Raw genomic sequence first — 41,994 nt, forward strand, 5'->3', positions numbered from 1 at the left:
CGCGACCGCCTTTATCGCGGCCCACTCTGTCGGGTAGTTCGGACGGATCTCCGCGACCATGCGCACCGCACGTTCACGAAGCTCAGCAGGGTATGAGGACGGACGTGCCATGACTCGATCCTCTCAGGGAATCGAGCCTCCATCAGACCCGGAGCGATTCACCGAACACGAAGGCTTCCCCCTTGGATGGTGGCTGTACAAACAACGCCGAGCCGCCCACGACCACCTGAAACGAACCGGGAACCCCTGGCTCCACGATCCGCAGCTCACCGCGCTCGACCCGTGGTGGAACCCACCCTGGCGGGTCACCTGGAACCACAGCTGGCACCAAGCCCACACCCACCACAGTGCCGGCCAACCCTTCCCCAACCAGACCATCAAATGGATCCGCACCCAGCAGCGAGCCTGCGACCAGCTCCACCCCCACCAACAACACCTCCTGAACACCATCGGCATCCACGGGCCCACCCCCCCTATGCCGCTACAACAGCCGCCCAACAATCCTGACCGACCAGCCAACAGAACTGATCAACACCCACGAGACCAACCCAGAGCAGGAAAGCCGCAGCTCACAAGCCCGCCCAGGCCCGGCCCGCAAGCAACGCCACACACCCCGCCAGCACCCAGCACACCGCCGAACCCAACCAGCCAACTGATCAGCTCAGCTCAACCCTCCGGCCACCGATCAGAAAGAACGAACCACGACAACCGACACCCAGCTCCAGGCCGCCCAGCTCCTGGGCGCTGAGGCCAGCTCGGACCAGGTACGCGGGGCGCGGCTCGCCGCCCTGCAGACGGCACTGGTGAAGGCATCGGCCGAGGAAGGCTTTGGCAGGACGCTCGTCTTCCACCACCAGGTGAAGGAGGCCGAGGCGTTCGCGGCCGGCCTCACAGACGTCGCCCAGCAGCTCTACAGAGCCGTTCCTGGGCTGTACCCGCGCACCGTCTGGGCCGACTGGCTGTGCGGCGACCACCGCATCGACCACCGGCGCCGGGTGCTCGGCGAGTTCTCCACCGGTATCGCCGCGGACGGCACCGTCGTCGAGAAGAGCTTCCTGGGCTCGGTGAAAGTTCTGGGTGAGGGCGTCGACACCCGCGCATGCGACTCCGTCTATTTCGCGGACGTCCGTGGCTCCATGCCCGACCTAGTCCAGGCCGTCGGCCGCGCTCTGCGCATGCAGCCGGGCGAGGGCAAGACCGCCTCCCTCGTGGTGCCGGTCCTGCTCGGGCCAGGCGAGACAGCCGACAACATGCTCACCTCCCGCGCTTTCGGCGGCTTGGCGAGGCTCTTGGAAGCCCTCCGTGCCCACGACGCCCGCGTCGTGGAAGCACTCGCCGAGCCGCAAGCGCGGAGCCGTGTCAGGGGCGTCCAGACCCGCTCCGGGACCGAAGGCGTGGAAGCCGCGGGCGACCGAAGCGACCGACTGTCGATCCCGGCCAGGGAACTGCTGAAGTTCTCCACCCCGCGCGACCCCGCACAGCTGGCCGCCTTCATCAACCTGCGAGTCCTCAACCCCGAACACACCCACTGGCGCCGCGGCATCGAAGCCGCCCCCCTCTACCACCAGCGCCACGGCGACCTGAAGGTCCCCTTCACCTACCGCGTCCCCGGCAAGGGCGAGCAGGAGGCGGAAGCCGAGGAGTGGCCAGCCACGCTCGCCGGGTTCCCGCCAGGACAGTGGACCGCCGACGCGCGCCGCTTCTACGCCCGCGAGGAGATGGGCGCCGAGCGCATCGCGCAGCTGGAGAAGCTGGGCATGGTGTGGTCGCACTTCGACGTCGCCTGGGAAGAAGGCCTCGCCGCCGCCCGCGGCTGGGCCGCCGTGAACGGGCACCTTGCGGCGCCGACCGACGCCACCCACCAGGGGTATCGCGTAGGGCTATTTTTGAAGAACGCACGCGCCGCCGCCCGCCGAGCGGCAGTGAACCAGCAGCGGCAGGCCGAGGGACTACCGGTGCAGTCGGCAGCCGGAGCCCTGTCGCAGGAGCGGCGCGAGCAGCTGGACGACATCGACCCCGCCTGGTGCCCCTCCTGGCCCGTCGACTGGCAACGCTGCTTCCACCTCACCCGACAGCACCTCGACACCGGCGGCACACTCCCCACCAAGCCCGGCATGGTCGTACACCAAGGCGAAGACCTCGGCCGATGGGTACGAACGCAGCGGCTCGGCTTCGACAAGCTCACCAGCGTTCAGCAGTGGATGCTGGAGCACATCCTCGGGATCGAGCCCGCCGGCGAGGACGAGAAACCAAAACCGCGCCGCACGCAGGCCGACAAGTGGGCCCTCAACCTCGCCGCCGCCACCCAGTACTACCAACGCGAAGGACACCTGCGCGTACCGCGCAAGCACATCGAGACGATCACCGGCGAAGACGGGGAGGAGCGTGCCATCCGGCTCGGGGCGTTTATCGGCAACCAGCGGAGCAGGGCCGCGACGCTGTCGCCCGAGCGCGTGGAGCAGCTCTCCGCCATCGGAATGCGGTGGGCGTAGAACGACGTGACCCGGGTGTCCGACAGGGTCATGTGCGCTTCCCGTACATGTGCGCTTCCCGTACGGAATGCGCACGGTAAGCGCACCTATGCCGCAGAACCCGGCTGTCGAGCACGTGTCGGAACAGGAGCCGGCGCGCGGTGAGCCGCGTGGGGCAGCCGTGCCCCGCCATGCGCGCATCTCGCCGCCCGGGGCCGGCTACCCGTCCGGAGCGGCCCGGCCCGCCGCACCGCCCCGGATCCGCCCCGTCGCTGAGGGCACGACGCTTCTCGCCGTGGGCGTCACCTGCGACGGCGTCGGCATGATGCGGCTCCATGGGGCCGTCGTCGCCCCGGACGTCGCCGTGGCCGCTTCGCCGCTCGCCCCGGAGGGCCCGTCGGCCGACTCGGGCGCCGCACCGTCGATGTCCACCACTGCCCCTGCCTTCAGCCGGGTGTAGAGCCACCGCGCGTCGGACTCACGCAGGCCGATCCAGCCGTCGGTGGCGGAGTAGTTGCCGGGCGCCTTCTCGTCGAAGGGCATGCCGGCGATGAACGTCGTGGTTCCGTCCTCGGCGCGCAGCTCGATCATCCAGGGCATCTTGAAGTCGTATCCGGGCTTGACACCGCCCAGATGGCGGGAGGCCGTCGAGTACGAGTTCTTGGCGACGACGGTCATCCGGCCGGTCGGGGTGGGCGTCTTGTAGATGCCGGAGGAGGCCGGCAGCGTACGGCCGCCGACGGTGAGGATCCGGTGGGCGAGGTCGACCAAGGCGTCCGGCGCCGTCCGGATGCTCGGCGTGGCGGTCGGGCTCGCCGCGGGCGCGGGCCTCTGCTCCCTGCCGGATCCGCCGCCGAGGTTCAGTACGACCACCACCGCGAGCGCCGCCGCGGCGGCCACAGACCCGACGGCCGCCGTCGTACGGCGGCGGCGTCCGCGCCGGCCCGCGAAGCGGCGGAGGTCCGCGCCCGTGCATGGCGGCGGCGCCTCACCGGCTTGGGCCAGCTCGCGCAGCCGCGTGGCGAGGTCATCGGACACGGTCGTCCTCCCTCTCCCCCTCGCCGTCGGCCAGTTCTCGCGCCAGCGCCGCCCGGCCGCGGGACAACCGGGCCTTGACCGTCCCCACGGGGGCACCCGTTTCGGAGGCTACCTGCTCGACACTCAGGTCGCACAGATGGTGCAGCACCACCGCCCTTCGCTGCGCCTCGGGCAACTTGCGCAACGCGGCCACCAGCTGGGCACGTTCGGGCCCGGGCCCGGGGGTGAACTCCGGCGGCGGCGTCCGGCGCACCAGTTCCAGCCAGCGTCGCGCCCGCCGCCAGCGGCTCACCGCGAGCCGCATCGCCACGGTCCTGATCCACGCCTCGGGCGCCCCCTCGGCGAGAAAGGCCCGGCGCCGGTCCCAGGCGCGGACGAACGCCTCCTGCACCACGTCCTGCGCCTCGCCGTGGTCCCCGGTGAACGCATAGAGCTGGCCGGTCAGCCGGGGGAACACAGCGGCGTAGAACGCGTCGAACTCTTCCTCGGTCATGCCCCCCCGCCACGGTCTCGGTCATGGCCCGCGCCACGAGTGTTGCGAATTCACGGTAGTCCCGTGCAACCCGGCAGCCCCGCCCGTGCGTACAGGTCCCGTACGTAGCACATCGAAACACACCGTAGGGGCAAGCAGATGACCTTCAGAGCCAGGACCCGCCGTCGCGCCGTCGCGCGAGGGGCCACGGTGACGTGAGCCTGCGACCCCTCCGACAGCCCTCACGGCAGGGCGAGTTCGCCGGGTACGCCGCTGACGCCTGGCCGCGACTGGTCCGCACCGCGCGTCTCCTCACCGGCGAACAGCACGCGGCGGAGCAACTGGCGCGCTCTGCGCTGGCGGAGGCGTACGCCCGCTGGCGGCACGTGCCGCGCGGCGACGCGGACTTCCACGTGCTGCGCATCCTGGTGCGCCTCCACCTCCGCCGCCGACGCTCATCCGCGTCCCGACTGACCTCGCTGGACCGGGCGTTGGGAGCCCTGCCGGCTAGGCAGCGGGTGGTGCTGGTGCTGCGCCACGGCGAGGGCCTGGCCGACGCGGAGATCGCCGAGGTGCTCGGCTGCTCGTCCGGCACGGTCACGTCCTGCGCCCGGCGGGGCCTCGCGGCCCTGCGCGACCTGTCGTCTCTCCCCGGAGCCCGCCGATGAACCCGACCGAACTGCGCGACGCGTTCGCCGAGACGACGGCCGGACTGACCCCGTCTCCCCTGCCGTTGGCCGCGATCGAGCGGGACGGCCGGGCACGCCGCCGCAGACGCCGTACGGCGGCCCTGGTGGCGGCGGGCATGCTGCTGCTCCCGCCGCTCGCCTACGTCTCCTCCCGCCTGACCGCGTCCACGCCCGGCAGCACGGCGCCCTCGTCCTCCACAGCGACGGGAGCCGTGCGGGTGGTGGCGTCCGGCGAACACGTACGGCTGCTGCCGGGCGCGGAGGTGTGGCTGACGAAGAACAAGGAGCACTGGCAGACCGGGTCGGATTTCGAGAGCCGGGTCCCGGAGGGCGACGGTCCGTCCGTCACCCTCCGGCTGGAGGCGATCGACGACCGCCTCCTGCTCTCCGGCACCTACCGGAGTGACCGGCCGGCGGCCCGCGTCGAGGTGCGGACGTCAGCCGGCACGACGACCGGCACGCTGCTCACGCTGGCGGGCGACCCCGGCTGGATGGTCTGGTACGCGACCGCCCGACTCCCCAAGGACAGACAACTGCTGATGAGGCTGCGGGTGACGGTGTACGACGCGCAGGGCGCGGCGCTGGCACAGAGCGGGATGGGCGCATGAACGAGACCGAGAACATGAGTGAGGTCAGGAACGCGCCGGTGAGCGGCGACGCGCAGGAAGGCCCGGACGAGGGCGCGCGCGACGGCCAGCGGGAAGGCGGCGGGAAACGCGGACGCCGTCGGCGCGGGATCCCCTTCCGTGTGCGCACGCGGCGCCGTCGCGCGCGCTGGGTCCGGCGCGCGCTGATCGCCGTCGGCTGTCTGCTGCTCGCCCTCGTCTCCGCGATCGTCGTCGCCTACCGGCTGACGGTCATCCCCGAGCCGCACCCGGAGACAGTCAGCCAAAGTACGGTGTTCCTGGACGCGAGCGGGGAGTATCTGGGCCGGCGCGGACCAGTGGACCGCCAGGAGGTACCGCTCTCGCAGGTGCCCCGGCAGGTCCAGGACGCGGTGATCGCCGCGGAGAACCGTTCCTTCCGTACGGACTCGGGGGTCTCTCCGAGCGCCATCGCACGCGCGGCGTGGTCGACGTTGAGCGGAGGCGAACGCCAGGGCGGTTCGACGATCACCCAGCAGTACGTGAAGAACGCGCTGCTCACGCCCGAGCAGTCGCTCAGCCGCAAGGCGCGCGAGGCGCTGATCGCGGTGAAGCTGGACCGCACCCGCTCCAAGGACGCGATCCTGGAGGGCTACCTCAACACCGTGTACTTCGGCCGTGGCGCGGCCGGCATCGAGTCGGCGGCGCGCAACTACTTCGGCGTCGGCGCCAAGGATCTGACGCTCTCGCAGGGCGCGGCGCTGGCGGCGATCATCAACCTGCCGTCGTACTACGAACGGGCGGGCGCGGACGCGAAGGTGACGTCGACGCTGGAAAAGCGGTGGGTGTGGGTCCTGGACGGGATGCGCGCCTCGGGCACGATCAGCGCCAAGGAGCGCGCCGCCGCGGCCTTCCCCGCCTTCCGTTTCTACCCGCCCGGCCACACCGACGGCCAGCGCGAGTACCTGATCGACGTCGCCGCGACGGAGGCGGCCGACCGGCTCGGCATCAGCGTGGACCAACTGGCCCGCGGCGGCTACACGGTCCGTACGACGTTCGACCTGGCCGCCCAGGACGCGACGGCGAACCGGGTCAGCCACGCTCCGCCGACGCGCAAGGGGACGGCACTGCACACGGCCGTGGTCGCGATGGTCCCCGGGGACGGGGCGGTACGGGTCCTGTACGGCGGCGGGAACTACGCCCGGCAGCCGTTCAACGACGCGGTGTCCGGCGCGGTCGAGGCGGGCACGGCCGTGCAGCTCTTCACCCAACTGAAACTCGACGGCCCCCTGGCCTCCCTCACGCGCACGCCCGCGCCCAGCCCGCTCCGCGTGGCCTCGGCGTACGCCGCGACGGCCGCGGGCGGCACGTACGCCAAGCCGTACACGGTCGCCAGGATCACCCGTACCGGGCACACGGTCTACACGGCCCACCCCAACACACAGCAGGTCATGCCGGAGACAGCCGCCCGAACGGCGGGCAAACTCATGCCCCCGCCACCCGCGCCCTCCACGAGCGCGGATCCGGTACCGGCCGTCCCCTCCTACACCGGCGGCGCCGGCACAGGACCTGGCACCCGCACCTTCTGGCACACCGAGTCCGGCAGCCGCCTGACCGTCACGGTCGCCCTCTTCGCGCAGTACCCGGCCAAGGGCAACAAACCGCCCCTGCCGGCCAAGCTCACAGGCACACCGCAGACGTTCGCGACATCTGTGGCCTCCAGCGTGTGGTCCGACCTCGCCATCAGCCCCTCCGTCCGGTGAGGGGTGCAGGACACAGACATGCCACCCCCAGCCATCGAGCAGCGCCACCCACTGCAACCACAGGTCGGCTCCCAGGAACGCGAAAGCAGGTGTTGACCGCTTCGGGAGGCGGTCCTGAGGGCCGCAGCGTTCGAATCGTTCACGACCTGCGGCAGCACCGGTTGCCGGTGCTCAGCGGCGATACGCGGCTGTCGCGATCTCGATGAAGGATCGGATCAACGGGTTGGTGTCACCTTCGTTCCACACCGCCACCACTCGGCTCGGCGCCATGTCGATCAGCGGTACCAAGGCCAACTCCGCGGGCAGGTCGTGTCCGAGCGGGGCCAGGCCGACCGTGCTGTTCCACAGCACGGCCTGCAGGCATTCCTGGACGGCGCGCACCACTGCCCCCTCGCGCGGCCTGCCGCCGTTCCAGTACGACTGCCATATGGGGTCGGTCCCCTGCGGGAACTGAAACCAGTGGCGATCGCTCAGGTCGATCAGCCGCAGCCGGTCGCGCGGGCCAGCGGATCATCGGCGCGCAGGACCACGCCGACCGGATCGGTCCGCAGCGCACACACCGTCAGGGCGGTCTCGTCGAACGGCGCCCGAGTCAAGGCGACGTCGACCAGTCCGGCGCGCAGCCCGCCCGTCGGGTCGGTCAGATCGGTGTCGCGGATGCGGATGTCGATGCCGGGGTGGCTCCGGCGGTAGGCGGCGGCCAGCCTGGTCACTCCCGGGTCGGTGCCGTCACCCAGGATGCCGACGGTGACGGTCGCGACGCCGGCCGCCGCGCTCACCCGTAGGATGCAGATCAGCCTGCCTGGAGAACCGGTCCGTAAGTATCTCCGACAGTGCCACGGACAAGCGTGGCGGACTCCAACAAAGCCCACGAGCCCGGCCCCCTGTCAGTCACGGCCACCACCACCGACGGCATCCACGTGCTGACCCTGGCCGGGGAAATCGACCACGACACCGCCCAGCCCCTCCGCCAGGCGCTAGACCTTCCCCGCCTCGGCTCCCCGCCACGCGTCGTCATCGACATGCGACAGGTCACCTTCATCGACTCCACCGGCATCAACCTGCTCATCACCGCCCGCCGCGCCACAACAGGACAGCACGGCTGGCTACGCCTGGCAGACGTCCCCGACTCCGTCATGCGGACCCTGCGCATCGTGGAACTCGACACGATCATCGACTGCTACCCCACCCTCCGCGACGCCCTCCACCCCTGACCCGCCCAGAGGTTGGCAAGATCCGTGCATGCAGTTCGACGATTTTGGCAGCCTGAACGACGTGTGCAGCCAGCGGCTCGGTGAGAGGGCCGGTCGGCAGTTTGCTGCCATGGCGCGCCGCGGCTTTCGGCTGATCCGCTCACCCGAAAGGGACCAGGCAACCGGTCAATGTCGGCTTGGGGGTCCTGCCCTCCTCGAACCAGAGACCCTCTGGCCCGAACACAACGGTGTTCCGCTGTCCCTGCACGCCGTTCTGGACACAGATGCTCTCGCTTCCTGGCTGGGCACGGAACCGCCCGTACAGCCTGGCCTGCTCAACTTCTTCTACCTGGATCCAGACTTGCCGTACGAGGAGTACCGCAAACTGGACCTGTTCGACTCTGGGATATGTCGCGTCATCCCCGCCGACCCGGCACAGGCAGTCGTGGTTACAGCCCCCCAACCAGCGAGAAGTTACGCGGCGACGCCGGTCCACGCGGCTGAGGTGATCATGCTCCCGGACTGCTGGGACGTTGAGGACGATGACGTGGAGTTCGACAGAGGCCAGCACTGGGGAGCAGCATCGCTGATCCTCAGCGAAATGGGAGATCTCGATGGAAACACCGCTGGCAGTCACTGTGCCTTCGGTTGGCCGGACACCTCGTACACGCTGAAGGTGTCGTCTCGCGACGCCGACGGCCCGGCCGTCCATCTACTCCAGCTTGCCGAGGACACCGAACTCGGATGGGGTTGGGGTGACGCTGGAACGTTGTACTTCACGATTCCAGCCGAGGCACTCGCGGCTGGCGACTTCCGCAAGGTAGTGGCACAGGTCCTCTGCTGTTGACGCGCACAGCAGCAGATCGTCACGGGAGCCGCATCCACCGCAGGACCCTATCTGGCACGGCTGCCTTCACCATGGTTCCCCTCGGCTATTCCCTCTTGTTCTGTTGCACTTGTGGTGCGGCCCTCGTGTGCCGGCTCCCCGTGGCTCCCGCCAGGCTGGGCACGCGAAGGCCACGGAACACCGCTTTGGGAGTTCGATCACTCCTCGGTACTGCCGGGGAGCCACCCGGGCACGATGGCCATGGCAGGCTGCCTAGGAGTGCTGGCGTCCGGCGTCGTTGATGTCACTCGTGGATGTCAGAACGGCGCGAGCGTGTGCGCTCACTGGCACGATGGACTCGTGGTTGACCAGGAACGCATCGCAGAGATCGCGGCTTACTACCGAGCACTCGACGAGAGCGCCACCCTGCGGCACCACTTCCGCCACGCTGACGAGGAAGGTGGCCTCTGGTACATCGAGGCCGTACCCGACCGCGGCGACTTGATCGTCGTCAAGCAGGCCGAGCTGACCTCGGCCGGCCAACTGCACCGGTACAGCTGGGAGCACCTGGAGGACGAGCACGGCGGCCTGACAGACCAAGCGATCGATCCTGAACGGGATCCGCTGGAGGCCATCCCGGCCGAAGAGTTTCAGCAGGTGTGGACTCGGTGAACACGCTGGACAACCACTTTGGACACTGTTTCCTGCTTGCCGCGCTGCCGCAGGTGCATCCGGCCAGCCACTGGTACACGGCCGCGTCGACTGTGACGGCCTGAGTGGCGTCCTGGGACTGACCGTACTTGCCCACGATGTAGGAGGCGTAGGCGAGATGCGCATCATGTCGTCCCAGCCCATGATGACGAAGTCCGCTGATCGTGGAGTCCAGCGCGACCAACCAGTCCACCTCCGCCCGTCCCTGGGCTGATGCCAGGAGCCGGTCGGAGTTTCTATTTCGTTTGGCTTAGTTGTCGCGCCAGTTGGATGTGGTTTCGTGGGGTGAGGCGGCGGGTCATGAGGTTAATGGCGGCGAGTTGGATCATAGCGGCTGAGCGGTGGGGGTGGGTTTCGTAGTCGCGGGTGAGGCGTCGGTGGTGCATGAGCCAGCCGAGGGTGCGTTCGATGACCCAGCGGCGGGGCTGGACGTGGGAACCGCGGGTGGTGGGGTCGCGTTGGACGATTTCGAGGTCGATGCCGAGGTGGACGGCGTGTTCCACGGCTTTGGTCTTGTAGCCGTTGGACGCGTCCCGTGACCAGGTCCGAGCATCCCCCACCAGATCACTCACACACCATCAAGGAGCGCGAACACGAAGCGTTTCGGATCAATAGGAGAAGATGCCAAAAAGTCGATGGCGACTTCCAGATCGGTGGCACGGCGTCCGCCTGCCTTGAAATACACCTCCTGCACCCCTTCGAAGGGACCCGCACACACCACGCCGCGGCGCGGCGTAACCTTCCTGCAGGCCCGGCGTTGAGCACGGCACGCGTGCAGACGTCACCCCCCTCAGACGCGCACGCGGCAGCTTGGACCCGGACCGTGCCCGGCTCGCGGGTCCAAGCTGCTGCCCGCCCCGCGCTCTACTCGGGCCGCAGCCATGCCGCCGCGTGAGGCCCCGGAAGAAGACAAACGGGAATTAGCGCGCCAGCGTGACGGTGACGGGAACATCCGGGCAGCGATTGAGCACCTCGGTGAGCAGCCGGCACCCTCCGGTTCGCCGCCGACTTGGACACCCCGAACAGCGGGGCGAGCGGGCGCATCGTCAACTTTGTTCGCCAGTACGCCGCGACCAGCGGTGCCCGGTCCTCCAGCGGAATGCCCCACGGTCGGCCCTTGCGGACCACGTCCGCACCCTCGCGCCGCAACAGCCCCACCAGCTCGCTGAACAAGCGAGGGCTCACCCCGGTGAACGGGGCTGTCCGAGACGGCTCCGACGCCGTGGTCACACCGGCCACATCAAGACCATCTCATCCGCGACCAGCTGTCACAGGACGCTATTAGGCTGAGCGGATGTTCGAACGCAATACGAGGAGGATGCGGACGGTGCTGCCTGCTTACGCGGTAGAGGTTGGAACCGAACCGCTGGTCCGTCCGGCGCGGAACTCGGTGGGAGGCTGGCCCTTCCTCGACCAGGCCCAGGACTGGCCCGAGTGCTTCTGTGGTGAGCGGATGGCACTGTTCTTCCAGTTCGACATCCCCTGCGACCTGGAGCCTTTCGGCGGAGACCACCTCCTTGTCTTTCACTGCCGTGCGCACAACGACGCGTCCGACCCCCAGCTTGCTGATGGCCGGCTCGTACCGAAGTACTGGGACGCTCCGCAGCCGCCCTACCCGGCTCCGTTCTGGCGTGTACTGATTCAGAGCCCCGCGGCGCTGCCGGCCCCGGAAACCGAACCGTCCTTGTGCGCGCTGCCGCTGGCTCTGCGGCCTTTCGTGGATACCCCCGTCGGGGCCCAGACTTTCAAGGTGGGCGGTACCCCGTCCTGGGCGCAGGATCCCGAGTACTACAGGTGCGCATGCGGCGCGGACTTGGTGTATGTCTGCCAGGTTCCCGAGGGTAGGGACTTCGCTGTCTACCCCGGCCAGCCAGAACAGCCCTACAGCGTCAGGGCCGACACCTACTGGCTGTTCCTGGGCAACGAGGTCTACCTGCTGGCGTGCCCGGCCCGCTGCGATCCGGCGGCCATCTGGCCGGTCAACCAGCACTGACGCCTCAGCATCACCGCCCCTCCCCCACCCCACGGTGCCCAGTGGAAAACTGCTTTACCCCTGTGCGAGAGGTGTGATGGGCACGGTGGCGCCGAGCGCGGTGCTCTGCAGCGCCGTGATGCGCCCAATTACGAGTCCAACCAGCGCGGCCGCCGCGATCATGAAGGCCTCTGTCACCGTGACAAGGACCATCGACCCCGGGTTCACCCAGTTCGCCACCACGAGCACCAGCGCGTGCGTGATCCAGGCCGCCCACCAAAGGTTCACCAGTGTCGTGTCCCGCTTCTCCCTCCAGCACGCAGAGCTGGCGCGCCCAATGTCAAGGACCAACTGGCGCGGGACATAGAAGTGGACCACCGGTGTGAACCACGCACCGATCGTCCAGCCCCTGGTCGGGACCGGGGCCTGGGGGGACAGCTCCTGAGCGTTGCGCCGGGACCGGGCGAGCCATACGAGGAACAGTACGATCGCCAAAACCATGACATAGCCGGAGATCATGGAGTTGAAGCTCGACTCGTGCAGGGACTCATCCGTGCGGTAGAGGTAGCGATCCCGCACTGCCGCCGCGCGGAACACGTCCGCCACGGTGGCCGCCGCTATCGTTGCCTGCGCGGCGCGGGCGAGGGCCCACGGGGCTTTGGGGGCCTCACTCGTCATCGTTTTTGGCCTGTCTCGGGAAGCGTGCGCGGCGGCAGCGGACGCTGCGGCTGAGTGATCATAAGGCCAGACTCACCGCACGCGCGTGCGGTTCCAGGGAGGGTAGCGGCGGTTGCGGCGTGAGCTGTAAGCCCGGTCCGCACACGAGCGGCCCGGTCGAGTACGCGGATGGTCACCACCTCGGGGAGGAACGCGGATGCGCTCCAAGACCTCGACTACCTGCGGGGCATCACCTCACTCCGCAGGAGTCATGCGGACACCAGGGGACGACGCCCGCCCTCGTCTCACCAGATAGATCTTGCAGGAGAAGCCGCTCCGAGGAACGCCCCAGTGCCTCATCCGGGCGGTGCTGAGCCGGTGGGCCGGCGTAGGCCAGGCGAGCGCGGGCCACTCTTGCAGGCCACAGCTGCATGCTGATAGGCCCGGCCAACGGTGTAGTCCACGCTCACTAGGGATTACTCTGGGCTGCGATGGTCGGGCGCCGCCCGACGACAGTGCGCGTGCGGTGCACCTCGCTCGCCTTCGGGGTGCAGCTGGGCGTGCTGGGGGCCGGGGGCGGTCTCCGACAGCCGGCCGGGGCGTGTGCCGGTGCCGAAGCCTCCTGCGGCTTCGCCGGCGCAGCCCACCGGGCTTTCTACGCGGTCCGTGGGCTGCGGCTTGCCGTCTTCTTGTCATCTTCTTCGCCGCAGCCTTTTTGGTCGGCTGCAGAGTTCGCGAACGGGACCGGCCTGCTACAGCGAGGCCCGGTTGCCGATGTACTTCGTGGTGTCACAGGCCACGCGGTTGGTGTCGGCGAAGCGCACGCATACCTTCACGCCGGTGCCCTGCTCTAACCCGGACCAGGTGTAACTGACGGTCTTGCCTACCCGCCCGGCCGTCTCCGCGTGGCCGAACCGATGGCCGTCCAGGAACAGCTGCACACCGCGCGTCCTTGCGCTCTTCGGTGGGTTCGCCCAGAACCCCGTCACCGCATTCCAGCCGTTGCGGCCCTCAAGCCGGATACACACCTGCGGGTCCGACCAGTGATGCGTGCACGAACTGGAGTCGGCGGCTGCCGGCACACCGCTCGAAACCACCAGCGCCAGGGCGAACACCGTCCCGAGACAAAGAAGTCTTCTCATGCCCGGCCCAACTCTGCCCCGGCAATCACGGGACGGCTCGCCCGGCAAGATCACCCTTGCAGGCGACGCGGCGCGGGGTTTCACTCGAAGTCGGCCGAGTCCGTCCTCAGCGGGGCGTCCCTCCACTCGGCTGCGGAGAGTTGCATCGCCGCCCGGCTCCGGTCGAGGGGATACCCCGCGGCAAGCGATGCGGCGATCTCCAGCACCGCCGGGTGGGGCCCATGGTGCCAGGCTCCCGGCGATCGTCGCCCAGCCGCTCGGGCGTCCGCAGCAGCTCAAGGACACGCGACCAGTTCACCAGCGCCGTCGCTACACATACAGAAGGTGGGCCGCCCCCGCACGAGGCGACCCACCCTTTCTGTGCCACCTCATGAGCCGGCGTCACCCGACCGCCGGCTGTAGGGGGTCAGTGGCGGTGGTCACCGCCGTGGCGTCGGTCGTCGCCGCGGTGGTCGCGGTGGTGGCCCCAGGACGCCTCGTCGATGAACCGGTCGCGGTCGTTGCGCAGGGTCACGGTGTCGGAGCGGTTGTCCCGCACGTAGTTGCGGCGGTCCTGGTACAGGTCTGTCCTGAGGTCCCGACCATTGCCGGTGTGATGCGGACGGTCGCGCGGCCGCCGAGCCGGTAGTCGTCGAAGGTGTAAGTGTGGCCGTCCTCGTCGGCCAGGGTCCAGCCAAGGTCTGGTGACGGGGCGGCTCCGGCGTAGGCCTTCAGGGCGCGTGGGCTGGTGAAGCGGGTGTGTTCGTCGCCGAGTTCGGCCAGGACGCGGGCTCCGGTCAGTGCGCCGAGGCCAGGGAAGCTGGTGATGGTTTCGGCGCGCCACCGCATCATTCGCCGCGACCGGCAACAGGTGGCGGGCACGGTCCAAGGACCACCAGGTGGCCAGCCCCTGCACCATCAGCGCCTTCAGCATCGGCCCATCGCGGTTCTGTCGTCCGTCGCCCCGGAAACGGTCCGAATCACTCATTAGGAGTCAGTGACAGAAATAGCGCATTTTCACATCTCCCTTACATGCCATGTTGGCCTCCCTACTTCCCCGAGGAAGGAACTGCGTGCCCAACTCCCAAACGCCCACGGACTCGGCCCCGCGATACCCCAGGTGGTCGGACCGCCTCATACGTCAGCTCGATACCTTCGCGGCCACACGGTCCCGTGCCGAGAAGGCGCCTGCCTTGATCCTCACCAGGCAGGACGGCGGCGATGTCCGGGCACCGGCCTTCATGGTCCGGGAATACGAGCACCGGCTGTCGCGACGGCGAGGCAACCCCCACTTCCAGGTACCGCACGCCGTCATCGACGACGCGGAGCTGAACGGAGGCTTCCTTGCCGCGATCGACCGAGTCGGGCTGCGGTTCCAGCTCACCATGCCGTCGGGAAGTCTGCGGTTGCCGGCCTTTCACACCTGCCGGGCCGTACTGGACTCCGAACGCGGCGCGGGCGACTTCCAGGCCCAGCAGCAGCCGATCCTCGATGACCTGTACGCGGCGTTGCTCCAAAGGCGGAAAACGCTGCGCGCCGGCGCTCGCCTGGCAGACATCCTGGGCCAGCATCTCCTGACCGGTTGGCTGCAGGGACTCGTGGCGGCCCTGGTCGTCGGCTTTCCCAAGCTCTGTTACCGGTTCCACCTGCGGCACTGGGGCCTGCGCTGGGTCGCGGACGAAGCGAACGCGACCTGCTTCCTGGACGCCGCGCTTGCCTTCTGTGAGGACGGCGAGCTGGAGAGGGAGGACCCGCGCGTGCGACGTGTCCTCTTGCGCGCGCTGCTGACCGATCTACGGAAAGCGACCCGAAGAAGGACCTGGCTGAGTCATCTGTGGGCACGGCGCCGGTGGTCCTTCGTCGTCCTCATTCCCGAGATCGACGACACGGACGGCCCCGGCCGCGCCTTCCTCGGCACGTTCGAGGAGCTCGCCGATGACCATCCCTCCAAGCCGCTGCTCGTCCTGGCCGCCTGCGCGGGTCTGCCACCGGACTACGCCGTGCCGCTGGGCGCCGACCCCGACCGGCCCAATGGCATTGCCGACAAGGTCTTCACGTTCCTCAACGAGGGCAGTGACGAGCCGGTACGCCTGGTCACGCTGCCGGCCGAGGACGACATAGAGGGCACGGCCAAGACGAAGATCGACACCCATTGGGGCGTCATGGCTCGCCGCGACCACCCACTCGACTGGTTGCGTCCGGCCGCTCTGCCCGTCATGGCCGCGGCGACCGCGGGCATCCTCCTGGCCCCGCACTACCTCTGGCCCACTCCGCCCCCCGTGCCTCCCTCATGCGTCACTGTCAAGACCGGTGAGCGCGTGGGCGTCACCGACGGCAGCCAATGTGATCTGGCCGTACCGGGAGACCGCGGAAGGGAACTGCGGGACCTGGAGCACCAGGCCGCGACGGAGAACGCTCAGCTCCCGGACGGGCGTTACCGCACCCTGGTCTTCCTCGCTCCCCTGAGTCTGCAGAACGGCGTGTACGACGACCCACCGATCGGCCTGCAGATCCTGCGCGGTGCCATCGCCCAGCAGCACAAGCTCAACACCGGGGTCCGCCAGAACAAGATGCCGATCCGCCTGCTCATCGCCAACACCGGCCAGTATTTCCGGTACGGCGCACACAGCGCTGCAGCGCCGAAAGACCCGGACGTCACACAGATGATCATCAGCCGTCAGCGGCAGGACCACATCGCTGCGGTCATCGGCATCACCCAGAGCCGTCCCGAGTCGCTGAACGCGGTCCGGGAACTCGACCAGGCCGGCATCCCGGTCATCGCCAACGGCGTGTCCGGCAGTACCATGGTCGGCCCCGACTCACCCCAGCGCTACTTCCAGATCTCGGCGCCCGACGAGCGAGTCGCGACCGTCCTCGCCGACTTCGTCCACCACTCTCCCGCGGTCCACCAACTCACCAGCGGCACACCGCACGCCGTGGTCGTGTACGACCCGACCGACACCGCCTTCAGCACGGACCTCAAGAACCTGTTCGTCGTCGCCTACCGCCGACACGGCGGTATCGACGAGATCAAGTACAGCGAGAAGCCCGGGGCGACCACGCCGGAGGACATCGCGAGCGAAGTGTGCGACAAGGTCGCTGCGACGCACGGGATCGTGGTCTACCTCGCTCGATCCGGTGTGCTTCCCAGCCTCCTCAACGCGATGCAGAGCGCCGGCGGTCAGTGCCAGCCTCCGCAAGGCACGACCATCCCGATGATCACCGAGAGCTCTCCCATCGACTTCTCGCTTCATCCCGAACAGACGGCGCGCGCCCACCCGTACATGACACTCTTCTACGAGACGACGAACGCCCCCACCCCGGACTCCCGGGATCCCTATGCCCAGTTCGCCCAGGACTTCGCCACCGTCTTCGGCGGGCGCAGCGCAGATGCGGATGCCGCCGGCGGCTTCGACACCGTGGGGGTCGTCAGCAAGGTCATCGAGGACCTGCTGCCGGCATCCGACGACGTCCAGCCCAACGACATCTACCTGTGGCTCACGGCCCATGGCGTGTCCCAGTACCCCGGCGCTTCCGGCGTGCTGCAACTGGACGGCAAGAACAAGTACCCGCCCGACAAGGCGGTGTTCATCCGCGAAATCACCCAACCGGGCGGAGTCACGGCCACACTGCTCAGCTGCGGAGTCCTGCCCGACCGGCAGAACCCCGCGAAGTGGGGCACTGCTCCCGACACCTTCCCCTGTCCCAGGGACGACACCGCAGTGGCTTCCCCATGAGAGGTTCCCGGTTCAGTTCGTGCTGAGCATGCCTTCCCGCAGGAGGGCCAGGAGACGCGGGATCAGGCGGGAGATGTGCACCTTGAAACGCCCCAGTCCTTCGCCGATCTCCTTCTGCGTGAGTTCCTCGACGAAGCGCCAGCGGACGATCTCGGGGTCGCGCGGTCGAGTACCTGCGGGCCCACGTCAAACGCAGCCTCGCAAACCTCCCTTTCGACGTACCCGCCCCACTCGGAGCTGCCCCGGACCAATGTCCGGGGCCCCCGGTTACAAGCCCTGTTCTCAAAATCGGGGTTCGGCTCGACGCGCACGCGCGCCAGGCCACGGGTGCTGGCGCGGCTGCAGACAATCTCTCGGTAGTGCAGTACGAGCCCGTACCGCCGATACACCGGCCAGGGGTGCCACTTCCCTGCCTGCCCTGCACGGTCCACGGCTGCTCCTCCGGGTACGGCAACGCGCGCCGGTGTTGCCGTCAAAGTGTGCCGTCAGCCGGGGACTCGGAGCTGCGTTTTGGTCCGCCAATCCGTGTTGCGCCGCCGCACGGCATGCGCACCTCGCCGTCGTCGTGCTCCGTCGCCGAGATTCCAGCCCGAGACCCACGCATTACGAGTTGTCCGATCTTGGTCCCGGGATGCTTTCCCGCTCCGAGTACCAACCGACGAGTGACGAAGAGATCTCCCGCACGCTCGGCACTGTATCCAATCCAAGTGGGCAGTAGCCGGCGGTGGGTCTGATCCCCAGTGGGCCGAACTCGCCGAAGGCGAAGACCCGGTCCGGGAGGCGATCCAGCACCTGCTCGATCCGGTCGAGCTTGGCGTCGCGCTCGGGGTCGGGGGACTCCTTCCAGGTCTTGGTGCGCTGGAACGTGATGCCGCGGCGCAGGAGCAGACACCGTAAAGTCTCGCGGCTGATGCGGATGACACGTCCGTGGACGCGGCGGCGCAGGTAAGCGGCGAGTTTGCGGATCGACCAGCGGGCCGCCGCTATCTGCTGCTACAAGCGACTCGTCCGCCTCACCACATAGGACACGGTGTCAGGTCGGGCATAGCGATCCACCGCCTCGACCCGCGAGACGGGGGCCCGGTCATCCGGTCGCGGTCTGCCTACTGCTCAGACGAGCCGCGACGCGCGCAATGGCGGTACCCCGCTCCCACCTTGCCCTGTACGAGGTGACTTTTGCTCGGTCTGTAGACGCCGGGGCTGCCCCGCCCGCGACGCGCGCACGTCGGGCGGACCAGCAGCAGTCGTGTCGCTTCCCGACCGAGTTTCAGGAATTGCGGGCCACGACCTTGCCGCCTGGGTAGGGGGTCTTGCGCTCCTCCATGTGGGCGTAGCCCATGAGGCCGATGAGGACTGCGAGGAGCACGGCAGATGAGCCCATCGTGCCGAGGTCGAGACCGCCCTTGGCGATGGGCTTGGTGAGGAAGTCGCCCGCGGTAGCCCCGAGCGGGCGGGTGAGTACGAAGGCGACCCAGAACAGCAGGACGTTCGGTACGACCGGTACGCGCATGAGGGCGAGGAGTACCCCGAGCATTCCGGAGACGAGGAGAGCGCCCCCCAGGTAACCGAGCCCGGAACTGTCGGATAGGAAGTCACCCATTGACGTGCCGAGCGTGTTCGACACGAGAATCGCCGCCCAGAACAGGGCCTCGCCGCGAAAAGTAGTGATGTCCCGGATGACGAACGTCATCCCGGTGAACTTCCATACGGCGAAGATCGCGATCAGGATAGAGATCAGGATCGCGGCGCCTACCGGGTAACCCAGTCCCAGGCCCTGCGGGCCCCGGCCCAGCGAGGTGGACCCGTTGGAGAGGAACTTGGCGCTGGCGTCACGGTTCATGAAGTCGGACATCGTGGTGCCGGCCATGCTGGTGGACAGGATGACGGTCCAGTAGAAGAAGGGGTTGTACCGCTTGGAGTTGAGCTGGACGACCAGGGTGACCACGAAGATCAGGAACAATGCGATCGTGGTCAAGAAGTAGCCCAGCTTGAGGGTCTGGGCGAAGAGGTCGCCGGCTGTCTCGCCGAGGGTCGTCGCGGCGATCTTCATGGTCCAGAAGGCCACTGTTACCTCTGGCAGCTTCTTCATGACGTATTTGTCGGTGCTGGCGACGTCCAGGTCGGTCAGCACTTCTGAGTTTTCCATGTTCGTTGCTCCCAGTTGGTACATCGACGTCACGCTGTCTCCGAGTAGGACCTTGAGCGGAGGGTGAACGGATTTGTGCGTGATCGGGAACGCCGCATCAGTTGCGACGGCGAGGCGGGCGGATCGGGGTGTGCTCTTGGTCCCTCGTCATACGGAAAACGAAGGTGACGCGTTCGGCACGCGCCATGATGCGGGGATGGTCTTTACCTTCAGCGTCTCGGAACCCGACTGGCCAGATGCGTCGCGACACGGTGCTGGACAGGCTCAGCACAGAGGCACGGGAGGGCTGACAGGCTGACCCCGGCCGGAAACGTCACCGCGTATTCTCCGGAGCCACCCGGAGCCACCCGGAGCCACCCGGAGCCACTCAGTGACGGCCGGATGCCTGACCCCGGCGCTCGTTACTTCGGCAGCCCTTGTCGAGGGGCGGGGGGGGGACCACGTCCGCACCGGCGCCGCCGGACTCGCCGGCACCGACGGGTCCGCGGACCTGGTCCTGCTCGATCTCGGCCTGCCCGACATGGATGGCCTCGACGTCTGCCGCAGCCTGCGCGCCCGCTCGGCCGTACCGATCATCATGATCACCGCGAGGGGAGAGGAAGCCGACCGCGTCGTCGGCCTGGAACTGGGCGCGGACGATTACCTCGCCAAACCCTTCGGCGTACGGGAGTTGGTGGCCCGTATCCGCGCGGTCACCCGCCGCACCACCGGGGCGCTGGCCTTCCCCGCGCCGACGCGACCGCCACCGTCCGAGGCCGCCGGAGCGCAGCTCCTCGGCGCCCTGGAGCTCAACCGCCGCACCCGCCAGGTCCGCCTCGGCGGCAGTGACGTACCCCTGACGCCACGTGAGTTCGACCTGCTCGCCTACCTCGCCGAGGACCCCGGAACGGTCCATTCGCGCCAGCAGATCATGGACACGGTGTGGGATCCGCACTTCTTCGGCCCCACCAAGACCCTCGACGCCCACATCGCCGCTCTGCGCCGCAAGCTCGGCGACCCGGCCTGGATCACCACCGCCCGCGGGGTCGGCTTCCGCCTCACCGTCCCCGGCGACCATGCGCAATCCGAGGCGGCCCGATGACCCGACGCCTGCTGCTCAGCTACCTCGGCGTGGCCATCCTCGTACTGGCCGGCCTGGAGATCCCGCTCGGCTGGCTCTACGCCCGCGCAGAGATCTCCCGCGTTTCCCAGAGCGTCGAACGCGACGCCTCGATGCTCGCCGAGGTCACCGAGGAGAACATCGAGAAGGGCAACCTCGACGCCCTGCCCCATGTCGTCAGCGAGTACGCCACCCGCACCGACACGTCGTCGTCACCGACAGACAGGGCATCGTCCTGGCCGACTCCGCCCCGGCCGGCCGCACCGGCATCAGCCTCGCCGGCCAGCCGGACATCGCCCGCGCCCTGAGCAACCGGCCCACCGTCACCGCCACGACCGACAACGCCGGCAACGACGTCCTTCTCGCCACCATGCCCGGTGCCTCGGGCACCACCATCCGCGGCACCCTGCGCCTGACCTATCCGATGGCCGAGGTCAGTGCGCGCGTGCACCGCATCTGGGGGGCCCTCGCGCTGGCCGGTGCCTGCGTCCTGGCGGCCGTCGCGCTGGTCGCGTTCGCCCTGGCCCGCTGGATCACCCGGCCACTGCGCACTTTGGAAGCCGCGACCACCCAGCTGGCCGACGGCCACCTCGCCGACCCGCCCGACGCCACCACCGGCCCGCCCGAACTGCGCAGTCTGGCCGCCTCCTTCACCCGCACCGCCACCCGGCTGCAGCGACTCCTCAAGGGCCAGCAGGCGTTCGCCTGCGAAGCCTCCCACCAGCTGAAGACCCCGCTGACCGCGCTGCGCCTGCGGCTGGAGAACTTCGAGCCCTACCTCGACCCACGCGCCCACGGAAGCCTGGAGGAAGCCGTCGGCGAGGTCGAACGTCTCGGCCGCATGGTTCAGGGCCTGCTCGCTCTGGCCCGCCTGGAGAACACCGCCACCACTCCCGAACCCGTCGACCTCGACACCACCCTCGTCGACCGCGCCGCGATGTGGGAGCCACTGGCCGCCGAGCAGTACATGACCATCGACATCACCGGGCCACCCGCCGGCCGTGTGTGGGCGATCCCCGGCGCCCTGGAACAGATCATCGACAATCTCCTCGCCAACGCCCTGCGTGTCTCCCCGCCCGGCACCACCATCGCCCTGCACCGTGTCCCGGGCGGCGAGCTCCACATCGTCGACCAGGGGCCCGGCATGAGCGAAGCCGAACGCGAGCGCGCCTTCGACCGCTTCTGGCGAGCCTCCGACACCGACCACGACGGCACCGGCCTCGGCCTGCCCATCGTCCGGTACCTCATCGACGCCTCCGGCGGCACCATCACCCTCCACCCCGCCCCCGGCACCGGCCTCGACGCCCGCATCCGACTGCGGCCGGTCGCCCCGCGGTCCCGCGGGCCGCGCTCGGGCGGGGAGGACTTCGGCTCCCGTCGCTCTCCCAGCCATCGAACACGGACAGCTGGCCGGCGGTAAGGCCCTCACGCACGCAGGAACAGGCCGGGCTGCTCCGCTGTCACTTCTTCGACGAGGCTGTCGGCGATGCGGGCGAGGTGTTCGGAGGCGTCGTCGCTGCGAGGTCAGCGCAGTGCTCATGGTCGGTGAACGCCCCACACCCGTGCGCCATCATCCCGTCAAGCTGGAACGCGCCGACCTCACCCTGCAGGCGCTGGGCCGCCATCTTCTGCACACCAGGCGGCCATCCCCGACACACCCCGAACCGGACGACCCCGACCAAGAAATCGTCCGCAACGCGGTGGTCCGGTCGTTCGGCGCGAGTACCGGGGCCGTGGCGGGCACGCACAGACCTCGTCGGTCCGGCACCTGCTCATCGCTCGTGCAGAGCATGCCCACGGCCCGGCACCCGCTGCTGCACCGCTACCGGGTCACGATGATCACCACGACTCGGTTGTCGAAGCGGTGGTCGAAGCAGGCTCGTGGGTGGTTGAAGCAGAATCCACGGTGGTCGAAGCGGGACCCGCCATGGTCGAAACAGCGCCAGTCGTCGTGGTCGAAGCACCGGTTGGTGGTCACTTGGTTGTGCACGGCAGGGGCTGCTGCTGCGGCTGTGCCTGCTGCGCCGATTGCAGCGCCGCCTGCCATCAGAATGCCGGCGGCGGACGTCGTGGCGAGACGCCTCGCGCATGGTGCTCGCATGACGGATACATCCCTTCCTTCATCACCTCGTGCGACTTCCAGTGGCACGAGGTGGATGGTTCCGCCTCGGGGGAGGACGGCACGTCGTGGGCGTTGCCCGTGCAATCACGTCTCGTATATAAGATTTGGCTGCACCGAAACCCGCCAAGGGCGTATCCCCCGGCCGCGGCCTTACTTTCCATACGTCAGCGGCGCCCTTTTGGATTGGCGCATCTCCGAGCGGCGATCCACGTCGCGGTCGAGCAGGGCCAAAAGCCGCTGTCGGTCGTGATCACGGCTGGCCAGCGGGGCGATTCCCCGCGAGCCGGTCCTGGAAGCGATCCGGGTGCCCCGGATCGGACTCGGGCGACCGCGCAAGCGCCCGGACAGAGTCCGCGCGGACAAGGCATACGACTCAGGCCGGAGCCGCGCAGGATCGCCAGGACCTCCCGCTGGAAGTCCTAGCGGCGCAGCAGGTCGTGGGACATCTCGGCTGCGGCGAGGTACCAGGCGCGGCGGCGAATGTGGGAGACGGCGTCCTGGTCGTCGAGGACGGCGGCTGCGGCCTGCTCGGCCGTGGTGCACGCGAGCTCGCGGGCCTGGCTGATGGCGGCCTCCCGGCGTGCCGAGCGCGCCTTCGCGTCGACCCACCACTGGGCGTGCTTCGGCTGCACGCGTCCGGTGATCCAGGCGTCGTAGCGGGCGCGGGTACCCTCCGGGTCAGCCACCCACTCGCTGGCCCACTGGCCGGCCAGCTCGGGGAGCTGCTGCTGGATGAGGCTCAGGACCTTGTCTCCGCGCGGGCCGAAGGCGCGCGAGATGTCGGTCTCCTCCACGACGCGCAGCCGGTGCCTGAGTACCCAGCCGGGTAGTGCCGCCCGCCCCAGTTGCCCGCCTCCCCGAGCGGTTCGACGATCCACAGCCGGCCGGCCACTGGACAGCCCACTCGCTGCTGCGCTCCAGGACCTCGCCGACGCCGCGCTGGGTGTAAGTGCGGAAGTAGGAGAACGAGCTCTCGTCGTACCACCTGTGCTTGCATACCCAGCCGACGTGCTCGGTGAGGTTGACGGTCTCGTACGAGGTGGTGAAGCCGGCGGTGGACGGGACGGTGCCGTCGGGCATCGTCACCATGTAGTGGAGCGACGGCTTGCTCAAGATAGCCTCCGAGGGCGTCTTCGGTGCGGGGCCGGACTGTCCGGTCCTCCGCAACGCCCCAGCCGTGAAGGTGGGTTGGGGCGACACGGGGAGCCGTCAGGGTGCGGCGCGGTCGACGACGGGCCGGTGCACGTCGCGGTGACGGAGGTCAACGTGGTGGCCGCGGCGGCGCAGGCGCCGGGCCAGCAGGTAGGCCGTGACGCCGGCGCTTTTCCGGACTACGAGCTCGTCCTCGGCTGTACTTCGCGCAGGGCCCGGGCGGCTTCGAGGGTTCGCCCGCCGTTGCCGGTGACGGGCTGCAACGTCTTCATGTGTGGTCGCGCAGGAAGGTGGGGATCTCGTCGTGGGTCGGGTAGTTCGGCAGGGGGGCTGGCTTGTCCTGGAGGAACGCAGTGATGACGGCGGCGGCTCGGTCGTTGTTGTCGTCCAGGCCGTTCCACATGTGGTGTCCGACCCCGGGCATGTACTGCGTGCGCTGGATGGCGGGGTCATTGGCGAGGATGGCGGTCGCCCATTGACGGACCTGGGAGGAGCATTCGGCGATCATCAGCACCGCGGGGGTCCGGGACTGCCTCAGTAGCGGTGCGATGGAGGGCGAGTCCTTGACTGTCTGCTGGACGCGGAGGCTGGCGGCGGGGCTGAAGGAGAAGTTCTGTGCGGTGTCCTCGGTGGGGATGCGGTGCGCGTCACGCGCGCAGTAGGCGGATGCGGTGTCGCTGCCGAGGTCGGCGGCGGTGAAGGCGTTGTCACCTTCGGCCTGTCCGATGAGTCCGGTGTCGGGGGTAAGGAGTCCAAGTCGCATGAGGCCGAATGCCACGGCGTACCGGGGGACGTGCGTCGATCGCGGTCCGGTCGGGGCCGGGGCGAGGCCTCGTGCGGATGCTTGCCCCTTGTGCCCGGTGATGCGTGCGGTGGGGCCGTCCATGGGCCCGGGCTCGGCGATGATCGCCCGGTGCAGGCGTGCGGCGACGCCAGGGTCGGCCAGGGCTCGGGTGAGCACGACTCCGCCTCCGGAGAATCCGAGGATGTCGACCTTGCCCCTGTCCAGGCGGTCGACGAAGGCGGCGAGGTCACGGACCGACCTGGAGATCGTGTACTGGTCCACGGGGAGCAGGTCGCTTCGTCCGCCGCCGGCCTGTTCGTAGGCGTAGATGTCGTAGCCCTGGCGTGCCAGGAGTCGCAGAAACCGGTGGTCTTGCATCGAGATGCCGCGGATGGGTCCTCCGTGGAGGTACACGAACGGGACAGGATGCCGGGGGCCGGGGTTCGCGGGCGGGTAGTGATACACCGCGACCCGGCTGCCCGTGGCCAGGTTCCAGTGCTGAGTGGACACGAACGGCAGCGCGGGCGGGTACCGCCGGGCCGTCGGCACGGTCGGGATGCAGACCGTCGCCGTCAACGCCGCCGCGACGACCACCGGCAGGAACGGCACGAGCCTCGCCGGCCAGGTGCGGTGCCGGCCCCACCACAGCGCGAGGACAGTCCCGGCCCCGAGGGTCGTCAACCACGCGGCGAGCCCCGAACCTGCCCCGTCCGTGAGGGCAATCAGTGCGAGGAAGACGACGGCCAGCGCCGCGACGGCGGCCAGGGCCAGCAGTAAGCGCCCGGTGAAGCGGACGAGACGTATGGCGGACGTGGGCACGGCGGACCTCCGATAGTTTCAGAACTATGTTTCAAAACGACGTTATCAAAGAAGGTAGGCTGCTGACCGTGGGTAGGCCCAGAACAAACGACGAGGCCGTCAAAGAGCGGCTTGTGGAGTGCGCGACCGAGATGCTCGCCACCCGTCCGCGAGAGTCGGTCACGGTCCGCGCCGTGGCCGCCGCCGCCGATGCGTCGACGACGGCGGTTTACTCGCTGTTCCGTGGTAAGGACGGGCTGATCAGTGCGGTGCGCGACAGAGCGGTCGCCGGCCTGTTCCAGGACGTGTCGGCGGTGCAGACGTCCGCGGACCCTCTCGCCGACCTCTACGCACTGGCCGTCGCCTACCGTCGTTGGGGGCGCGGACACAGCCACCTGTACACAGTGCTGTTCGGTGGTGTGCAGTCCTTCGACCCGTCGGGAGAGGTCGGTGCCAGTGACCCGATCCGTCCGCTCCTCGCGGCGATCGATCGCGCCTTGACGGCGTCCGTCCTCGCCGGCGACGCAACGTCGATCGCCCTGTCCATCTGGGCGGCCCTGCACGGGCTCGTGACTCTCGAACTGGCTGGGGCGCTCGACGCCGCCACGGCCGAGGCCGCATTCCGCTCGTCGATTCACGCCACGCTGCGCGGATGGACGACCCCGGAGGTGTTCCGCAGTCTTCGCCAAGCCGAACTCGCTCAGTGACAGGATCAGGACCGGTATCCGGACTCTCCCGATCCTGGCTGAAGCAGTGGTGTGTGGTCGGTGAAGACCGGCATGCCAAGGTCAACCAGCTGCGGCTCATGACCGTCACCACGAAGCACTCGACGCGCCGACAACTGCAGACCGCGAATGCAACAGCCGAACAGGCCCGGGCACGGAACAACGTACTGCGGGAACGGTTCCCGCCCCACTCCGCAGAGGCGCGGTGGCCGGCGACAGCGCAGTCGGCGGATCTCAACCGACGCAGCCCTCACACCGTCGATCTGGGCATGCCGAGCTCCACAGCCTCCGCACGCACTGCCAAAGCCAGCGGTGAGAAGTCGTGACCAGGACGAAACTGCCTGGCCACAGGTTCCTGAGACCGTTTACTCTGGCGTCCATGCGGACCGTCTTCGCGGCGAGATGGCTGCGACTACAGCAACGCTTGACCGGCTGTTCGACGGCCAGACCGGATACTGGACTGACAGCTAGTGCCGTGTCAGAGAACCTTTGCCTCAGCTGACGGGACGCGCGGTTCGGATGCCGCGATCTGCAGCGCGCTAACCTGACGCCATAAAGGAGCACGGCGTGACCTATGGGCCGTCTTCAAGGAACGGCGCTGTGGCGAAGGAGCGAGATGCAGGCACTGACACTTGGTCCCACGAACCATGAGCGTGTCGTGCTCTTCGCTGCTGGAGCAGGCGGCGATCCGGAGCGTTACCGGCCCATCCTGGATCATCTGGCAGCCGATGGCTGCCAGGTCATCGCGCCTTACTTCGAGCGTTTTGTCGCTCGGGAGGCGACCACGGCCGAGCTGCTTGTGCGCCCGGCCGGGCTGGTCGAGGCGCTTCACCGGTGGGGGGCTCCGGACGCGTCTGTTGTTGTGGTCGGCCACTCGATCGGTGGTTGGGCTGGTCTCTGTCTCGCTGGTGCGGTGCCCTGGGGGCGGGACGGCAAGCCGCTGGATGTCCCACGAGAGCCGCGCGTTGGCCGTCTCGTCTTGTACGCCCCCGCAGCCGGCTGGTTTGCCGCTCCGGGTGCCTTGGACGCCGTGACAGCACCGATGCTCGTCTATGCGGGGGAGCTGGACACCGTCACGCCCGTCGAGCAGGCCCTCCGCTTGAAGAGCGCGTCAGCCCAGGTGGACCTTCGCGTCGTGCCAGGGGCTGGTCACTTCAGCTTCATGAATACGCCTCCGCCGGGCACGGTCGAGGGCGAGGGCTTCGACCGTGCTCAGTTCCTCACCGACCTCGCGCAAGCGACCAGGGAGTTTGCCATCGCGTCCTGAGGTGACGTGACGCGCCGTTCAGACGCTGGTCCGGACGGCGCGGCATTGCCAGGCTGTGCGGGTGGCAGAACCAGTACGGGTCCGTGAGATCGATGGCGACGAGGGGCAGCGCCTGTTGCGGATCATCCGCAGAGGCACGGGCTCGGTGGTGACCTGGCGGCGTGCGCAGATGGTGCTGCTGTCCGCGCAGGGGATGCCGGTGGTGCGGATCGCCGAGGTGTCGTTCACCAGTGCCGACCGGGTCCGGGACGTGATCCGCAATTTCAACGCCGACGGCTTCGGCTCTTTGTATCCGAAGTACTCGGGCGGCCGGCCGAAGACGTTCACGCTGCCCGAGCGGCGCGAGATCAAGAAGATCGCGAAGTCGAAGCCGACCGAGCATGACCTGCCGTTCTCGACTTGGAGCCTGACCAAGCTGGCAGACTTCCTGGTCGCCGAGGGGGTGGTCGACGACATCAGCCACGAGGGCCTGCGCATCCTGCTCCGCGAGGAAGGCGTCTCCTTTCAACGCCTGAAGACCTGGAAGACCTCCCGCGACCCCGACTACGCCGCCAAGAAGGCCCGCGTGGAGCACCTCTACGCGATCGCCGACGGCGAGGTCATACCCGAGGACGGCGAAGCCGAAGTCGTCTTATGCCTGGACGAATTCGGCCCGCTCAACCTCCAGCCCCACCCCGGACGGCAATGGGCCGAGCGCGGCGGACGGCACAAGGACCCCGACCGGGAGCCGAGGCCCCGGAGGCGGGCGACCTACACCCGCCCGCACGGGGTCAGGCACCTGTTCGCCGCCTACGACCTCGGCAAGGACAAGCTCTACGGCCACATCAAGCCGAAGAAGAACCGGACGAGATTTCTGGAGTTCTGCCGCTACCTGCGCAGCCTCTACCCGCCCAAGGTCCGCATCGCGATCGTGCTCGACAACTTCTCCCCGCACCTGACCACAAAGCGGGACACCCGGGTCGGCGGCTGGGCCGCTGCCAACAACGTCGAGTTCGCCTACACGCCGACCAACAGTTCCTGGCTGAACCGCATCGAGGCCCAGTTCACCGCCCTGCGCTACTTCGCCCTGGACGGCACCGACCACGCCAGCCACAAGGAGCAGGGCAGCATGATCCGCCGCTACATCATCTGGCGAAACAAGCACGCCGCCGACGAACTCCTGCGCGAGGTCGTCAACAGGGCGAACGTTGCCTGATGCGGCACTAGCTCTACATCAACCTCGAAAACGACCGCGACGGCCAGCTGTTCGCCGACTGGGAACCCGACGACGTCCGCCGTCTGGAAGCTGCACTCGGTTCCCGCCCTTCCTGGGCCCTGCAGGTCGACATCTCCGGCCGCATCGATGGCACAGCCGAGATCCGCAACCTTGCATCATGCCTGCTACAAGAAGGTGGAGTCCCGGTCCACGACTACTCCTACCACTGCTGGACCCTGCACGAGATCGAAAGCGCCCTACAGGTCGATGGACTGCGCTTCTTCGACTTCCGCACCTACCACGACAGGGCCTGCGACCAGTAACTCCAGGCGCCCACCGGCCCAAGCTCTCCCAGGCCAGGTCCGAAGGGGTCTACTCAGGACGCCGTTCGCACGTCATGCAGCATCAGGGAGAATCCACCATGTTCGACCACGTCACCGGGTTGCGGCCCGAGGAAGCCGCGCGATGGACCGCGCTTGTCGAGCAATGCCGGCCTGTGCTCGCGAACGAGGGGATGGAGGCCGTTCAAAATCTGCTGGCCGAGCACGGCATGAGCACCATCCAGTCGATCGCGATTACCCGGGCGTTGCTCGGTTGGGCAGAGACACCTCTACGCATCGCCACCGACATCGTGACCACGAGTGCTGCTCGGACGGTCATCAGCGACGCAAACTGCGCTACGAAGAACAGCACGGACATTGGTTCAGAGAAGCAAGCATGCTCGTGCTTGCAGGGGGTTCCGTAGGGCCGCCCGCAGGTGCCCAGTGACAGCTTGCGGAGCTCGAAGTGCTGCTGGAAGTCGTGCCACTCCTGCTCGGTGGGCTGGCGGTATTCGTCCTGCGGTCGGTCAGCCCGGCGCCGGTCGAGGAAGCCGCGGTAGGTGCGCACGAGGTCATCCTGAAAGACCGCGAGGTACGCCTGAGTGGTGGTCAGCGTTTTGTGTCCGAGGATGCGGGCGGCGATCTGGACGGGCAGGCCGCCGGTGACGGCCTCGGTGGCGAACATCCTGCGGAAGTCGTGCGGTGTGTAGGTCAGCGGCTGGCCTGCCTGGTCGCGCAGGCCGGTGGCTTCCAGGGTTCGATCGAGCCTGTGCTTGACTGCGGCCTCGCTCATGACCTGCGCCTGCCAGTAGGGCCGCCGCTGGAAGAGGTGAGGCAGCAGCGGGCCGGTAACGCGCTCGTGGGAGTCGTAGCGGGCAACGAGCGGGATCTTGCCGCAGTTGGCGTAGCGAAGGCGTTTGATGATGGTGGCCAAGACGCTGGCGAGTTCTGGGCTGACGAGTAGGAACCGTTCCTCGTTGCTCTTGGACGCAAGGATGTGAAGCAGCGGAACGACTTCGACCCGCTTAAACAGCCGCCCCAGCAAAGCCCGGTCGATGGATGCGTCAGCGGCGGTGAGCAGCGCGTTCTGCAGGTGCGCAGTCAAAGCGGCCCACGTGCGGAACGTGCCGTGCGCGCACGACCGGTCGATCCACGTCAGCTCCGGGGCCGGTACGGTGCGCCACAGCGGATGGAAGCCGGTCACCACGGTCGCCACTTCCGCTCCGGTCAGGCGTGGAACCTCCTACCATGCGCCGATACGCGATGCCAGCTGCGGCAGCCGGGACAGCGCCCGCTCGCTGCCCGCCCCGCACAGCACCAGCGTGATCCGCGTGCCAGGGTGGTCCGACAGGCTCTGCAGGTACTCCAGGCACGGCACAGACAGGCGCTGCGCCTCATCGACCACCAGCACCCGCGCCTCACCCAGAGCCCCCGCGACCGCGGCGTCGGCCCGCGCCGACGTGTGCGGGAAACGGCCCGCCAGCGCCAGAGCGAGCGCCAGAGCGTCGAACACCGCCCGCCTCATGCCGGCCACCGACGGGCGCACCGGTACCGGCACCCACGTCACCTTCCAGCCCGGGGGCACCACTGAGCGCCATCCGCACGGCCGCGGTCTTGCCCCGGCCCGGGTCGCCGAACACACACACCGCGCCCTGGGTCGCCATCGCCTGCCCGACCGCCTCGGCCACCGCCCGCACCGACGACGTCCGCACCAGCTGCGCGCCCGCCGGCAACGCCACACCCGCCACCGCACCGCTCTCCCCCACCGGCACGCCCCCGGGCGCCTCTGCTACGAGACGCGGTGGCGGTAGCGCAGACGTCTTCGCCGCACCGCCCTGACGTGGCCCGGCCAGGGCAAGGTCAGCCAGAGCCCACCGCGTTTGCTGCTTCTCCCACTCCCGCCGCACCACCGCGCGGTCCGGCAGGACCCTGCCGGCCAGAAGATCCCGGCACACCGCCCGGTGCAACGACGCCAGCGAGGGCACCTCGCCCCCGGCCTCCTTCAGATGCCGGTGCACGCCACGTTCCCGCCCGCCTGAGCCAGCACCTCCCACGCCTGATCGGACAACTCCAGCCGGGCCCGCGGCCTCGCCTCCGTGCGGCCCTCCGTCCGCGCCGCCTCCAGCCAGCGCCACACCGTGCGCACATTCACCCCGCCGACCTGGGCGCCCGCACGCACATGCGCCGTCGTCAACGCCCCGGCCGCATCGAGCTCCAGCAGCCGCCCCACCAGCACCGGCCTGGACACCCTCGCACTGAACTGCCATGGTCGGGCTCAAGGTCGGCCCGACCACGGCTGCCCCGCCGGTGTTCGGTGTGTGCGTCAGGTAGGCGCCCGAGCACTGCGCCCCGCCTGATCGTGCGCGGCCCCTGTGGCGGTGAACAGGCAGAACAGCCGGAAGAAGGACCCGCAGTTTCCCCGGCAGACACCCTGTGGTGTACTCACCTGCGCTGGTCCAGATCACCCGGCGGGGGGCGTGATGAGCGAGGGCGGATTTGGGGTGCACTTACGCACTCGGCGCAAGCAGGCCGGGTTGACGCAGGAGGAGCTCGCCGACCGCTCGGGGCTGAGCGTGCGGGCCATCCGTGACCTCGAGCGCGGCAGGGTTGCCCGGCCCCGCCGGGAAACGGTGCGGCTACTCGCCACGGCCCTCGGCCTGCCGGAGGACGAGGGCGAGGAATTCCTTCGTCTTGCCCGTCAGGCGCTATCGCCGCCCCGACCCGGGTGCATGGACGCCGAGTTACCGACCGCTTCCGCCGCGATGGCACCCATCGACCGTGACGTTCCGCATCCCTCAGGCGTTCCGCCAGACGAAACGGCCATGCCCCCGAAGGCAGAGGCAGCCGGCCACCGGGCCGGACACGCACGCGGGAGAAGACCCGCGGCACGCTACGGCATCCTGCTCACCGCCCTGCTGACAGTCACCGCCCTCTCATCCGACCACGGCCCGCTGCCCTCCCACCACGGCCTGCGCATCTTCCGGACCACGAACAGTGCTGCCTATGCCGCCCGGATCGGCAACAACGACTCCACGCCCCCTTACGGTCCTCCGTCGACCACCGGGGCCGATCTGCAGGTGCTGCACGCGGTCGCCCGCGGCGAGACGCTGATCGTCACCGTCGCGCTCACCGGTGCGGGCTCAGGTGCGGTCACCGTGACCGACACGGCCGGCAACACCTACCGGCCAGCCGGGCAGATCGACGACCGTGGCCGCCTGCTGCTCTTCGCAGTCGTCGGTGCCAGGCCCCTGGACACGCTCGATCAGATCAGCATTCGCTGGCCGCGAGCCACCACCGCCCACACCGCGGTCGACGCATTCCGGGGGATCACTGCCGCCGGACCATGGACCGAGGCCGAACCGGACCCCCGCGACAACACCAGCACCAGCACCAGCACCAGCACCGAATCCATCAACATCGGCGACCTGCCACTGTGTGCCGCAGGCGACCTCTTCTTCACCGCCATGAACGCCCCCACCGGCCCCGTCCCCCAATTCGATGCGCCCTGGCAGGAAGCGCCCTGGCAGCCCGTGGACGTGGATCCACCACCCCACAACCCCACGCTCACGACGGCCTACCGCTCCATCACCTCCACAGACAGCGACTGCACCGTCCACGGCACCGCGACCCCACCATGGCAGTCCATCACCCTGCGCCTCCACGCAGCGGCAAGACCAAACAACACACGCTGAGACATGGCGGGGGCCTGCCGGTTCAGTCGTCGGTCGACGCGCGGTCGCAGGAATGGCTCTAAGGGCTGTCCCGTAACTGCTGGTCGCGGGTGAGATGATCTTGCCGTGTCTGGTGTGATCACGGCGTCGGAGCCCTCCTGGATAGCCCCGTTCACCGGGCTGAGCCTGCGCCAGTTCGGCAAGCTGATCAACGTCGTCATGAACTGACCGATATGAGTGGGAGTTCGTCCGGCAGCCGAGTCACTGCGCGGGCGGAAGCGTCTTGATGACCGCACTGTGCTCAACGGGATCGTGTGGAAGTTCCGGACCGGGACCGCGTGGCGGGATGTGCCTGCGTGCCGTCGGCCTCGGCGCCCTCGCGGACCTCGGCTTTCGCGGCCTGGAGAACGCCGTACTTGACCCCGTGATCGTCACCGGTTTCCACGCCAGCCGCACCCACAAACTCACTCCCCGCCAGAAGGAAGCCAACCGCATACTCGCCGTCGGACGCACCCCGGTCGAGCACGGCTTCACCCACCTCCAGAACTGGCGGATCCTCGCGAAGCTCCGGTGACCCCGCCCACGCCACCCACCTCCTGCGCGCCCTGATTGTCCTGACCAACCTAGAAATCAACCGCTGACGGACGATCTACGGCGCAGGCTGCCGCCCACGACCAGCACAAGCGTCCCGGAACGGTCACACCAGCCCTGCTGACCTGGGATTTTCAGGTTCGCGGAGGCTCAGTGGATGGGACGGGTCTGGGAACTCAGTGGAGGTGCAGGGTGAGGGACTGCCATGGCACGGTCGCGGTGCGTCGACCGCGTAGCGGTTGTCTGCAACGATCCGCATCCCCAGTCGTCCCAGCGGATTGCCCGCACGCTCGGCCCCGAGCGTTCGGCGAGCTCCTCCTGCGTCAGCCCGGCCCCGCTGCGCCGGGCGCGTAAGCCGCCCTCGCTCATGACACCCCCACCAGATGATCTGGCCCTGCGCAGGCGAGTACATCACAGGGCGTCTGCCGGGAAACTGCCGGTCTTTCTTCCGGCTGTTCTGCCTGGTCACCGCTGTGGGAGCTACGGACGATCGACACCACAAACCCGAACGAGAGGAACAAGCGCATGCGTCGCTCGCCCCGAACCAGTTCTCGTGTCAGCCGCTTCGGTGCACCTGTGGTCATCACCGGGATGGCCGTCATCGCGGCACTGGCTTCAGCCCAGTCCGCCTCGGCCCTCACCATTCACCCCACGGGCCACACCTGCCGCAGCGAGACCGCAGGCAGCTTCGCCCCGGTCGCCTTCAATGTCTCCCTCGACTCCTGCTCTCTCGGCAACGGAGGCTACGGGGTCAGCCCCCAGGCCGGTATCCACAACCCGGGCGGTGTGCCGATCGACATCTGCGCGCATGCGGTCGACGTGAACACGGGGAACTGGGCCTACGACTACGGGTGCTCGGGCTGGAACAGCCAGAACAGCTGGGACTGGAAGCCCAAGACCTACCACGACCTGCCCACGGGAACCTACGTGATATCGGTCGGGTTCTGGGCCAACAGCTCCAGCGGCAGCCTCTCGTACTACGGGGATATCCAGAGCCCCAGGATCACCGTGACACCGTAACCCGCCGGCGGGGAAAACAACCGGCCTGCCAGAGCGTGCCCTGCCTTCACTGGGAGGCAGGGCACCATGCCGTTGAAACGATCTGCACGCGTACGGTCGTGAAGCCGGCGGTAGGAGCTGTGTTCCTACCGCACCGCCCTGACACCTGAGGAGCCGCGAGCGGACCCCGCTCCCGCCGCGCCGCCGGCAACCTCGCGACGGCGCGCGGCCGGGTGCGAGGGCCCAGGCGCAGCAGGACCACTGGCTCCGGAGCGTCGGCCGCGTCAGAGTCGTAGACCGCGTACCGGCCGTGATGCTCGGCCGGGGCGTAGTCGATTTCGTTCTCTGTGTCGCCAGTGCCCGAGATTCGCACGTATGCGTCTGCACCAGCGGGAACCCAGATCCACACCGCTCCGGCCGAGACATCGCCGCCCCGTCGAGACTTGATGGACACGTCGGCGAGGACGGATTGCAGCAGCGCCCCGGCGGTGTCCGCTCAGGACCGGCCTCCCGCCCTGGCTTCTTCGAGTAGTACGCCAGCTGACCAGACCTGTTCGCCTGCCCGACGGCGTCGGGCGTAGGCAATGGTGAGGGCGGCGACCAGGGGCCCCCAGGCCAGCAGGGGGGCGTAGCAGACGTCCATGATCAGGCCCGCCGTACCGTGCGGGAAGTCGGGGTTGTCCAGTGGCCCTCCTGGCACCAGCGTGACCGCGGCGCACAGCCCCGTCACCGCAACGACGCCCACTGCCGCGGGTATGGCCACCGCCAGCGGTGGGATGCGGCGGCCGCCCAACCGCGGAACCCAGCTCGGCACCCGTTCGCCCCAAGGCTTCACCAGGCCGAGCGTCAGGCAGGCGGCCGCCTGCGACACTACCGACAGGATCAGCACGTAGACCATGATCGGAGTCCCTGTGTAGAGAGAACCGAGTCGTCCGGTGAAACCGACATCTACGCCGAACCCGAGGGAGAGCCGCCACACACACGAAGGCACTGTGCAAAGCACCGTCGCCCAGGCCGCACACACCGCCCATCGAGGGGCGGCGATCTGGGCATTCTGCGACGGGAACTTACTAGGCATCATGGACTCCGGTGGGAGCGAGGCGAACCAACAGGTTCACGATGTCACCGCCCGGCACGCAGCGGCATCATCCGCCAAGACGGGGTCTGCTCCGCCGCAAGTGGGACCTCACCTCAGTCGCCAGGACGATTTCAAGTCGGCGTGATCTCTTAGGTGCTGGTCACGGTGGCGTGACGATGACCCACCGCCAGCTGCAACAGGTTTCCCGGCGCCGCGCGCTGCGGCAGCAGCGGGAGGGCGGCCGGTGCCGAGCAGCAGCAACTCGTCAGCACCCGGGACAGGCGAGGCCGAAATCGGGCGGCCGGACAAGGGCCGGACGACGCCCGCGGCCGGCCCGGAAACCGCCAGCGGGCCCGACACCGCCGCTGGCCGGAGGGCGACACGGCGGCTCAAGCCCCCCAACCGCGAGTCCCGGCCTTGGCATGGCCAACGCCGCGGTGCAGGCCGCTCCTCGGGTGCTCGGCGGCGGGCCCCGGGGCAAGATGCACGCAGAGGTGACGTGACGCGATATCCCAGCTCTGGCCGCGTCACGTCACCTCATCACCGCGTGGAGAGCAAGGTGAGCTTGTCCTACCTTCCAAGCGTGGGCCTGAGATCACGCGTCCGCGCGGCCTGCCTGGAGAAATGCCGGCCTCCCGTTCGCCCCTGCGGTGCCAGGGAGGTGCCTCGACATCGATGTCGTTCCGCTCGGGCCTGATCTACTCCGATCGGACTCAGCGGTGGGGTGATGCGACGTGGGCGAGTGGCGAACTGAGCCAACGTTCGCGATGTGCCGAGCGTTGACGGACGGGGCAGACCTGTCCTCGTTCGTGGGTGGGCCGTCGACGAAGTCCCCTGGGAGAACTTCCCGCAGGGGGATCACGTCAGGGAGGCCATTCACCTGCTCCACAGCGGCGGCTCGCCCGTTCGCGCCGGAACGGGTGTGGTGAGCGGCATGTGCGCTAACGACATGCGAGCAGCCCCCGTGCTTGCCGTGCCGTTCCTGATCCGGATCGCTGCCGACACCCACCACCCTTACCGTGCCGACGCGGGAGATGGCCGCAGAACCCGGTCTCACCCTCACCATCTACACCGCCGAACCCGGCTCACCCTCCGAAGAGGGGCTTCGACTGCTCGCCACCTGGGCCGCAACGCAAGAAGCCGACACGTCGGCAAGGCAACTGTGAACAGACAGACAAGTAGTCCATCCGCCGCCCGCTCTGGCCTTGTCGGGCAGTAGTGAAGTCAATGTGCGCGCTTGGCGCGGCGAACCGCTGGCACCGGGCCGGCTGCCTTGGCATTCCACGCCGGGCGGTTCCGTCTCCGGCATGAGGCAGCGGTTCCGCACCGGCGCCGGGGTCCCCCGCTCTGGGGCGCTCAACACTCTCCGGTACAGCAGCCGTCCCCGGGCCCGGAACCCGCGACGGTCTGCAGACGGCAGAAGCAGGACGCCTCGATCGGGACGTCCGTCATCGCCGTGGCGATCTTCAGTTGCTGGCCCAGGATTCGTGCCTCCCCTTCCTTGCCGAGCCGCACGAGGCACTCGTGGAGGCCGTGCAGGGCCCAGACGTTGCCCGGGTGCTGCAGTGCGCGCGGCAGCGTGTCGTCGAGTCCGAGGTCAGCGCGGTAGACGGCCTCGGCCTCCGCGACCAGGCCCTGTTCGAGGAGCAGCGCGCCGTACGCGTGCCGGGTGGGCTGCATCCACCCCCACGGCTCGTCGTACGGAAGGCCGTCGTCCAGCTCGATCGACCGACGCAGTGCCGCGAATGCCGTTTCGTGCTTCCCCTTGCGGTAGTCCAGCTCTCCGTCCAGCATGTGCGCGGCGATCGCCAGGATGTCCGCACAGGTGTTGTTGAACAGCATCCGTGTCTCCGGGACCCGGGTGACCGCGTTGCGGAAGAGCCCACGTTCCGTGTCGGCCTGGTCGATCCGGCCCGTGGCCGAGAGCGCGACCCCGCGCGCGTACCGCAGCATCGCCGTGGTCACGCAGTACAGCTGCGCATCGGCGGGCATCGCAAGGCTCAGGATGTCCTCCCAGCGGCCGAAGCGGATGAGCACATGCACCCGCATCGCGAGGAAGCCCTCCAGCCAGTCCGCCATGGGCGGGCTGTCCACGCGCAACAGGTCCTCGGGCACGGCCGCTTCGAGCCGGTCCGCTGTTTCGATCGCGTCCCGGAAGCGACCGAGGAACATCGCGCCGTAGATCTTGAAGTGGTAGTTGTGACACCGGTACAACGTGTAGAAGTTCATCGCGCCGGCCCTGGTGCGGAACTTCTCGTCGGCTGTAATCGCCTCGGTGTTGTCGGAGACCACACGGCGGTAGTCGCCGCAGAGTACTTCCAGGTGTGATGGCATGTGCCGGAGGTGGCCCGCGTCCGGCACCAGACCGCGCAGCCGGTCACCCACCGGCAGGGCGGCCTCGGGAGTCGGGGACATCTCCATCAGGTGGATGTACATGTGGAGCAGGCCCGGGTGCCGTGCGCCCGCCTCCGTGGCGATCGCCCGTTCGAGTACCGTCTTGGCCTCGGTGGTGCGCGAGCCCGGGGCCGGCCTGCCCGTGCGGGGTGGCCACATCGAGGTCGTCGGCGGCCAGTCGGTGGACGGCCCGCATGCTGTCGGCGTAGCCGACGTTCCACTCGGAGCAGTCCTCGACGTCCGGGGCATGGGCCCGTGGATAGCGGGCACGCAGTGCACTGATGAGCGCCTGCTCGAGTGGCGTGGCGGCGGAGGCCTTCGCGTGTGCGCGCTGCACGGCGGCGTGCGCACGCTCCACCGTCCGCCCCAGGTCCTGCTCGTCGAAGAACTCCCAGGGCTTGTTGTAGTTGGGACCGAGCGCGTAGGCCAGGCCCCAGTCGGCCATGGCACAGTCGGGATCCGCCGCGGCGGCGGCCTCGAAACAGCGGACGGCCTCCTCGTGGTTGAAGGCGTACGTCCAGTTCAGCCCGCGGTCGAACCACGTCTGCGCCTCGGAGGACGACGTCGTCACACGCCGACCGTGGCTGCCGAGGTCGTAGTAGTGCATACGAGCTCCTCAAGGCTGCCGACCAACCGTCCCGGTTACTGGGATGGCACGACGGTGGCCGGTGTAACGACCCTAGCGAAGCACGGTGGGGAAATCGCCCATTCATGCTGGAAAATACCCAGGCGCAACGTCCGGGTGAAAGTGCGCAGCCCGGCACTTCGGGGCGGGCCCGGACGCCGTAGTGCAACGACTCGGAGACCTTGGCCGGCTGTCGGCGCGAGGACGCGATCCCGAGGAGGTCTTCGGCAATGTGACGCTGCCGACGCATGTGATCGACGCCGAGGGCGATGGTGCCTTGCAGAGCCATGAACGTTGACGGTGCACACCACTGTTGTGCTGCCGGCCTTCGACGCGGAGCCTGCCGCTCGCCGGGACCGTGTGCCGATGAAGCCGGGGCGGACAGCGAGTCGGAGTTCGTGATGTACCCGGGGTCGGACCGCTGTCTGTTCGACCTGGCGCCGTCCGGGTAGCCGTTCCCGACCGTCGACCACCAGCAGGCGGACGTCGCTTTTCACGACCACCCGAAGGGGACGTGCTCTTCCCTCTCCCCCGTCGAGGCCTTCGGGTACGACCCGGCGGAGTCCTTCGTGACATGGAGTGGCGGCTACCTGACCTAGGACACGGCCGTCGTCACCCTGGGCGGTGAGAGCCAGGACGAGGAGGAGTGGTTCCGCTACCACCTGGTCCGACGTACGCACGCTCAGCGGCGAATTCATCGTCGGAGTGAACAGCCCGTACGAGCTGGTGCCCCTGGGCGACGGTTCCTGGCCACCGACGGCCCCGGCGGCCGTCCCGGATACCGACAGGCGAACCTTCCCGCAGCGTGGAACTGGGCATTCAGTTGGCCAGACCGGCCAACTACGATGCTCAGTCACCATTGGACCGCACGGTCTGCGAAGGGCCACTGCTCCTTGAGAGCGAGGTCCGATGCACCCGTGCTGCCTTGGGGCGCGCTCCGGCGCGGTTGAGGCGGGCCGAGCGCGCGGCCGAGCGGGCCCATTACGCTTGGGTGCTCCGACGGGCGGTCGCCCGACGGCCGGCGGGGGCGCTCGTGCGGCTGCCCCGGACCATCCCACCCCGAGGACGGTAACCGAGTGTCCTTCTTCACCATCGGCCACCGCGGTGTCATGGCCGTCGAGCCGGAGAACACCCTGCGCTCCTTCCTGCGGGCCGAACGTGAGGGGCTGGACGGCATCGAACTAGACTTGCACCTGAGCAGGGACGGCGAGCTGGTCGTCATGCACGACGAGACCCTGGACCGCACGACGGACGGCTCCGGTCCCATCGCCGACCAGGAGTTGCGGAAGCTCAAGGAGCTCGACGCCGGCCTCGGTGAGCGGATCCCCACGTTCGGGGAGGTACTGGATGCCGTCGGACCGACGCTGCCGATCCAGGCGGAGATCAAGGACGCGGCCGCCGCCCGGTCGCTGGCCAAGGTGCTCGCCGACCGCGACCTTCTCGACCGCGTCTCGGTGCTGTCGTTCCACGACGTGGCGCTGATCGAGATCCACAAACTGCTGCCGCAGGCCCGCACCGTGCTGGTGGCAGGCGCCAGCGCGCACGGCGACACCTTCGTCGGCCGCGCTCAGAAGGTCGGTTCCACCCTGGTCAGCGTGGAGCTGCGCCAGCTGAACCAGGCCATCGTGCAGAAGTGCGGCGCCGCCGGCATCGACGTGATGGCCTGGACCGTCAACGACGAGCGCGACCTGGCGCTGGCCCGCGCGCTCGACCTGGTGGGCTGCGTGACCGACCAGCCCGGCATGAAGCGGCTGGTCGAGGCCACAGCGTGACCCCTCAGGGGTCCAGGAGCGAACCGGCCGCTCGTACGGTCGGACGAGAGCACGAACGCCGGCCTGCCAACCAGTGCTGGGACGCCGATAGCTAGGGATAGGGAGATGTCAGGGGGTTCTAGGGCGTGTTGTGAAAGTGCTTGCTGTGGGTTCAGGATCGAGCGGAGCGGTGGCCTTGATCAACGCGGCTGGGGTTCATACCCTCGCTCGATGGGACATGACGATCTTCCGACCCTTGAACTCGCCTTCCCGGGTCCGGAACGTGACCGTGGTGTGGCGGCGATCCTGAACGGTCAGAAGACCGCGCTCACGGGTCTCCTGGAGATCTACGAGCACGCCGGAGAGGCTGTACCGGTGACCGGTCAGCGATTCTCGGTGCTTGATTCCGAAGCTCGCCCGGCCGTCACGATCGAGCTCGTCGACGTGCGCGTCGTTCCCATGAAGGAGATCGACGACGACTTCGCGCGAGCCGAAGGACGCGGTTACTCCGACGTGGCCGAGTGGCGGGCAGCCCACGAAGAGTTCTTCCGGAGCGATGGCGTGAGCGAGTACCTGGGACGCACCCCAGTCATTGATGACGACACTCTTGTCGTTGCGGAACGCTTCCGAGTGGTCGAACCCCACGACTCCGGTGGTCAGTGACCCGCCTCCGACTCGATGAGAGTCCGGGAGGATCAGCCGGACAGGCCCTGTGGGTGCTGAGACGGCTGTTGGTCATAGCCACTCGTTGATGGCTGCGACCAGCACGGTTGCCTCGTAACGGACGGCGAGCTTGTCATATCGCGTGGCGACGGCTCGGTGGCGCTTCAGCCGGTTGATCCCGCATTCCACCGCGTGGCGCTCTTTGTAGTCGGCCTTGTCGAACTTGGGCGGTCGGCCGCCTCGGGAGCCGAGCTTTTTGCGGTTGCGGATCTGGTCGGACTTCTCCGGAATGGTGCACGCGACGCCTCGTCTGCGCAGGTAGGCGCGATTCGCGCGAGAGCCGTAGGCCTTATCGGCACGGACCTTGTCTGGCTTGGTGCGGGGCCGGCCCGCGCCGATGCGGGGCACCCGGATGCCCTCCAACACGGGCTGGAACTGCGGGCTGTCGTGCCTCTGGCCGGCGGTGACGAGCAGGGACAGAGGCTTCTGTCCCTGCTCGACCGCGAGGTGCAGCTTGGTGGTCAGTCCGCCGCGCGAGCGTCCGAGGCCGTGATCGTCGGGCTCGATGTCGACGCCACCAGGAGGCTCCTTCTGCAAATCCCCCTTTTACGGGCCCCAGCGGCGTGCTGGTGCGCGCGGGCGATCGTGGAGTCCACGCTGACATCCCACGTGATCAGGCCCCTCACATCGGCCTCGGCCTGCAGTTGCTCGAAGATCCGCTTCCACGTCCCGTCGCGCTGCCACCGCCGGAAGAGGTCGTGGCCCGATCCCACGGCCCGTACCGCTCGGGAGATCCCGCCACGGCGCACCAGTCCTGGTCCGCCACCGTATGCCGTCGATCAGCTGTCGACGGGTCCATGTCGGCGGCCGTCCTGGCTTCTTGCCCGTCGGCAACAACGTCTCAAGCCGGGCCCACTGGCCATTCGTCAGGTCACCGCGCCCCACGGAAAGTGATCATTTCAAGACCTTGATCTACTTTCGCAACAGACCCTACCTGATCTTTTCGTAAGTTCAGTGGGTGTGGTGGGTGGATGGTGAGTCCGGTGTGGGCGAGGAAGGACCATGGCAGTTGTGGGTTGTGGTTGATGCGGTGGATGCCTTGTTCGGTGGCGTCGGCGACATCGGCGAGGTGGTCGCCGGTGAGGTTGGCGAGTTCACGTTTCTTGAGCGAGGACCACAGCAGTTCCACCGGGTTGAGCTCGGGAGCGTAGGCGGGTAATCGTTCCAGGGTGAGCCAGTCCTGTTCGGCGACCCAGGCCCGCATGGCCCGGCTCCAGTGGGCGGACAGGCCGTCCCAGACCAGGACCACTCGCTCGCCGCGGTAGAACACCTTCATCTGCTCCAGGACCTCGATGAGCCCGGCGGTGTCGTAGCTGCCGG

General features: G+C 68.5%; 37 protein-coding genes and 12 pseudogenes. 24 read left to right on the forward strand and 25 right to left on the reverse strand.

What is annotated here, in order from left to right:
- Positions 1-142: 142 nt before the first annotated feature.
- Positions 143-460, reverse strand: a complete 318-nt coding sequence (locus tag AC07C1_RS37900; protein WP_478946692.1) for a hypothetical protein — start codon at positions 458-460, stop codon at positions 143-145.
- 343 nt (positions 461-803) lie between these two features.
- On the opposite strand from AC07C1_RS37900, the gene AC07C1_RS37905 reads away from it, so the two are divergent.
- On the forward strand, positions 804-2,492 hold the full coding sequence (locus AC07C1_RS37905; RefSeq protein WP_478946693.1) for a Helicase associated domain protein: 1,689 nt from the start codon (positions 804-806) through the stop codon (positions 2,490-2,492).
- A gap of 198 nt (positions 2,493-2,690) precedes the next feature.
- Here AC07C1_RS37905 and AC07C1_RS37910 read toward each other — a convergent pair whose 3' ends face one another.
- A complete protein-coding gene (locus AC07C1_RS37910; RefSeq protein ID WP_478946694.1) occupies positions 2,691-3,509 on the reverse strand; it encodes a L,D-transpeptidase in 819 nt (272 codons plus the stop codon).
- Entirely contained in the window at positions 3,499-4,002 is a 504-nt protein-coding gene (locus AC07C1_RS37915; RefSeq protein WP_478946695.1) for a SigE family RNA polymerase sigma factor, read from the reverse strand. The genes AC07C1_RS37910 and AC07C1_RS37915 overlap by 11 nt, the downstream gene beginning before the upstream one ends.
- Before the next feature lie 194 nt (positions 4,003-4,196).
- Between AC07C1_RS37915 and AC07C1_RS37920 the strand changes: the two genes are divergently transcribed.
- From AC07C1_RS37920 to AC07C1_RS37930, 3 genes are read left to right on the forward strand one after another with little or no spacing between them, the layout of a single operon-like run.
- Entirely contained in the window at positions 4,197-4,649 is a 453-nt protein-coding gene (locus AC07C1_RS37920; protein ID WP_478946696.1) for a sigma factor-like helix-turn-helix DNA-binding protein, read from the forward strand.
- Positions 4,646-5,278 (forward strand): hypothetical protein, encoded by a 633-nt coding sequence (locus AC07C1_RS37925; RefSeq protein WP_478946697.1) that lies wholly within the window; start codon positions 4,646-4,648, stop codon positions 5,276-5,278. The genes AC07C1_RS37920 and AC07C1_RS37925 overlap by 4 nt, the downstream gene beginning before the upstream one ends.
- Positions 5,275-7,017, forward strand: coding sequence for a transglycosylase domain-containing protein (locus AC07C1_RS37930; protein WP_478946698.1), 1,743 nt, complete (start codon positions 5,275-5,277; stop codon positions 7,015-7,017). Before AC07C1_RS37925 ends, AC07C1_RS37930 begins: the two co-directional genes overlap by 4 nt.
- A 171-nt stretch (positions 7,018-7,188) precedes the next feature.
- Here AC07C1_RS37930 and AC07C1_RS37935 read toward each other — a convergent pair.
- Positions 7,189-7,802 (reverse strand): annotated as a pseudogene (locus AC07C1_RS37935) (LysR family substrate-binding domain-containing protein); the annotation flags it as partial.
- 63 nt (positions 7,803-7,865) lie between these two features.
- Between AC07C1_RS37935 and AC07C1_RS37940 the strand changes: the two are divergent.
- The 3 genes from AC07C1_RS37940 (at position 7,866) to AC07C1_RS37950 (ending at position 9,708) form a co-directional block, all read left to right on the forward strand.
- Positions 7,866-8,231, forward strand: a complete 366-nt coding sequence (locus tag AC07C1_RS37940) for an STAS domain-containing protein (RefSeq protein ID WP_478946699.1) — start codon at positions 7,866-7,868, stop codon at positions 8,229-8,231.
- 28 nt (positions 8,232-8,259) lie between these two features.
- Positions 8,260-9,057, forward strand: a complete 798-nt coding sequence (locus tag AC07C1_RS37945) for a DUF1963 domain-containing protein (RefSeq protein ID WP_478946700.1) — start codon at positions 8,260-8,262, stop codon at positions 9,055-9,057.
- A gap of 339 nt (positions 9,058-9,396) precedes the next feature.
- Positions 9,397-9,708, forward strand: coding sequence for a hypothetical protein (locus tag AC07C1_RS37950; protein ID WP_478946701.1), 312 nt, complete (start codon positions 9,397-9,399; stop codon positions 9,706-9,708).
- A 289-nt stretch (positions 9,709-9,997) separates the two neighbouring features.
- On the opposite strand, the pseudogene AC07C1_RS37955 reads toward AC07C1_RS37950, so the two are convergent.
- From AC07C1_RS37955 to AC07C1_RS37965, 3 genes and pseudogenes are all read right to left on the reverse strand, one after another.
- Positions 9,998-10,277, reverse strand: a pseudogene (locus AC07C1_RS37955) (transposase); the annotation flags it as partial.
- A 38-nt stretch (positions 10,278-10,315) separates the two neighbouring features.
- Positions 10,316-10,441 carry a hypothetical protein gene (locus AC07C1_RS37960; protein ID WP_478946702.1) on the reverse strand — a complete coding sequence of 42 codons (126 nt, stop codon included), beginning with the start codon at positions 10,439-10,441 and terminating at the stop codon, positions 10,316-10,318.
- 299 nt (positions 10,442-10,740) lie between these two features.
- Positions 10,741-10,986, reverse strand: a pseudogene (locus AC07C1_RS37965) (transposase family protein); the annotation flags it as partial.
- A gap of 55 nt (positions 10,987-11,041) precedes the next feature.
- On the opposite strand from AC07C1_RS37965, the gene AC07C1_RS37970 reads away from it, so the two are divergent.
- Positions 11,042-11,740 (forward strand): hypothetical protein, encoded by a 699-nt coding sequence (locus tag AC07C1_RS37970; protein ID WP_478946703.1) that lies wholly within the window; start codon positions 11,042-11,044, stop codon positions 11,738-11,740.
- A gap of 54 nt (positions 11,741-11,794) precedes the next feature.
- Here AC07C1_RS37970 and AC07C1_RS37975 read toward each other — a convergent pair whose 3' ends face one another.
- The 4 genes and pseudogenes from AC07C1_RS37975 to AC07C1_RS37990 form a co-directional block, all read right to left on the reverse strand.
- On the reverse strand, positions 11,795-12,397 hold the full coding sequence (locus AC07C1_RS37975) for a DUF4328 domain-containing protein (RefSeq protein WP_478946704.1): 603 nt from the start codon (positions 12,395-12,397) through the stop codon (positions 11,795-11,797).
- A 731-nt stretch (positions 12,398-13,128) separates the two neighbouring features.
- Positions 13,129-13,491, reverse strand: coding sequence for a hypothetical protein (locus AC07C1_RS37980; protein ID WP_478946705.1), 363 nt, complete (start codon positions 13,489-13,491; stop codon positions 13,129-13,131).
- Positions 13,492-13,924: 433 nt separating this feature from the next.
- Positions 13,925-14,193, reverse strand: a pseudogene (locus AC07C1_RS37985) (lamin tail domain-containing protein); the annotation flags it as partial.
- A 12-nt stretch (positions 14,194-14,205) separates the two neighbouring features.
- Positions 14,206-14,334 (reverse strand): annotated as a pseudogene (locus AC07C1_RS37990) (transposase); the annotation flags it as partial.
- 356 nt (positions 14,335-14,690) lie between these two features.
- On the opposite strand from AC07C1_RS37990, the gene AC07C1_RS37995 reads away from it, so the two are divergent.
- Positions 14,691-17,234, forward strand: coding sequence for an ABC transporter substrate-binding protein (locus AC07C1_RS37995; protein WP_478946706.1), 2,544 nt, complete (start codon positions 14,691-14,693; stop codon positions 17,232-17,234).
- A gap of 12 nt (positions 17,235-17,246) precedes the next feature.
- Here the strand turns inward: AC07C1_RS37995 and AC07C1_RS38000 are convergent.
- From AC07C1_RS38000 to AC07C1_RS38010, 3 genes and pseudogenes are all read right to left on the reverse strand, one after another.
- A pseudogene (locus AC07C1_RS38000) lies at positions 17,247-17,396 on the reverse strand (sigma factor-like helix-turn-helix DNA-binding protein); the annotation flags it as partial.
- Positions 17,397-17,951: 555 nt separating this feature from the next.
- Positions 17,952-18,209 (reverse strand): annotated as a pseudogene (locus tag AC07C1_RS38005) (IS630 family transposase); the annotation flags it as partial.
- A gap of 292 nt (positions 18,210-18,501) precedes the next feature.
- Entirely contained in the window at positions 18,502-19,380 is an 879-nt protein-coding gene (locus AC07C1_RS38010) for a COG4705 family protein (protein WP_478946707.1), read from the reverse strand.
- Positions 19,381-19,765: 385 nt separating this feature from the next.
- On the opposite strand from AC07C1_RS38010, the gene AC07C1_RS38015 reads away from it, so the two are divergent.
- The 3 genes from AC07C1_RS38015 to AC07C1_RS38025 all read left to right on the forward strand — a co-directional run bounded on the left by AC07C1_RS38015 (position 19,766) and on the right by AC07C1_RS38025 (position 21,899).
- Positions 19,766-20,461, forward strand: coding sequence for a response regulator transcription factor (locus AC07C1_RS38015; protein WP_478946726.1), 696 nt, complete (start codon positions 19,766-19,768; stop codon positions 20,459-20,461).
- Positions 20,458-20,787, forward strand: a complete 330-nt coding sequence (locus AC07C1_RS38020; RefSeq protein ID WP_478946708.1) for a hypothetical protein — start codon at positions 20,458-20,460, stop codon at positions 20,785-20,787. The genes AC07C1_RS38015 and AC07C1_RS38020 overlap by 4 nt, the downstream gene beginning before the upstream one ends.
- Positions 20,788-20,849: 62 nt before the next feature.
- Positions 20,850-21,899 (forward strand): sensor histidine kinase, encoded by a 1,050-nt coding sequence (locus AC07C1_RS38025; protein WP_478946709.1) that lies wholly within the window; start codon positions 20,850-20,852, stop codon positions 21,897-21,899.
- A gap of 40 nt (positions 21,900-21,939) precedes the next feature.
- On the opposite strand, the gene AC07C1_RS38030 is transcribed toward AC07C1_RS38025, so the two are convergent.
- Both AC07C1_RS38030 and AC07C1_RS38035 read right to left on the reverse strand, forming a co-directional pair.
- Complete coding sequence (locus AC07C1_RS38030) at positions 21,940-22,113, reverse strand: hypothetical protein (RefSeq protein ID WP_478946710.1); 174 nt, start codon at positions 22,111-22,113, stop codon at positions 21,940-21,942.
- Positions 22,114-22,301: 188 nt separating this feature from the next.
- A complete protein-coding gene (locus tag AC07C1_RS38035) occupies positions 22,302-22,469 on the reverse strand; it encodes a hypothetical protein (RefSeq protein ID WP_478946711.1) in 168 nt (55 codons plus the stop codon).
- A gap of 375 nt (positions 22,470-22,844) precedes the next feature.
- On the opposite strand from AC07C1_RS38035, the pseudogene AC07C1_RS38040 reads away from it, so the two are divergent.
- A pseudogene (locus AC07C1_RS38040) lies at positions 22,845-22,980 on the forward strand (IS5 family transposase); the annotation flags it as partial.
- Positions 22,981-23,020: 40 nt separating this feature from the next.
- Here the strand turns inward: AC07C1_RS38040 and AC07C1_RS38045 are convergent.
- Positions 23,021-23,395: a hypothetical protein gene (locus AC07C1_RS38045; RefSeq protein WP_478946727.1), complete on the reverse strand. Its 375-nt coding sequence runs from the start codon at positions 23,393-23,395 to the stop codon at positions 23,021-23,023.
- A gap of 626 nt (positions 23,396-24,021) precedes the next feature.
- Positions 24,022-25,356, reverse strand: a complete 1,335-nt coding sequence (locus tag AC07C1_RS38050) for an alpha/beta hydrolase (RefSeq protein WP_478946712.1) — start codon at positions 25,354-25,356, stop codon at positions 24,022-24,024.
- Between the two features lie 68 nt (positions 25,357-25,424).
- Between AC07C1_RS38050 and AC07C1_RS38055 the strand changes: the two genes are divergently transcribed.
- From AC07C1_RS38055 to AC07C1_RS38065, 3 genes are all read left to right on the forward strand, one after another.
- A complete protein-coding gene (locus AC07C1_RS38055) occupies positions 25,425-26,042 on the forward strand; it encodes a TetR/AcrR family transcriptional regulator (protein WP_478946713.1) in 618 nt (205 codons plus the stop codon).
- A gap of 634 nt (positions 26,043-26,676) precedes the next feature.
- On the forward strand, positions 26,677-27,327 hold the full coding sequence (locus AC07C1_RS38060; RefSeq protein WP_478946714.1) for an alpha/beta hydrolase family protein: 651 nt from the start codon (positions 26,677-26,679) through the stop codon (positions 27,325-27,327).
- A 61-nt stretch (positions 27,328-27,388) separates the two neighbouring features.
- On the forward strand, positions 27,389-28,522 hold the full coding sequence (locus tag AC07C1_RS38065) for an IS630 family transposase (RefSeq protein WP_478946715.1): 1,134 nt from the start codon (positions 27,389-27,391) through the stop codon (positions 28,520-28,522).
- Positions 28,523-29,047: 525 nt separating this feature from the next.
- Here the strand turns inward: AC07C1_RS38065 and AC07C1_RS38070 are convergent.
- The 3 genes from AC07C1_RS38070 to AC07C1_RS38080 form a co-directional block, all read right to left on the reverse strand.
- The gene (locus tag AC07C1_RS38070; RefSeq protein WP_478946716.1) at positions 29,048-30,058 is read right to left on the reverse strand and encodes a tyrosine-type recombinase/integrase; all 1,011 of its coding nucleotides are present in this window, start codon (positions 30,056-30,058) and stop codon (positions 29,048-29,050) included.
- A gap of 27 nt (positions 30,059-30,085) precedes the next feature.
- Entirely contained in the window at positions 30,086-30,400 is a 315-nt protein-coding gene (locus AC07C1_RS38075; protein ID WP_478946717.1) for an AAA family ATPase, read from the reverse strand.
- 444 nt (positions 30,401-30,844) lie between these two features.
- Positions 30,845-31,090, reverse strand: a complete 246-nt coding sequence (locus tag AC07C1_RS38080; RefSeq protein WP_478946718.1) for a hypothetical protein — start codon at positions 31,088-31,090, stop codon at positions 30,845-30,847.
- A gap of 232 nt (positions 31,091-31,322) precedes the next feature.
- Between AC07C1_RS38080 and AC07C1_RS38085 the strand changes: the two genes are divergently transcribed.
- The 5 genes and pseudogenes from AC07C1_RS38085 (at position 31,323) to AC07C1_RS38105 (ending at position 34,124) form a co-directional block, all read left to right on the forward strand.
- The gene (locus tag AC07C1_RS38085) at positions 31,323-32,534 is read left to right on the forward strand and encodes a helix-turn-helix domain-containing protein (RefSeq protein ID WP_478946719.1); all 1,212 of its coding nucleotides are present in this window, start codon (positions 31,323-31,325) and stop codon (positions 32,532-32,534) included.
- Between the two features lie 105 nt (positions 32,535-32,639).
- Positions 32,640-32,732, forward strand: a pseudogene (locus tag AC07C1_RS38090) (IS5/IS1182 family transposase); the annotation flags it as partial.
- Positions 32,733-32,750: 18 nt separating this feature from the next.
- A complete protein-coding gene (locus tag AC07C1_RS38095) occupies positions 32,751-32,933 on the forward strand; it encodes a transposase (RefSeq protein ID WP_478946720.1) in 183 nt (60 codons plus the stop codon).
- On the forward strand, positions 32,860-33,087 hold the full coding sequence (locus AC07C1_RS38100; protein WP_478946728.1) for a transposase family protein: 228 nt from the start codon (positions 32,860-32,862) through the stop codon (positions 33,085-33,087). The genes AC07C1_RS38095 and AC07C1_RS38100 overlap by 74 nt, the downstream gene beginning before the upstream one ends.
- A 593-nt stretch (positions 33,088-33,680) precedes the next feature.
- Positions 33,681-34,124 carry a hypothetical protein gene (locus AC07C1_RS38105; RefSeq protein WP_478946721.1) on the forward strand — a complete coding sequence of 148 codons (444 nt, stop codon included), beginning with the start codon at positions 33,681-33,683 and terminating at the stop codon, positions 34,122-34,124.
- A gap of 475 nt (positions 34,125-34,599) precedes the next feature.
- Here the strand turns inward: AC07C1_RS38105 and AC07C1_RS38110 are convergent, their stop codons facing one another.
- A complete protein-coding gene (locus AC07C1_RS38110; protein WP_478946722.1) occupies positions 34,600-35,001 on the reverse strand; it encodes a hypothetical protein in 402 nt (133 codons plus the stop codon).
- 1,208 nt (positions 35,002-36,209) lie between these two features.
- On the opposite strand from AC07C1_RS38110, the pseudogene AC07C1_RS38115 reads away from it, so the two are divergent.
- A pseudogene (locus tag AC07C1_RS38115) lies at positions 36,210-36,347 on the forward strand (transcriptional regulator); the annotation flags it as partial.
- A 190-nt stretch (positions 36,348-36,537) separates the two neighbouring features.
- Here AC07C1_RS38115 and AC07C1_RS38120 read toward each other — a convergent pair.
- A pseudogene (locus AC07C1_RS38120) lies at positions 36,538-38,182 on the reverse strand (hypothetical protein).
- A 1,094-nt stretch (positions 38,183-39,276) separates the two neighbouring features.
- Between AC07C1_RS38120 and AC07C1_RS38125 the strand changes: the two are divergent.
- Complete coding sequence (locus AC07C1_RS38125) at positions 39,277-39,972, forward strand: glycerophosphodiester phosphodiesterase (protein WP_478946723.1); 696 nt, start codon at positions 39,277-39,279, stop codon at positions 39,970-39,972.
- A 210-nt stretch (positions 39,973-40,182) separates the two neighbouring features.
- A complete protein-coding gene (locus AC07C1_RS38130) occupies positions 40,183-40,614 on the forward strand; it encodes an ASCH domain-containing protein (RefSeq protein WP_478946724.1) in 432 nt (143 codons plus the stop codon).
- Between the two features lie 72 nt (positions 40,615-40,686).
- Here the strand turns inward: AC07C1_RS38130 and AC07C1_RS38135 are convergent.
- A pseudogene (locus AC07C1_RS38135) lies at positions 40,687-41,559 on the reverse strand (IS5 family transposase).
- A partial coding sequence (locus tag AC07C1_RS38140) for a transposase (RefSeq protein ID WP_478946725.1) occupies positions 41,546-41,994 on the reverse strand: 449 nt, incomplete at its 5' end. The gene AC07C1_RS38140 and the pseudogene AC07C1_RS38135, both read right to left, overlap by 14 nt.

The organism is Streptomyces sp. NPDC045022 (assembly GCF_056432605.1).

What these genes read in the sequence shown, in the direction of transcription:
- AC07C1_RS38100 (WP_478946728.1), top strand. Translation starts at nt 32,860, where the DNA reads ATGTGCCTGCGTGCCGTCGGCCTCGGCGCCCTCGCGGACCTCGGCTTT.
- AC07C1_RS37915 (WP_478946695.1), bottom strand. Translation starts at nt 4,002, where the DNA reads ATGACCGAGGAAGAGTTCGACGCGTTCTACGCCGCTGTGTTCCCCCGG.
- AC07C1_RS37925 (WP_478946697.1), top strand. Translation starts at nt 4,646, where the DNA reads ATGAACCCGACCGAACTGCGCGACGCGTTCGCCGAGACGACGGCCGGA.
- AC07C1_RS37945 (WP_478946700.1), top strand. Translation starts at nt 8,260, where the DNA reads ATGCAGTTCGACGATTTTGGCAGCCTGAACGACGTGTGCAGCCAGCGG.
- AC07C1_RS38020 (WP_478946708.1), top strand. Translation starts at nt 20,458, where the DNA reads ATGACCCGACGCCTGCTGCTCAGCTACCTCGGCGTGGCCATCCTCGTA.
- AC07C1_RS38110 (WP_478946722.1), bottom strand. Translation starts at nt 35,001, where the DNA reads ATGGTCTACGTGCTGATCCTGTCGGTAGTGTCGCAGGCGGCCGCCTGC.
- AC07C1_RS38010 (WP_478946707.1), bottom strand. Translation starts at nt 19,380, where the DNA reads ATGGAAAACTCAGAAGTGCTGACCGACCTGGACGTCGCCAGCACCGAC.
- AC07C1_RS38085 (WP_478946719.1), top strand. Translation starts at nt 31,323, where the DNA reads ATGAGCGAGGGCGGATTTGGGGTGCACTTACGCACTCGGCGCAAGCAG.
- AC07C1_RS38130 (WP_478946724.1), top strand. Translation starts at nt 40,183, where the DNA reads ATGGGACATGACGATCTTCCGACCCTTGAACTCGCCTTCCCGGGTCCG.
- AC07C1_RS38060 (WP_478946714.1), top strand. Translation starts at nt 26,677, where the DNA reads ATGCAGGCACTGACACTTGGTCCCACGAACCATGAGCGTGTCGTGCTC.
- AC07C1_RS37975 (WP_478946704.1), bottom strand. Translation starts at nt 12,397, where the DNA reads ATGACGAGTGAGGCCCCCAAAGCCCCGTGGGCCCTCGCCCGCGCCGCG.
- AC07C1_RS38025 (WP_478946709.1), top strand. Translation starts at nt 20,850, where the DNA reads ATGCCCGGTGCCTCGGGCACCACCATCCGCGGCACCCTGCGCCTGACC.
- AC07C1_RS37930 (WP_478946698.1), top strand. Translation starts at nt 5,275, where the DNA reads ATGAACGAGACCGAGAACATGAGTGAGGTCAGGAACGCGCCGGTGAGC.
- AC07C1_RS37970 (WP_478946703.1), top strand. Translation starts at nt 11,042, where the DNA reads ATGTTCGAACGCAATACGAGGAGGATGCGGACGGTGCTGCCTGCTTAC.